Origin of the sequence: Viridibacillus soli (assembly GCF_016612995.1) — a bacterium.
Classification (GTDB): domain Bacteria; phylum Bacillota; class Bacilli; order Bacillales_A; family Planococcaceae; genus Viridibacillus; species Viridibacillus soli.
Genome location: NZ_JAEOAH010000048.1, coordinates 1 through 42425 on the forward strand (window position 1 = coordinate 1; position 42425 = coordinate 42425).

Here is a 42425-nt window from a genome sequence, read left to right on the forward strand (position 1 = left end):
GCAACTCTATTTGAAGAAAACCAATACCAATAGAGCTTCATCTATGCCTTACATTCATCTTTAAAAAATTCGACAATTATCAAATCTAATTTACTTTAAGCTTTTAGAAACAGATCACTTGCTCTCCAAAATGCTCACACATTTGCTCACATAATTATTTTTTTGAGTTAATTTTATTTAACTCAGTTAAATTAAGGATTGCTTAAAACCTTGATAAACCAGACTTAATCGAACTGCATTTACTAAGTTAAACTAGTTTGATTAAGTGACTTTAGCCTTCTTGGATTAACGCTCCTAGTTCTAAACCTATCAAATTTTTTCACAAAACCTTATAAACGTTGATATATAAGTGTTTACATGGTATTCACTTGGAATATTCTTGCATTTAAATCCCCTACACTTTAACATTTTCTCACAAATTGCTAACCGAACGATTTAATGCGTAATGGAAGATATCTGCTACTTCATTATCTTGATTTGGAATAAGGTGAGCGTAAGTTTCCAGTGTAATTTTGGGATTAGAGTGACCTAATCGATGTGCTACCTTCACAATATCTACTCCCTCAGAAAGCAAAATAGAAGCGTGTGTATGACGTAAATCATGAAATCTAATACTTGTTACATTCGATGCACGAATTAATCGTTTCATCAAGCGTAACAAGTTTCGTGGATCTTGTTCTGTTCCGTTTTCCCTACAAATGACAAAATCTTGATCCTTATACTCCTCCCCAAATCTTTTTTTCCAAATTTACTGCTGTTTTTGGTGTGTTAATAATTCATTACTAAGAGTTTGCGGGATGGAGTTTTTTTGTCTTAAGCATAGTAAAAATATATCCCTTTTCAGGAAAGTAACCTAAAGAACGCTTAATATTTATTTCCATTTTTCAGAAACCAATATCTCCCCATTTCAAACCTAAAATTTCTCCTCTACGCATTCCTGTATAAATAGCGAGTAAAAAGGTGATTCGATGATATTCATCTCTAGAATAATTTAAATAAGAGAAATAATTCCCAAGTCTTACTGTATCAGAAACGGTAAGAATTCAAAGAAGGCAGCTAAAGAACCACTTACCTATTCAAGAATGGCAACTGGTTCATAAATTGGATTGATTTCTTTAGTTGATAAATGTTAATTAAAAGGCAAATAGTGTTATGACTACAGCTACAAATAATGGTAAAACTACACATATCCCTAACAACCACCATGTATCTGTAAAGTCCTCATTCGAGTCACTATTCATGTAAGGTACTTCCTTTATGTTTTATCTTAATCTGTCCGTTCCAAGACCAATTTGTCCAAGTTCCAAGTATCGTTTCAAATGGTCCTCGTTTAAATTTCTTTAAATAAGCAAGGCTGAAAATACATTGCAAACTGTAAAGAATTATACCAAATAACATTCCGCCAAAAACCCCTAATTTTCCAGATAACCCTAAACCATATTCATAAAATACAGTTGTACAAATTATGGTTTGCATTAGATAATTGGTTAATGATAGTTTACCGACACTTTCAAACGCAGGTGCCAGCATTTGTACAGGGCGAGTTTTATATAACAAAGCTGCAAGGCAGACATAGCCAATTGAAAGTAGTTGTCCGCCACCCTCCATCAACATGCCCGAAAAAGTACCATTTATAAGACTAAAAGATTTACAAGCTAGACCTATAGGAACGAGTAACAATCCAATCAAATACCATTTCTTTTCGCTCTCCATATTTGTAAAAGCTTGTGTTTTCGCGAGACCCATTCCAAAAAGTAATAATGGATGAATTAATAAGTAAACTTGTGAAAGTAAAAGTAAGACACCAGCCGAAATAAATAACGTTTTTGGTTTGCGATTAATAAATGGGATTGAAAATAGAGTCATGATTCCGTAGGATAATAAAAAATCGCCTTTCCATAATAATGAATGGAGCAAACCTAAAGCAACTAACCCAGTTGCACGACGTAAGATGGACCATCGACTCTTCTCCTTTTTCTTACGTATAGATTCGATAAGTTTAATAAGAGAGTAACCGAATAAAATAGCGAATATCGGCATAAATGATCCACCTACAAATATTTCCAATAAATGGAAAGCTGAATTATCGAGGGCGGATAGATCTTTTATTACGTCTGAGCGAGACATGCCATACTGGAAAATCAGTAAATTCGCCATTAAGATGCCAAATAAACTAAACCCACGCATTGTATCGATAAAAGTAACACGGTTTGTTGACATTGTTTTTTACCACTCCCTAGGTTTGAATTTTTCTACGGCTTTAGAATACATTTCAAACCTAAAGAAATAGTAGGAAAAATACTTAAGAATCCTTAAGATTTTAAAAGTACATAATGATAAGTTTTATTTTTCACGTATGCTCTTCTATTTCTCTATTCCCTCGAACCGAATATACTGCTAAAGTTTTTATAAATAAGCAATCGATTCAATAAAAAAAGACCATTAATCCAGTAAGGTGACTCTTTTCGAAACAAAGTCAGAGTTCCTATTTGTGTTTGTATTTAATTTACGTTCATCCTAGATGATTAGCAAATAGTGGGATTAAACATTAATATTCAATAAAAAATCATCTCACCTCTATAAGTTTCTTTAGAGGTGAGATGATTTTAATCAAACTTGATATGAGAACAAATCTAAAGAGCATGTTTTGAAAAAAGATTGTTCAAAACATGCTCTTATTTAATGTGGCAGATCAAATTCTTTATAAAAAAGATTGATTATTTTTGGAACCCTTGTTGCACTAAAACCTGGCCAATAATTTTCCAAATTTGCTTCTACTAATTCTTGTATTATTCGATTTAAATAGTTAGTCATATGCATTATTTTCCTCCCTTTAATGCAGTTACCATTCTTTTATTCATCAATCTGTGTAGATTTATATGTTACTGTAACTTCGTGATAATTTTCTGGACTCATATAATCAAAGACATATTTTACCAATAATTCATTTGTTTTTTTCCATTCTAATTGATATGCCCCATCTGAAAATGGTTTAAAGCCATCATCGGTTCGTATATCTGTTAAATGCGTCATAAATAATCCCGTATTTAATAATTGATATACTTCTCCGTGACCTGTTTCAATTACCACAAAATTCTCTTGTTTGTTTGGAGAAGAGAATTTTGTATATTTAGCTTCTAAAGTCATCAATCCATATAACAATACGAAAACTGAAATAAAAGAACTGATACCTATTGCAATTATAGTGAGTCCCTTATCGTTAAATTTATAATGAATTAAATAAATCCCAGATAAAAATGTGAAAAATATTAATAAACAGTTAAGGAAATAATGGTGTATTCCGTTTGGTGGGGTTCCAATCTGTATGTATATCCCTTTTGTAGTAAGAAAATATAGAAGAAGTAAAAAGGAAACACTTAAAATAAAACATACTACTAAAACTTGAAAAAGTTTTTTATTTTTATATATTTTCATTTTATTTATCTCCTGTTCTCTAAAATTCATATTGATTAACATGGTGTATCCAATAAATTTAACAATTCCAAACTTGCACCTCTAAAAATTTATCCTGCTGCCTTAGTTGAATAAGAAAAAAGAGCCGTCTGAACAGCTCAACGATCTTCTACTAATGGGCCCTAGTTGAAGAAGAGTTAATTTACTTCTAAAACGAAGGCATAAACAGCATCACCATTAGAAACATTTTTTTCCTTTTCTTTCATCCACCAGACTCCATAAGAATAATAATAAATTCCTTTTTGTGTAGGTGCGGTAAATTGATTATCTTTAACCGCAATATCGGATGTTACCTGATTTTCTCTAAACTCAGAAAGGTGAATTTCACTTGGTTGTGGTTCATAGTCCATTACAAATGAAATAGTCTCCCCCGATTTAACCTTAATGGGTTCTGTGCCATTTAACATTTCAACAGGACCTGTAGTATCTACACATTTATCTGTCCAACAATAAGTACCAAGTATCGTTGGATATGTTTCATTTCCAATCTCAACAAGAACCTTCGGTGGATTACCTCCTTTAAGGCTATCATTAGAACAACCCATTATACAAACGCTTATAAGAACTACTAAGATAAATAACCACTTATTAATACAGACTCCTCCCACTTACTCTCATATAATATATTCCACTTATTCATTAGGTCCCTAGATGTATTCTTAACTAACCTGAGCCGTTAGTTAATATCTTTATATTTTGTAATATCCATATAAAAGTACTTCTTCTTCAACTTAACTGCCTCGTTAGTAAAATATCCATATGTCTATATTTCAATAGAGTTGGCAATAATCCCTTTAATAATAACTTTTTAGGAGGTAGAAATAATGCTTCTGTCAAAAGCATGGAAAGCATTTGAATCTGACAAACGAATTGAAGGCTTTTCCCCACAGACATTGAAGGCTTACCAACTCCAAGCGTCATTACTAATTAAATATTTTAAAGATATAGAAATAACAAATTTAGAAACAAACATTCAGCAATGAAGAAAGCGATGTTTGAGTTTATGTTCTCTACAGGGTGCCGAATAGGGGAAATTGTTTCGTTGGAAAAGAACGACATTAATTGGTCCAATCGATCTGCGATAGTAAGAGGAAATGATTGCATAGTAAGGTTAAAAGAAGGTGAATTTATATGCATACAGTTTGGAAAGGTTGCATTGGTTTTGGATTGGTTAATATACCCGTTAAACTCCATACAGCAACTGAAAATAAAGATATAAAGCTGAGACAGTTGCACAAAGAATGTAATACTCCAATTAGTTATAAAAAGGTATGTGAGGGTTGTAATAAAGACGTTAAAGACGAGGATATTGTTAAAGCACACGAATACGCCAAAAATAAGTTTGTGGTATTAGATGCAGAAGAACTAGAAAATTTAAGAAAAGAAAATGAAGATAAGGCAGTTCAAATAGTTGATTTTGTGCAGAGATAATAAAGTTGTTTAATTCTAACTCCAGAAATGCGGTAACCACCTACAAGTTAATCAAGTAGGTGGTTTTAAAGTTGTTTAAAATAAGTTTTATCTGTTGCAATCTTTGTTCTTAAATGAATAATAAAGTTGTTTAATTGGCGGTATTTAATAAAAAGAGGAACGGTGAAACCCGTACCTCTAGTTTGCTGTACTCATTTGAAGAGGAAACATAAATAACCACTAGCGTTGCATTAAAATAACTTTAGTTTCAAAAATACTCAAAATGTTCAACAATCTTGTTTTGTGCATAAAAAAAGTCCTTTATAATGGATAAAGTCAGGTGGTAACCCGTCCAAATACTAATAAAGGAACTACGTATGGACAAGATTACACGAGAAACATCATTTGGACAATGGTTTTTACCCATAAATCTTCAATTTTTTGAAGAAAACGTGAAAACGATGAAATTAGATGCTTATACGAAAAAACTTACGACGGATTCATTCTTAAAATTACTGCTTTTTGCGTAGCTACAGGAAACAGAAAGTCTGCACGCGCTGAGTGATTGTCTTTTCGACGAACATCTTCAAAAAGGCACGAACTTAGAATCCATCAGTGTTTCCCAGCTGTCATGCAGATTGAACGGCATGCATCCAGACATCTTCCAACAGCTTTTCCTTGACTTAGTCGTTCAAATCCACAAAAAAAAACGAATGTCTCGAAAAGCGTCTTGCCTTTAAAAATCATTGATTCGAGTACATTATCTCTTAATTTAACGAATCACAAATGGGCTGAATTTTGTAAAACAAAAGCGGGCGTTAAGCTTCACTTAGCCTGGTGCTCATGGAAAAAGGAACGTCTTATCCCGAAAAAACGGTACTCACCACAGCGAAAGAACATGATCGCAATCAACTCGAAGTCATGGTAGATGACCGAGAATGCATGTACGTTTTCAAACGTGGCTACCTGAATTATGAACGTTTCGATTGGCTCTAAATCGAAGCGATTCGTAATTAAACAAAGGATATCCCCCTTTGAATCCTTCACTTTGAGTAAGCGGAAATAGTTCTCTGCTCGATTTTGCACGGTGTCAATCAACACCATTTGATCCGACAAAACAGCAGAATCTCTGATGAATTCTCAGACATGTACAAATCACACTAGGCAATTGAGCTGTTTTTCAAATGGATCAAGCAGCCTCTCAACATTAAAAAGTTCTATGGTCAAAACAAGAATGCAATTTACAACCAAGTGTTCATTGCCCTCATTGTATTTTGCTTGAATGTTTTAGCTCAAATTGAAACCAAGAGTAAACGAAAAACCCTGTAGATCAGCCGATATTTAAGGGCTTCTTTATGGAAACCAGCGTACATCTGGCTTCGAAAAATCGAAGGCAAAGCCGTTCCGTAAAACGCAAACTGTCGTTGTCGCACACGTATAATTGTAAATAAAAACCAAATGGATGGCGCCACCTTTATTGAAGTGTTTCCTTTTTTGGCTCTAAACCCTAAGTATTAATAGACAGGATTTTCCGTCTTTATTTATGCAACACTAGTGAAGCGAGATTGTGCCCGAAGAATTTTTAGTAGCTAATTTAAATTGAAAAGAGTGAAAAACATGTTATTTTATATGAACTGGAGTTACACAGTGAAAATCATTAAATAAATGAATAGTTTCAATAAATTCAATTACCCTCCTTTTTTTTTGAGCTTTCATCTACTTTCACCCTATTACGTACTAGTTTACCAACATTGATTACTCCAATAATGATTAGGAATAATGGGATGATGAATAAAGCATGCCCAATACCTGGAATAAATAATGTTGCCGCTGACAATGGTACCACTTTGGTTACATAATACAATATTAAAAATGGCAGTAAGAAATTAAGAACAATCAGAGACACTACATTAACTAACAACTTGACAGGCGTTACTTTACGTTTCTGTTGTTTAAATATTTTATAAACTGAAAAAGATATGAATGCTATCGCCACAACAATTATTAAATCATATATGATATAAATCATATATGGATTCTCTTCGCTGGATTTCAGAGGTTCATTATGTTTAACAAAATTGTATAGATTCATCAGCATCTGATCGTATCGATTACTATTAAAATAATCGAATGAATTGATTAGTAAGGTAATTCCATACTCTTCATCTAAAAGGACCCTTGAATATGTATTTTCCGTCCAGCCATTATGCGTAATCACATCATTATCTACTTCCCATCCCATCGCATAATAAGTATCATTCTCAATGAGAGATGATGGTTGGTGCATTTCGTTTATGCTTTGTTTTGATAAAACACGTTCACCTTTAAATTGTCCTTTATTTAATATTGCAATCATATAATTTGCCATATCTTTAGCACTTGAAATGAGATAACCAAAAGGAACGTTCGCTTCATGATTTAATTGTTCAGTTGGCATTTTAAATCCAAACATCGTTTGATAGCCAGTAGCTATCGTATTGTTTTTATCTTCTTTTGGAACTGCATAACTATTTTCCATCTGAAGCGGTTTAAAAATATTTCTGCTTATATATTCAGCATAGGGAGTCTTCGTGACTTCTTCGATGACTAAACCTAAAATACCGTAATTCAGATTGGAATATTGGTATGATTCACCAACTTTTTTTTCTAGGCGCAGTCCTTTTAAGCTCTCAACAAGTTTTTTTAACGATTGATCGCCTTCAGAAATAGCATGTTGCCCATCATATTCAGAGATTCCACTGGTATGATTTAATAAATGTCGAATGGTAATTTCTTTTGATGCTTCCTCATCTGCTAATCTAAACCAAGGTATATATTGTTGAACAGGATTATCCAATTGAATCATTCCTTGGTCTACTAATTGCATAATGGCTAGTGCAGTAAATGATTTACTAACAGATCCAAGGACAACTGGCGTCTGTGGTGTCATTTCCTTTCCATTAGGACTCGATATTCCATAACCTTTGATATATTGTACTTTATCATCTTTCACTATCGCTATTGAAGCACCAGGGACGTTTTGTCTCTCAAGTTCATTATTTATGTATTCATCAATTTTAGAAATGTCTAAATTTTTATTATTTTCACCTGCCAAAGCCTTCTCATTTAATGATGTTATAAAAAACAGAAGAATGATTAATATTAATTTCCCACTTTTTGATAATTTTAAATTTCTCATGGTTTAAGACCCCCAAAAATTCTATAAAACGAACTTAATTCTAACAATAATGTACAATGCATTTTTTTATCTCCTTCTAAATTTCATTTCATATTCATACGTCTACTCTACAAATGAAAAGTCATATACTATAGTGCCGGTAAGTCATTAATAAGTCATGACTATTGGCTAAAATATATTACTTCTTTAGAAATAAGTGACTATTGAAAAGTTATTGATGCCCTCTTTTATAGAGAAAATCTAAAAGACTATTCACCGTGATATTTTGTGAATGATGGACATTATGAATTGCCCATAGAGTTAATAAATTCAAAATAACGTCCAGTTCGTTGCAATTAAAAAGAGTGTAGACAAAGTCGATTTAACTTTGTCTACACTCTCTTACTTCAATGTTTCTTATCTTCTATAAGACTCTCTTCCATTGCTTTCATAATAGCAGAAGATCTGTTTTTTACATTTAATTTCGAATAAATGGTAGAAATATAATTTTTCACAGTTCCCACTGAAAGAAACATCTTTTCTGAAATGTCTTTATTGGATAATCCTTGAGTTATACACTTTAAAACTTTTAATTCTTGATTATTTAAATCATATGGATGATTTATAGAGTTATGGTCTAGTTGTTGCGAGTGTTCGTTATTATTTGATTGTATCTGACCAAACACCTCTTTTGCTAATTGTTGAGGAATGAGGGAACCTCCGTGATACACCATTTTAATTCCCTGAACTAAAAATTCAGGATCAACAGCCTTTAATATATAACCCTCTGCACCAGCATTTAACGCATTCAAAACGTGTGTAACATCTTGAAAAGTAGTTAGTATTATAACTTTTATATTGGGCCAACGTTTTTTAATTTCATCTGTTGCCTTTACACCATCCATCACCGGCATTTGAATATCCATTAAAAGAATATCAAGGTTTTCCCTTTCGCATAAAGCAATTGCCTTTTCTCCATTTTCCGCAGTTCCAACAATTTCAATGTCAGAAATGCTTTCAATCACAATTTTTAAGCTTTTTCTTAAAATCTCTTGATCTTCAACAATTGCCGCTTTAATCATTATAATTACACTTCCTTTGCCATAGGTATTTTACACGTTATCCTCATACCATTATTCAATTTAGAATAAAAGTTAACTGTACCCGCTAATGCCGATATTCGATCTTTCATTGAGCGTAAGCCAAACCCTAAATTCAATTCATTACAACCATTTCCATCATCTTCAATAAGAACCATCAATTCTTCTTGTTTAAACGAAATATTTACTTTAATAAAAGTTGCCTGACCATGTCTTTTCGCATTTGTAAGTCCTTCTTGTATACAACGAATAATGACAAACTTTATCCTTTCACCGACTTTTGTCGCTTCCCCTTCAACATTCAGTTTTACTTCCGTTGATGTATGTTTCGTAAAATCAACAATCAATTCTTTCACCGATTCAACAAGCGTCTGATGATTCGTTGGCGACATCTGGTGAATTGTTTTTCTCACATCGTTCAATCCATTTCGTGCTAAATCTGAAATCTCTTTTATACTTTTTTCTGCTTCTTTTTTATCTGCCTGATATAGAAAAGGAAGGGCATCTAAACTTGTTATGACTGATGTGAAAATATGACCTACTGTATCATGCAAATCTTGTGAAACTCTATTTCGTTCTTCCTTAATCGTCAGTTCCTCAATCTTTTTTGAGTAATATTCCAGATCCTTGTTTTTTTCCTCAATAGAGGCAATTAACTCTTTATTAGCGTTATTGACAATGGTCATCCTTCCTAAACATAACCCAATACCATAAAAAATAGTTGTGTCAATAAAGAGTGCAAAGATATCCTCATCAGTAGAGAGATAGCCGGCCCATGCACCCGCTAGACAAATTAAGATGGATAAGAAAGGACCTAACCAAATTAATGGCTTAACTTGACAAACGTAAGCGATAGTAAGAATAGGTAAGAATAAAAAACCGTAATTCTCTAAATATTGACTCGATAAGTAAATAAACAAAGAACCTGTTAATAACACCTCGGCAATTAAATAATATTGGAATTTTATAAGCCCAGGCCGATAAAATAGATAGGGTATTAGATAAGAACAACTAGCCCATAAAAGTAAAACCCACTTTTCCGAACCTGTCGTACTAAGGAATATCGAGGAGTAGCCATGAGAAGTAATCCATATCGTACGAATGAAAAATAGAAAATAGTCCAACCAATGCCATTTCCTTTGATCCATTACTGCTTTCATACTTTTATCCCCCCATCTTCATTTTAAATGTTATAAAATCTTTAGATTTAGTATTTCAGTACTGAAAATCCATCGCATTTAAAATACGTTTTTTAATATTATTACTTATACCTATATAAGCTTGAGCGTATTCATCTAACACCATAGTGTAATATCTAGGGATTTCACTTAAAGGATCAAGTTCAGTAATTTCCTTAAACAACTTATTTTCACTGACAAATTTCATAAGTTTATTATTAAATTCCTGTTTATGTATTAAACGAAAATACTCTATTTACTTTTATGTAATTAGTTTTAATCCATCAGATTTTCCACTTATATTAACCCCAAAATGTTTAACAGATTTAAATTCTTACCCTCCTCAAATATATACAATTATTCATTTGCATATTGTACCATATATTCTATTTCAACTAACCTGATGTTAGTGAAAGCGTGTAATACACATAGTGTTGCCTTATTTTTTTCGAAGTACGTAAAACATGTCACAGTTTAGGAAGGTTCCCGAATCATTTTAAAGATTATGCTTTACTTTGCTGTAATTTGCTTTATTTTAATTTAATTTCTTTATTTCACTCCTTGCACTTCCTCATGCTCTTTTATCCCGTTTTCCAGTTGCTCCTACTCCTTATTTAATTACGCAATGCGGGGGCTAGCCAGCTCCCACCTTAAAACAAGGGGATCTACACCATTTTGTCAATATTTGTAATATTTTGTCTACATAAATCTATTTACCTTTTTTCGCTTTTATTATACAGTTAAATTATGGTAAAAAAAGTAAAGGTGATGAAATCATGAAAAAGGTTAGTAGATTGAGAAAAATTGTATCATCAGTGTTCTCCGCAGTTATGATATTTGGAATATTTCAAATGTCATCAGCTTCAGCAGCTTCAGCAGATTTGACGCAGCAGCAGAAAGAAGAGTATTACAAACAATATGTTGATATTATTAAAGAGGTAAATAGTGAACAGCCAGATGCTGATTTAGAGGTTGTATCTTTTAACGAGATTACGGATTGGGTTAACCCAGATGAATTCAAAGGAATAGCAATTGAAAGAGCAAACATGCAGTTTGTTGATGATGTTGATAATGTTCTTGAACCAACAAAACCAACGAAGGGTCTTACTGCTTTTGCATCTGGTACTGTTAGTGCAACAAAGTCAAAAGGTTTTAATGCTAAAGGTACATCTGTAACTCTATCTGTTACGGGAAATTTTCATACACAATACTTTGAACTTTATAAAAGACAACTATTTTCAGGAATTAAATCTGTAAGTTCAAGTACAAATAGAGGAACTTGGACACAATCGGGGTATGAGTTTATGTCAATGGATATGGGTACTACATATGCTGTTACTACTTCGGGGATATTAGTATTGAATGATATTAAATCAACTCACCATGTATCTATTGAATTTTATTGTACCGCTAATGGCGGGGTCGAGTAATATATAAATCTATAAATACGCTCCTGTATTTCAATTATTGATTCTATTAGCTTTTGAGGCAGCTCTGTGGGCCTGAGTTCGGTATTGTACCGGACTCAGGCCTTTTAGTTTGGCCTGTAGCTTTGTAAAAAAGTTTGATTATTTTTGAACCCCTTTTTGCACTAAAGCCCCCGTTAAAAAGGGGGGGGAACGGTGCAACTTTTTTACAAACGATCAAACTTTATTTCAAATCAACAATCGACTATCGAGTTAATCTTTCTGTTTGGCAATATCCTACATTTCTTATTGAACTAACCTGCCCCGTTAGTTGAATAGCAACAATTATCGAGAAAACAGCCTTAAAATAACCTCCTTTTTTGGTGTATAGGCAATGAACTAAAACATATACATTACATAATATAGATATAGATATGAAATTTTTAAAAAAGGATGATGTATAAAATGTCATTGTTGATATTGTGAGTATTTCAGTAGTGGGAACTGGTACCCCTCCAGGTGGCGGAGGAATACCTGACGGCTGGGACAATGATTGCTCGGACATTGATCGCTGGGAGAATGACGGCGGTAGAAGTCCTGACCGCGGTAATGACTGGAAAAGTTATGGCGGCTTAGGATATTACTACTTTTAAATTTGTATAGAGGGAGGCGGCCAGTCTCCCTTTATAACATTGTACCCACAAATTTATAACAGAAGCTTTTCTCCTTATATTTAAGATTTCCCGTCTTTAGTGTAAAATTCTTTTTCTTATTGTACTAAACTGCTATGTTAGTTGAACAAAACATTGAAACAGTAGGAGTAAACTTGCTCTAAGAATACATATATCACCTTTTTTTATCAATACCTGAATCAATTTTATATACACGTGTTTTGAATATGATTTTGCTAATTGTTGAACAACCCATAAGGAAACTTGCTCTCCTTTTTATTCCTGATTAAACCACAGTCAATCTTTGTCATCAACATCGCCATTATAATTGATTAGAATCTCATCTCCTGCTTTTATATCCGTGAAAGCATAAAAGTCAAATGGGTGATTTCTAAAATTAATCTCATAAATTGCATTAGGTTCATAAGAATGGTTTAACAACACTCCATAGTAGCTGAATGCTTTATCCCATACTCAAAAGCGTAATCAGCGAGTATAGTTTGCTCAATGTATTGATGCTGGTCGTTTGGATAAGAAATGACAGGTGATTCATGTAAAAGCTCTCCTTTTTTGATATCACATTTAAGAATACTTTTTTAATAGGGTCACTTATAGAATTTTGTAAGGTGCAGATTTGGACTTGCAATTGAGGATGTTTCTAAGTGGAATTAAGTTTTTTGATACTTGATAAGACACTATGTGGTATAAGATTAAGAGTTGATAGCCAACCGAGTACCATTTACTGTGAATGGATTATCACATATAAAAAAGCTTAAAATAGGTAGGATCTATTTTAAGTTTGGTCATGCTGTCTATTAAATAGCAACACTTTATCATTGCTACTGTCCAAATCCTATGTAACACATCACTCATTTGGGTGATGAACTGGTTATATTAAAACGTTTTTGTCATGAAAACTTGTGATACCGGCGTTTCTTCAAATCCACTTTTCATTAATAATGAAACTGAGCGTCCGTCTCCTTTTAAAAAGTTATAGGTTGTACGATTAATAGGTTGGTCATATTCTAAAGCATAAGCAAGTAATGTATTTAGGGCATTATCGTTGCCAGTTTCAGTTACTTGAAATAATGTAATACCTTCCGTTTTATTACCAAATACATATTTTTTTCGAATAAGACATGCAGCTTGCACATCACCATTCTTTGTAATCACCACAGCCTCTCCACCTATTTTAGGTGTGTTACTAGCATCTGTTTGCCAGGGTACAATAGCTGGAAATAAATCTGAACCTATTGATTGCGTAGCAGGTATTCTAAGAATTTCATAGTCATCTAAATTCGGTAACTGACCATCTAGTATCCCGTCTGCTGATAAAAAGAGCAAATCGTCCACTACTTTGTAGCCACACTTCTCATATAACGATATGGCAGGTCTATTTTCTGAAAGTGCTTCTAATGTAGCTATAGAAACATTGCTGTCCAATAAGACTTTCTCTGCTTCCTTCATCAAAGACAAGCCCAATTTCTTCCCTCGATATTCAGGAACGATTCCTGTTCCACCATTCCAAGAAATCTTTTGACCATCCACTTCTCTAATCCCTTGTAGTACAAATCCGACAGGCTCTACACCATCATACGCAACGATGGAGATCGATGGAGATAACCCTTCGTTACCAAACCTACTAATGAATGTGTCAAAAGGTAAATTCATTGGTAATAAATAACCTTCAAACCCTCTATTAAATAATTCATGTGCTTCTTGAAAGCTTAAAGACGACAGTAATTTATAAGAAATATCCATTTTTTACCTCCTTTTTTTATCATGGTATCCGGACTGCAATTTCTGTAAATATAATAAACTATTTATTTCATTATATTGTCATTTGTTATTACATTCAACTAAAATATCTAACTATTCAAAATATACACTTAATTGCGACGTAACGTTAGGTTATATTTGTTGTTTGATAATAAAGTCATTTAAAAACCAACGGGTGGTAAACAATATAGACAAAAAGCAACTAGATAAAGACCCCGCAATTTTTGGGTAATTGCGGAGGTCTTTCATTCTATTTTCCATCGCTCATAGACTAAGATTTCTAGCAATTCCAATTTTTCTACTCTCATCTTTGCCAGACTTGATGGTAATAAGTTTAGTCTATTAAAGTCGGGATAATACATTCCTTAATCAGTGTCCACCTATCAAGTGGATTAATGATGAATTCTGATGCAATAGCTATGACTAGGTCTTTTTCTGGAATGCAACAAATGGCATTACCGCCATCGCCTAGTGCTAAGTATGCAAAAACTCCGTCCTCTTCGCGTAACCACCATAGATTACCGTATTTATTGGCGTTCATCGCTGTTGATTCGTCAATCCATGTCTTAGAGATAATCTGATTATTGTCCCAAATGCCACGGTTCAGATATAGAAAACCAAAACGTGCCATATCACGGGGACTTAGAGTAAGTCCCCATCCTCCTGTGGAGTTACTGTTTGAGTCTTTAACCCATCCTTTCACATTTTCCCCGAATAAATCCTCAAACCCAAATGATTTCATTTCATAATCCGGGATTACTTTCATGCCAGTGGGTTTAAATAAGCGGTCATTGGCAAACTCACGTGCACTTTTTCCTGTGCTACGAGTGATGATGGTTGAAAGCAGGTGCGCCCCTGCGGTGGAATACTTAAAAGTTCCAATACTCCCCTTTTGGCCCAGCATATCCAGTGTATATTTTACCCAGTCAGGTTGCATACACATTTTGTCCAGCGGTTCTTGCCAGTCCTCAAATGGATAGGGAGCCGTCATAGTGAGAAGATGGCGTATGGTGATTTCTCGTTTTTGCCTATCAGCAGCATCGGGAACATATTCGGGAAAAAAATCTAGCACCTTTTGGTCTACATCTTTAATATATCTTGCATCTATGGCAATACCAATGAGGGCAGATATTATACTTTTCGTTACAGATGCCACATGGTGCGTATCATCGGGGCCATAGCCATTATAATATCTTTCAAAAGCAATATTTCCATTTCTCACAACAACAATACCGTTAATATTGCCGTACTCGGATTTTATCATAGGTTCAATCTCTGAAAGCTTTTCAGAGTCCATTCTCAAGGTTGCCGGGTCTACGGCTTGCCATTCTGTAGTTGGCCAGTAGTTTCTTTGCATTATAGACACCTCTCTAAAAGACGTTTTTTATTTTGTTTAGCTAGCGTTAAGGAATTTGTCAGGTCTTGGTCTTGCTACTATTTTTTCTTTACAGGAAAATACACCTCGGTAACAATATCCTTAGGTTCGGTGGCTTGATTGGGATCGGTTACATATACTTCATATGGTGATTTCACCAACTCATATCCTTCATTTTCTACCCATTCCATCAGCTTAGCATATACCGCTGGCAATTCTGAATATGAACCTTTTAAAACAGACTTCGCACAAAGGCCTCCATGCAAATCTCTCGTTCCCTTTACGGTCTCCTCTATCGGGATGGCAAACTCTGTATCATTGCCGGCAGGATTGTATTCAGGGCTGTGATAAATAGTCATTGGCGTACCAAGAAAAGTTAGTTTTTCAGTAGCAATTTTTTCAAATAGCCTGCTAAAATACTTTCCATATCCTACAACATAGTCATCACTACTAATCATCTGACGCATATAAAGAATATTCATTGTCTCGGTTTCAACAAGTTGTACTTCTATATTGTCAAGGCATGACATAATTGGTATGCCCTTCTCTAAATTTAAAATATCACTACTCATTTGTTTTAGGATAAATTCAAGAGCATTTAGAGTTTCCTGTATTTCCTTCCTTTTGTAATTAAGTGTAGAACAAAGCTTCTCTTCCGATTGATCCTCTTCCAATTCCAGAATGGCTTTGATTTCTTCCAGAGAAAAATGATAAGATTTCAAACGGTTGATAAAGAGCATGTTTTTTAGTTGCCTGATGGAATAATACCTATAACCGTTTTCAGGATTAATCTCATCCGGATTAATTAATCCAATTTCATCATAATATCGAAGCGTTTTTGTAGATACTCCACATATCTTTGAGAATTCTCCAATTGATAGCAAGTGTTCACCTCCATTTTTCATTTTTTTATACGGAATAAAAGCTTTAAATATCAATACTTTGTTCAATTCATTTATACACCTTACCCTAAGGGCAAAGTCAACTGCAATAATATTAGTGCTTATTTAGTTAGGCAATCAAGAAAGCAAGGTTGTGACTAATTGTCAGGTATGTATCCACCGCCTACTACAATGGATTACACCGAAAAAATAGTCATCTCTAGGCTGCCTTTTCTTCGCCCGACAGCTTTGTAGTGTGCTTATTCCACTAACTATAAGATATTAAGTTCAACTCCATATCTAATTACCGCTTCAAAATATAAAAGACTTGATTCCACAGTGGAATCAAGTCTCCATTTTTTACATCGCTTTTTTATTTGAGAATTGACTGTTATAGAGATCAGTATAAAAACCATCTAGTTCTAACAAATCATGATGTGATCCTTGTTCGATCACTTTTCCTTGGTCCATTACTAGGATCAAGTCCGCGTCCCTGATAGTAGAGAGACGATGCGCAATTACGAAACTAGTTCGCCCTTCCATTAGGCGATTCATCGCTTGTTGGATAAGTAATTCAGTCCGTGTATCTACGCTTGATGTCGCTTCATCTAAAATCATGATAGGTGGATCCGCAAGAACTGCTCTGGCAATTGTTAAGAGCTGCTTTTGCCCTTGAGAAATGTTCGATGCTTCTTCATTTAAGACGGTGTCATAGCCATCTGGAAGCGTACGAATAAAGTGATGGGCTCGAGCCGTTTTGGCAGCACCGAATATTTCTTCGTCTGTAGCATTTTCTTTTCCAAAAGCTAAGTTCTCTTTTATCGTCCCATTAAAGAGCCATGTATCCTGAAGTACCATACCGAATGTTGTCCGGAGATCTTCGCGTGATATGTTACGAGTATCAAGACCGTCAATTTTGATTTTTCCACCATTTAGTTCATAGAATCTCATTAATAGATTAATCAATGTCGTCTTCCCAGCTCCAGTTGGTCCAACAATCGCAACTGTTTGCCCTGGAAGTACATCAATGTTCATGTCTTCTATTAATAGGTCCTTCCCATATCCAAAATCAACATGTTCAAAAGTAACGGCACCTTTTGCATTTGATAAACTTGATGATGTCACTTCTTGTATTTCTTCTTCCTCATCCAGCAATTCAAAAACGCGTTCAGCTGCTGCGATTGTCGACTGAATAATATTGGCAATGTTCGCAGTTTGTGTAATTGGCTGAGTAAACTGACGTGAATACGTAATAAACGCTTGAATATCACCGATTGAAATCGCGCGTTGTGTTACTAAAATACCACCCACAACACTGATAAGAACGTAACTCAAATTACCGATGAAGAACATTAAGGGCATAATAATCCCGGAGATGAATTGAGCTTTACGTCCTGCTTGATATAATTCCTCATTTACCTCGTCGAATTCTGCGACAGCTTTTTTCTCATGACCAAACACTTTAACGACCTGGTGTCCCGTATACATTTCTTCTATATGACCGTTTAACTGACCAAGTGTTCTCTGCTGATCAGCAAAATGTTTTTGTGACCTTTTCAAAATCGGTTTAATGACAAAAATCGAGAGTGGTAGGCTAACAATTGAAATCAATGTCAAGAGCGGGCTGATTGTCAGCATCATTATAATAATCCCAACAATCGTTACAATTGATGTGATAAACTGCGTTACACTTTGTTGTAGCGTACTTCCGATCGTATCAATATCGTTCGTTACACGGCTTAATGTTTCACCATTTGGCCGGCCATCATAATATTTGAGCGGGAGCTTCTCTAGCTTGTCATTAATCTCTTCTCTCAAATTATAAACCGTTTTTTGAGCGACACTAGACATAATGTACTGTTGAATATAGCTAAACAAACTGCTAATGACATACAATCCAGCTAGTAGGAGTAAAAGTTGACCAATTGCATGGAAGTTAATCTCCGCTCCTGGTACTCCTTTAAACTTGCTATATGCTCCTTCAAATAATTCAGTAATCGCGTTTCCCATTATCTTCGGTCCAGCAACCATAAAGACCGTACTCATAATGGCAGCAATAAACACAATAACTAATTGCTTGCGATGCGGTTTTAAAAAGCCAAGCAGACGTCGGAATGTTCCTTTAAAGTCTTTTGCCTTTTGTCCAGCCATCATCATATTTCCGCCTTGCCCCATTGGCCCGCCTTGAGGTTGCGGTTTACTATGCTTACTCATGCGATTTCCTCCTCTGAGAGCTGTGATTCGACGATTTCACGATATACATCATTCTGTTCAAGCAATTCTTTGTGCGTACCAATCCCAGCGATTTCTCCTTTATCTAAGACGATGATACGATCTGCATCAACCACGGTACTGACACGTTGAGCAACGAGAAGCATAGTTGCATTCTTTGTTTCATCTTTCAGTGCAGCACGTAAATTTGCATCTGTTTTGTAATCAAGCGCTGAAAAGCTATCATCGAAAATATAAATATCAGGTTTTCTTATTAGGGCTCTCGCAATGGAAAGTCGTTGTTTCTGACCACCAGATACGTTTGAACCACCTTGTGTGATTTCAGAATTATAACCGTCTTTCATTTTGTTTATGAAGTCTTCAGCCTGTGCTATGCGAGCTGCATGTTCGACTTCAGCTTGCGTCGCATCTTCTTTTCCGAAGCGAAGATTTTCAGCAATTGTACCTGAAAAGAGCAGTGCCTTTTGTGGTACAAAGCCAATTTTTGAACGTATCTCCTCCAGTGAAGAATCTCTAAGATCAATGCCGTTTACTCTAATCGTACCACTTGTCACATCATAAAAACGCGGAATCAAGTTCACTAATGTTGATTTCCCAGCGCCAGTACCTCCAATGATGGCCGTAATTTCACCTGATTGTGCGCTAAAACTAATATCCGATAATACAGGTTCTTCTGCTCCTGGATAGGTAAACGTTACATGTTCAAATTCAAGTGTTCCACGTTCACGGTCTGCCGCTTTTGTCCCTTCATCAAGGAATGTTGGTTTCTTTTCTAACACTTCATTTATACGATTGGCAGATACAGCAGCTCGTGGCACCATAACAAACATCATAGATGCCATAACAAGAGCGAACATAATTTGCATAACGTATTGGATAAAAGCCATCAAGTCACCAATCTGCATACCACCATTATCAATTCGAATGCCACCAAACCAAATGATGCCAACAACCGTTAAGTTCATAACAAGCATCATAGCTGGCATTAATAATGCCATCACTTTATTCACTTTAATGGAAACATCCGTTAAATCTTTATTTGCCTTTTGCAGCCGCACTTTCTCTTGTTTTTCATGATTAAAAGCTCGGATTACGCGAATACCCGTTAAGTTTTCTCGCAGTACTAAGTTCAAACGATCCAATCTTGTTTGCACAGTTTTAAATAGCGGTATCCCTTTAAACATAATAAAAAAAACGGAACCCATTAATAAAGGTATCGTCGCAACAATGATAAGCGATAATTTTGCATCCTTTGAAATCGCCATTATTAATCCACCAACAAACATAATCGGTGCACTTACGACCATACGGAGTAGCATAATAACTACTTGTTGTACTTGCGTTATATCATTTGTTGTTCTTGTAATTAGTGATGCAGTTCCAACTTCATCAAAATCTTGAAGTGAAAATTGCTCAACATGCTTAAACACTTTCCTGCGAATATCACGACCAAATCCCATTGCCGCTTTTGATGAGTAATAGCTCGCTACGATTGACGCAGCTGCTCCAAATGTAGCAACTAATAGCATTAACCCACCAATTTTCCAAATATACGCAGTATCACCTACTACTACCCCATTATTAATAATATCTGACATAAGTGTAGGTAAAAAGAGGTCTGACATGGATTGCAAGAAAACAAGTCCAATTACTGCTAGAATGATCCACTTATAAAATGATAGGTTTTTCAGTAGTTTTATCACTTTGTACATTCCCCTTTTTCGTTAGCTTCTTCTTCCAAAAACGTGGCTATTTGGAGATGTGTTGAGAGCAGCTCATCATATTGTTTTACTCCTAGCGATTGAGTAGCTTTTTCAAATACTTGCTGAATATTACTTTCCTGCAGTTGCATCTTATCGTAAAGCAGTCTTCCTTTTTCACTAAGGGTCAACTGCATTTCACGTCGATTATCTTCTACTGGATTTCTCTTGATCAATTCTGCTTGAACAAGTCCATCAACCGCTTGACTTAAAGTGCTTTTCGGATAAAATGTTGCTTTTCCTAGCTGTTTTTGTGTCATTTCCTCAAATGGTGCTATCGTTATTAATAGTGCATATTGAGGCACCGTGAGATCATTTGCCAAAGCAGTTCTATGGACAATTCTCCTGATACTATGACTCACATGCCAAAATGAATGTAAAAGCTCATCTGACCGTATGGAAGATTTCTTCTCACTACTCATAATTCCCTCATTCCTTCCATTTTCGAATAGTTCCATTACGAACAGTTCTAGAATATTTAATCTACTCTTATTTGCAAACCTAGTCAAGGTAAAAATATTTATACAGCCAAATTGAATCATTCACCCATTTAGATATAGAAAAACCCCGAGTAATGGACTTGCAATGTCCATTACTCGGGGTTTACTTTTTGAGAGCTAACATGAAATTAGAAATACATTAATCAGTTGGATTATCATCAGAAAATTCAGCATCTCCCATTATATCGTTCTTCTTCCAACCATTAAATTCGCCGTTTTCTATTGCTTCTCTTTTTGCCGAGCGACCAAATTCTCCTTCTAAAAATTCACCTTTTAAATCATAAAGAGCGTATTTTTTTACTATCATATGCTTATCCTCATATATAGAAGCAAAAAAATAAAGATCTTGCCCTTTGTAACCAGCAGGTAAAGTATGAAAAGAATATTCCCCTAAATCTTTCTGTACTACCTCTAAATCGCTCCCATTAACTTTTTTCCTGACGTTTAAAGTAGCATTTTTATACTCTTTGAATATTTGTTCATTTTCAGATAAAGAAGAATAAAATTCATCAGCTGATTTATCTTTTGCAAATACATACCCAGTACTATTCAAAAAGATAAAAGGCATTAACAGAACTATTAAAATTTTAAGTTTCAAAATTGTCTCACCACCTTTTCATCATATTATTGACAGGTGCATGTACTTCATACAGATACTCACAATAGACTTCTTTGTATGCACGATTGCTATGTATCACGTTAGTTGATTACATCAACATCAATAGCAAGTAATATATAAAAAGTGATAGCTCGAGAAACTAAGCATTAGTGTAAAAGTAATTACTTCTCCTTCAGGAACCCTAGCATACATAGCAAGTGAATTTCTAAATATTACCGGTAATTTTAAATTGTTATTCATCTATCCTAGAAATAGAAATCCCCTTATACATGCGGAACGGAGTGTTCCACTACGTATAAGGGGATTTTTTATTGTCTAGAAATTCAGTCGCCTTGCTCTTTTCCTATTTACAAACAACTACTTGTCTAGAAAATGTACCTTTTTTCGCGATACAGCGATCTATTATTTCAAAACCAGCTTCTTCAATCATATGATCGATCGTGTCAATCGTTACAATGACAATTTTTTTTGTGAAACGGCGTGCTTCTTTGACGATTTCAAGCTGTTCATCAGCCGTAATATGTGTGAATAAATTATAGGGCATATCAATGATTGCAACGTCATAGTTGTCAACAACTTCAGCAATCGGCCCGGTAGCTACATCGCCAACGAGTCCGAAATGGGCGATATTCTTTCTCGAACCTAAAACAACACGCGGGTTAATATCTCGACCTTCGATATCAATGCCCATTGATAAGGCCTCTACCAACACTGTCCCAATGCCACAACAAGGATCGATTACCCGTACCCCTTTAGGATGCGGAGCGGCAATATTTGCAACTGCTCTTGCGACACGTGTACTTAATGCTGTCGAATACATATGTGGCTTATGCTGATGTTGAAGCCAGATTGCTTCGCTTACTACCAACTTTCCGAAATACCATTTGCCGTCTATCGTAAGAACACCATATATCGTTTTGGGATGATCCAAATCTGGCTCGCCTTGAATTCGTAAACCAATCTCACGCTCGATTTTCCGTCGCTCTGGATGCCCAATCTTTTTCGTAGCATCCAGCTCAATCGTATTCAAACAAACGACTTTAAATGTAGATTCATCTAAATCAAGTTGTTCAACTAAGTCTGAAAGTTGTTCAAAACTTTCACCTTCATATATCACATCAAGTCGTTCTTTCATAAATGGACTTCGGCTTGGATCAATCTCTATCGTACTTTTCAACACATTTGAAGGGACGTCGAATCCAAAAAACGACCGCATCTCCATGCGACACAAATCATACTCATCTGTATGCCACATATATGTGTAAATAAATTCTGTGTTACTCAATCAATTCCCATCCTTTACTGCGCTTCCTCAATCGCTTCAACCAACTTGAAGACGAAGCGATAAATCATGTTGTAGATTTCTTCAAACGACTGCGTTTCATTAAACCCTTCCACATAGCCTAGCGCAAAATTCACGTCCCATAAACCATCTTCAGCAGAAAACATGACACTGTGTTTCGCGTTGTCTCCGTGTAAATGTGTATCTAAATAGGTTTTAATGGCATCGCCGAATTTCTTTTGTAACTTCAAACCAAATAAAGCCGTATACGTTTCAAATACATCATCGAATTCTAGCGCAATTGCATCGATGCGGACGAGCTCAAAAATATTCGACTCTACATAAACGAATTCATTGTTCTGCTTCTTCAAATACGAAATCGGCTCGTTCAAAAAGGCCGCAGTTTCCGTACTTATCAAATCTTCCGTTTCTTTGTTACAACGTTCAAATACTTGGGCATGGAAAGCTTTCTCTGTAGCAATTACCTCTTGAAGTAATTGATGCTTTTCTGCATATTCTTTTTCAATATCAAACAATCCAATTTTGTTATCTTGCACACGCTCTGCAATATATTGTTCCATCTGTTGTTTTAACAATTTAAGTCAGCTCCTTCAATAGAAAGGAATTGAACTGGATTCCTCTCATCTACTAGTATAGCCTAGATTGCGCTGTTAAGCCTTTAATTTATTATCTTGAAATATAGTTCTTTGATTGTTGTATAATTTGCACAATTCGCTGCAGATTTATCCGATTGTTGTATTTTAGTACCTGTCACTCATAGGTTTTAATTCAATTAGTATTCATTTTTCGTTCTATAAAAATAATTGATAGTTCAGATCTCTAACTCCCCATGAAAAATCTGGTTTTAGATTAGTTGGTGTATAACCGAATAACAACTCACGTATAAAGGGATACATCGCCTTATTTCCCCTAATTTTTAGGTGTATTATTTTAGCACATTTTATTGTGCTATCAAAATACCGTTGTTTTTTTGTCAACATTGTTCGAATAGACAAGCACCATTTGTCAACACGAATAATAGGATATAAAAAAATAAGGGGTGTTGTGCAGTGGCTTGGTTAATCATTTTGGCTTTTGCTTTTTCATCAAGTATTGATAATTTAGGTGTAGGACTTTCTTATGGAATTCGAAAGGTAACCGTTAGATTTGACAAAAATTTATTAATCGCGTTCATTTGTTTTCTTATGAGTATGGGAGGAATTACATTTGGAGTTTGGCTCTCGACCATTCTTCCAGGTATGCTTCCTGTAATCTTTGGGGCGTTATTATTATTTGTTATTGGTATTCGGATTATTCTTTTGGCTAAACCACTAAAAAAAGAGACTTCAAAAGTGGATAGTAAGAATGAAGTGCAGTCCAATAGTGTTCAAGGTATTTTAAGAAATCCCGAGGTAGCTGATCTCAATAAGTCTGGTGAGATTGGTTGGGGAGAATCTGTACTTCTCGGCGTTGCATTATCGGCGAATGCACTTACGAATGGGCTAGGCGCTGGTTTACTCGGTCTTTCACCGATTGCAATTTCGATAACTGCTGCAATTGGGAGTTTTATTACTGTTTGGGCAGGGGTCAAGTTAGGAAGTAAAGTAGCAGATGTGCGAATTGGTTCATTTACCGTTGGGCAATTTGGAACGATTATTAGTGGTGTAATTATTTTATTACTTGCTTTTACAGCATTCTTTTAACAGAAAACGTTGACAAATTGTCAACATAATTATACACTTCTTGAGAATATATAATTTCACATTAGACAACTGTATTAAGTCACATTAGTAACTTCAGAAAGGAGAATCGAAAATGGCTGAGAAGAGAAACAGTACTACTCTTGGTTTATTGCTGAGAGAATTATTGAAAGAACGTTCATTGTCCATGCGGAAGTTTAGTGAACTCACGGGAATTGATAAAGCTACGATCTCACGGATAATAAACGATAAACGAAAAGCAACCCCACAACATTTAGAAAAATTTGCGGACTGCCTTGGAGTTCCTTTAATCAATCTTTTTGAAGCTGCAGGATACCCTATTGAACAGAGCCAAGAAAAGTCTCATTCAGATATTCATACGTCTGTTGACGCAATACAAGCTTTTCTAAAGTCTTCTAATGTTTATGATAATCAATTTTCGATGGCAGATGTTGAACAGAAATTAGAAAACTATGGACTATATGCGCAAACAGAAGAGGGTAAAAATACGATTCTTAAGGGTTTTGATGAAAAAATTCAGAATGTAGGAAGCATAGGCCCATTTATAAGCAAATTGAAAGAGTTATATGAGAAGTTCACATTAGGGAAGGGTACACTATTTGAACTAACCTTAATTGGAAGTACATTATTATATTTTATTATTCCCGTCGATGTTATTCCGGATTATTTATTTCCTATTGGCTATTTAGACGATGCAATAGCTGTACAACTTACTACAAATGCATTAGTAAAAAAATAACTTACAATTAAATGATAGGTGGATTTATTTATGAAAATAAGCAAAACGAGCCGTAAATGGCTAAGAAATTCGTTCTTAGCATTCGCATTAGTGATCGTAGCAGGGATCATCTATTGGGTTTATCAGTACAATAGCGGATTGTCTATGGCAGACGATGGTCTCTATAAAGATGACGAAACGACGTTTGAGCCATTCGAAGGTGCGGATCTGCAATTTGGTGAGATTAATGTGCTATTAATAGGGAGTGACTCTAGAGGCGAAAAAGGTGCTAGATCTGATGCTTTAATGATCGCACACTATAATCAAACGACGAATAATGTAAAAACTATTTCTATTATGAGAGATACGTATGTTGATATTCCAGATTACGGAAAGCAGAAAATAAATGCTGCTTTTGCTTTTGGAGGCCCTGAACTTGTAAGGAAAACAATTAAGAAAAATTTTGATATTGATGTTAATTACTACGCTGTCGTTGATTTTGAAGGATTTCCTAAAATTATTGATCTTTTAGCGCCCGATGGGATTGAGGTTGATATTCCTTATAAAATGTCGTATGGGATTGGCATGACATTACTTCCTGGAGAACAAATTTTACATGGTGACCAGTTATTAGGATATGTGCGATTCCGCCACGATCGTTTAAGTGATTTTGGGCGAGTGGAACGCCAGCAAGAAGTTTTGTCTAAGGTTAAAGAACAAGCTATCAGTATTCAAAGCTTAGTGAATTTACCAAAAATACTTGGTGTTGCAGATCCATACATTGATACCAACGTTGACAATAAAACAATCCTTACAATTGGAAAAGGTTTATTAGTTGGGAAATCTAAAGGTATGGATACTTTACGAATTCCTATTGCAAGTTCATTTGAAAACAAGAATGTAAACGTCGGTGCAGTATTGGATATTGATCTTGAAAAGAACAAACGTGCATTAGAAGAGTTTTTATCATCAGAGGACAATGAAAAAATTACTAAATCAGACGAAATTTCATCTTAGGAGACAACAACATGAATATAGACTATCAACTTTTCAAACTAATTAACCAGTTTGCAGGACAATACTCAATTTTAGATCAACTTGTTCTTTTGTTTTCGAAATATGGCCCCATTCTGTTTGGAATGGTCTTTATATGGCTATGGTTTTCAAAATCCAAAAATCAGCATGAAAATCGGAAGATCGTATTATATGCGTTAACGATTGTTATTCTTACAATTGGTATAGATAAGATTATTGAAATGGCGTATTTTCGACCGCGTCCATACGTCAACCATGCCGTAACATTGTTATTTGAAAAATCAAACTTAGATCCTTCATTTCCAAGTAATCATGCTGCAGGCTCATTTGCCTTGGCGTTCGCCCTTTTCTGGAAACGAAGAAAAGTCGGAAGTATACTTATAATTATGGCCTGTTTAATGGCCCTTTCAAGAATTTTTATCGGCGTGCATTATCCTCTAGATGTGTTGGCTGGTGCAATCATCGGATTAGGTGTAACCTACATTGTTATGTCACTAAGCCGTCTGCTTGAATCCCCATTCAATCAGGTCATTCATATCTTCAGTAAGTTAAGTTCGAAAACAATTAGATAGCTCGTTTTTCACCTAGTAGCCTATGATTCTGCTTTAGTAATTGGCGTGCATTGGGAGAAAGATCTTTCTGGACCTGTTTCCAGACATTTTGCAAGGCCTCTGTTACACACCGATTCATATAAAACAATCGGTAATACGGATGGTAGCTAAATAGACTTCCTTGATAAGCGTATGGTAGACTTTAGCAAAATCCATGACAACTGTTGGTTGAAGAGCTACCCATTGAGGATAATCCTAATAATAGCTCCGTAAATTTCCTAGTTTTCTACTAAGTCGCGATGTTTGCAAAAAAGTTGCGAAGAAATCCCCCTTTGGATAAGATTACCTAAAGGGGGATTTTTATGTTCAAAAGAACAAGAACATCTAAATTTGAGAAATGGATTAAAGAAGGTCCTGGCTAGGTGTTGATTCAGATTATAGACATTGGTTAATCATTCAAGACGTATCATTCGTTTTTACCATCGTTAAATTGGGGAAGTAATATTTGTGCAATTAACTTACTCGATATTAGTACTATCTTATAAGATGTAGGGAGGATTTCTTATGATATATGATAATCAAAATAAAACGATTACCACTAAAAGGCTAGAACTAAGACTGTTTCAAAAATCTGATGCAGTAGCTGTTACTAAACTTTGTAATAATTATAATCTTTATAAAAATACATTGTACCTACCTTATCCATACTCTTTAGAGGACGCTTTATCGTGGATTGAACATCATCTTGATAATTTTAATGCGAATAAATCATATGAATTTGCTATAACAGATAAGGAAAATGGAGAATTATATGGAGCCATAGCTCTATCTAACAACCAAAAATTTAATAATGGGGAAATAGCCTATTGGATTGGTGAAGAATTTTGGGGAAATGGATATGCTACAGAGGCAGCGCAAGCTATATTACAATTTGCGTTTGATGAAAAGCAATACCATAAAATATTTGCCCGTTACTTTAATTCAAATCCAGCTTCAGGAAGAGTTATACAAAAATTAGGCATGAAAAAAGAAGGGATATTAATTGACCAAGTGAGGAAAGAAAATCGATATGAAGATCTAGTATATTATGGAATTATTAACTCAATAGAATTATAATCTTATATTACAAAAGGCAACAGTTTACAACTCCTAATTCGCATCAATTATCTAGGAAATAATAAACAAGCAATATTGGGGTATTCCATGATTTACAATTCATCGTACCATAATCAAGAAAAGTTCCTACTGCTTATTTGTAATCGGTTCCATTTTCGGATGCAAGGGTAGATTTTACATATAGGCTCTGTTTAACTTGATTGTTGTTTTTTTCAAATTAATAAGCGTATTCGAGATTTTAGTCTCAAATACGCTTATTTTTCGAGTGGCGAATAATTAATAATCGCTCCCAAAATTAAAATATAAGGTTGTATAGAATGTAACCGAAAAATAATACTAAAATTAATAGCCCTGTACCTTTCCACCCCATACCACCTGTTAAATCAGTTAAATTCCCACCACTTCCTCTATTTAATGCATCGTGTAGAGAACCAGTGGGATTATTTTTTAATTCACTTTGTCTTAATCGTTCTCTTTTTTCTTCAGGTGTTTCTTTTAGACTCATTGTAATCCCTCATTTCTACTGCCCTTTTTCTTAACTAAGGCAATTTCATTCATTATAGATTATGTTTCTACAAATATTCCAAAAAACCCTTTTATACTATGATTTTTCTTAGTAGTGTCGTTGCGTTGGTTTCTTTAATTGGGTGTAGGCAACTTTCTACCGCAAAAGTGCGAATACTACGTTCATCTATATCAAAAGTAAGTGTATCCAAGGTATAAATCCAACTCAAATAATGCTGCAAATATTTTGTTGCAATACCTTTAAATCGTAGTATCCACTGTTTTAATCGTTGATAAAAATTGTTCACGTTTTGTATATGAAAGATGCCCTTTGTTCGTTCTACACCTGTTTTAAAACGATAGTGTATAAATCCTTTATCTTTTGAATACGTTTTAAAGGCTCGCCAAGCGCCTGTGCATAATACTATTGAAGGGTTTAATTTATCTCCAATCGCATTATCTAATTGTTTTTTTGTAATACGACCACGACCAAGCAACCCAACGAATATAACAAAGACCCTTCTTTGCCTTCTTTTCACTTACTTCTTGAAAAACAGGGCGAGTGTCGTGAAGGGGCATTAATACGTATTTAAAATGTGTCAACAGACGTTCTTTATCCGTAAATGATAATTTATTAATTTCATTGATAATCTTAACTATCTTCATACGAATCTCCTCCTGAACATATATTCTTATATCCATTTTCAGAACAAAAATTCTAAAATAGACAAGCGTCAACAATGTAATTTAACAAAGCCTACATAAAAGAAAAAGGGAATAAGAAGTATGATGGCAGTGGGAGATATACGAAATAAATATCATAGGGCATGCGCTTCGAGCTCACGACACTCATACACATTGAATCCCCTCCCTATGGCGGAACAAAAGTGCTGTCCTATAAGGTTAGTAATACCTTATAGGACAACCTCGTAGACAAGCCCGTATTTACTTTTTCAATGAAATCTCAAATTTGGAACCAACTTCTCCTGCAAATACTACTCTACCGTTCTCCGGTAATAAGACCTCATTCTTACCGCTGACTACGGTGTAGTTAATGCAAACACCTGCTTGATCATATACAGCAAATGAGCCCTTCGAAGGCATCTTAACCTTCATGACCTTTCCTTTGGCAGTCGTTGGTACTGAAAACCATTTGGCATAACCATCTGCTTGAATGGTTGTCGCAGATTGTTTACCCGAATAGAGTGGTTTTACAAGTTCCTCACTAGCATATACTTTACCTACTGCTGTAAGAAACTCTACTCCGTTCTTCTTAGAGAAATTGAATTCCAACGAATCGCGACCAGCCATGCCAGGGATTTGCAGTTGGTTCACTACTTTGTTTGCTCCCATAATCTTGTTATTCAACACATACCCTGGAGCCTCTTTAAAGGTATGAATAGGTATGACTGGTGTAGCGTTAATGTAGGCCGTTGATGTATATTTCTCATTCACCAAGTAATATTTTTTACCTTCACGCTTTTCCCATATGGCGGCAATATCCCGGGATAATTCATTGATTTCAAGCTTCTCTGCGTTATATTCTGAGAAGGCTAACTGTCCAAGTCCTGGCACGGATATATATGATCGGGACCACAAGTAGGCGCTACCATTCTTCTCCACAACGAATTTCAACTTTTCTGTACCTTCATCGTTTACAAAAGAACCATCAGCCGTATATGTGTATTGTTCAGCAGGGCTATTTGGAGCTGTGAGCGTGGATACAGACATTTGTCCAACATTATTCATTTCTACTTTCAATACCGAATTATTACCACCATAAATACCTGCATACTGGGATATTTCCTTCGGTATATCTGCCTTTACAGGCACACCAAACGATTTTTCCGGCTTCCGTTCTTTAATAATAGCCTTTTCCTCAAGTGCGCTGAGTAATAGTTCACTCGCAATGAATTGATCGGTTGAGCTTGAACCACCTGAAGAGGTAACAGCTGCAGCCAGGTTGTATTCCGGGAGCACCACTAATGATGAATGATACGACATGGTATCTCCACCTTTCGTAACCGCCTTGATGCCGTATTCGTTGAATGGGAACAAGTTCACACTATCCCACCCTAACCCGTAAGAAATGGACGTATCGCTATCCTCTGACCATATGCCTCTTTTATATTCTTCTTGTGCCATGGCTTCTACAGATTTACTGGAAAGAATACCATCGACCTGTTCCGTGAAGATTTGCGAGAATTTGGCGAGATCTTCAGCAGTGGAGTAAATGCCTCCAGTGGCAATAATGTTATAATTTTCTTGTGGTAGTTGTCCCTCATACAGAGGGGAATAGATCCCTGCCATTTTCGTTGAATCCATCAGATCCTGTGGTGTTTTGGTATGATTCATGTCCAAAGGCTCTGTGAAATATTTGTGTATAAATGCGGTAAAGCCCATGCCGCTAACTCTCTCAACCAAAATCTCAGCTAACGTAAAACCATCGTTACAATATACGGAGTATGCTCCTGGATCTGCCTTTAGGTTCTGTGTCGCCAATTGCTCTATAAAAGTATCATGTGAATAAGTATCATTATCCCCATACAATGTTGCATTGTGGTTTGACATGCCTCGAAGTCCAGAGGAATGATTCAGCAACATACGCGGTGTAATCTGTTTGTAGCGGTTGTCTTTCATTTTAAAGTCAGATATATAGTTCACAACAGGCATATCCAAATCGAGCTTCCCTTCGTCAAGAAGCTTCATCACTGCGGCTGTAAGCACCATCTTGCTCGTTGAACCTATGCCATAGATCGTATTTGAAGTAAGAGGAACCTTGTCCTTTATATCGTTTTTGCCTGCTTGACCGGAGACCACAATCTCTCCATCATCGATGAGCGCATATTGCAGACTTGTCGTACCGTACGTTTCGGTGAGTAATTTGGCTTTTTCGATCACTGTTTTCTTGGTTGTATCATACGTAAGATTACTGCTGTTACTAGTAGCAGGTGCAGCCATTGCAGACAGTGGAGCTAACATCGTTAACACCAGGGTTACAGCGGCGATTGAAGTTCGTTTTTTGGTTATTCTCTTGCCCGCTCTCATTTTCATTTTCTCTCCTTGTACCATTCGCATCTTCTCCTGTCCTTATCTGTTATTGGGCTATCTTAACTTTGGTGTTAAAGTAAGCTTAACCGATTAAGATGTACTCCTCGTGACGCCAATATGAACGGAGTATGAACAAGCAAAAAATGCTACGGTGTCACAGCATGGAGAAGACGAGGAAAGCGTGTGATTACATCACATATTTACAAATACACAATGATAAAGACCGTCCCAAAGGACGGTCTTTATATCACTTATACATATGCATAAAATCGTGGAGGTACCTTTCTCAGTACACTTACTTAACTTCTTTCATAAATTCTCTAAAGTTTTCAGCGATTTCTTTGAATTTGGTATGGTGTAAATAATGTGATCCATCCATGGTTATTACCTTTCCATGTACCGAGTCTTTAATCTGCCCTTCATGCAAAGGTATCCATCCTGTTACCCCTTCATTATTCGCTTGTACAAAGAGAAGAAGTGGAAGGTCTTTAGGGAATGTTAAGTCGTGAGCCTCTTTAAAATTAGAAGAAATATGGCCCATCTCATTCAAGGTAGTGTCATTATTCATGTTTTTATACGAAATCATTTTCATTTGCTCTACGGTTTTATCATCAAATGCTAATGAAGCATAGGGGTCAGCACCTAGTTTCATCATCATTCTTAAGAGACCTGATTTTTTGAGAAATTCTAACTTTTTGATTGGTAATTTGACATCCATACCCGGTTGTGTTGGAACACTGCTGTCGATTCCGACAAATGCAGTCACCTCTTTTGGATATTTGCTCACATAATCAATTCCGTAAATGCCTGCAATGGAGTGGCCCATAAGCATGTATCGGTTAATATTAAGCTGCTGTAGAGCTTCATGAACTTCACCTACGATATTCTCCGTGGTTCGCTCTTTTTCAGTTCCATCACTTAATCCATAACCGAAAGGCTCAACCGCGACAACTTTGTAGAATGGAGATAACTCATCGATAAGCAGCTTAAAATCAAGCGCTGGTGTAGCTGTTCCAAAACCAGGCAGTAGCACGATCGTTTCCTCGCCTTTTCCTTGAATTAACACATTCATATTTTTCCCGTCTACAGATACGTGCTGACCGTAGGGCTCTATTCTTTTTTGCTCCGAATTATTACTGATGATATTAAATAAATAAACAATGGCTAGAAAAAGCACGATTGCTATAATTATTGCTCCTATTATTTTAAGCAAAATATTTCGTACTTTATTTGTTCTCGTTCCATTCCTCGTTTTCATTTCCTCTTGTTGTGTCACGCTCATCTTCTCCTTTCCTGATCTGTTTATTCAACTACCTTCATGTGCCGCTAATGCAATCTTAACCAACAAAGATGTACTCCTCATGACGACAATATGAACGGAATATGAACAAGCAAAAAAATGCTACAGCGTCACATGCAAGGAAGCTTGCACATGATGCCGTAGCATAGAGAATGAATCTAACTAATCTGTTAGCGTAGTGATTGGTAAGGTGACAATGAAGTTCGTTCCTTGACCAGGTTCACTTTCCACTCGGATGTCACCTTGATGAAGCGATACGATCTGTTTGACGATGGCAAGTCCCATACCGCTACCGCCATACTTACGACTGTGGGAGCGATCAGCCTTAAAAAACCGCTCGAATATACGCTTTTGGTCCTCGAGGGGAATACCAATACCCGTGTCGGATATCCGGACTGTCACGTTTTTGATATCTTGTTTAATACTGACGGTAATAACACCGCCATCCATGGAAAATTTGATGCTATTGCGGATGATGTTCGTCCATACCTGGTTTAACAGATCATGATCAGCCGTCAGGCGAACGGCCTTCAAATTGAGCTCGAAACGGATGTTGCGGGCAGACCATTGCGGCTGGAGAGCCACGATGACCCGTCTAATCTGTTCATCAAGGCTGAGTGTGACCAAACGAAGTTGCTGTGACTGCGATTCAAGCAAACTCAGCTTTAGCAGGCTATCGCTCATCTTGGACATACGCTTCGCTTCAGCGATGATAATATCAAGATAACGGTTTCGTTCATGATCTGCGAGGTCTACTTGCTTGATCGCTAGAGCATAACCGGATATCGAGGTGAGCGGAGACTGAACTTCGTGAGACACGTTCGATACGAATTCCCTACGCATCTGCTCAAGTTCCTGCAGATCGTGCATCATTTCTTCGAAGCTTCGAGCCAAAGTACCCAGCTCACTCATTTGCTTAATATTCAGCTTGACATTGAAATCTCCAGCTGCTATACGCTTGGTCGCTTTTGTCAGCTTTTTGATCGGTCTTACTAGGAATATAGAGGCAACCAGAATCAATAAGCTTCCTGCAGTCAACGAATAAGTTGCAAAGATTAATCCCCACTTGACGACAAAAGAGGCAGAAGGGGGGGCGAGGGTCTCCAAAAATATCGCTTTCGTTCCCATTTCGGTTTTCAACGGCAACCCCAAAAGGACCGTAGCAATACCGTTCGAAGTGTCTTGAACAACGCCTCCAGCTAATACTTTCTTTAATTGCTCCATCGTCACAGTGGCAGGTTTGTGTCCATTAAGCTTTCCGTAAGACTGGAACTGGCCTGTTGTTTCATAAATTCGAATATAATAGGAATCGAGCTGCTTCATTCCACTTACGAACAAGTCCGCTTCACGTAACGGAATGGTCTTGTAGATCTGGACGATGTCTTGGCCAAAGTTACGTAAGTTAATTTGAGCGTTTTCATTAAATTTTTCTTCGAATGTCCAAGTTGACACAAAAAAAGCAATGATTGTGCCCGCGATGACAGAGACTAGAAAAGTCAAGACAACACGTATATATAAGGATCTGATCATTCATAAACCTCAAGCCGGTACCCAAGCCCGCGCACCGTTTCGATACGGAAATCAGGTGTAGTTGAGAACCGTTCGCGCAGGCGTTTAATATGTACATCTATCGTTCGATCATCCCCAGCATAATCAATACCCCAAATTTGATCGATCAATTGCACACGCGTATAGACTTGTCCGGGTGTTCCGGCGAGCTTATAAAGTAATTCGAACTCCTTGAGCGGCAACGTGAGCGACTCCGTCCCTCTCATCACCTTATATGTCTGCCGATCAAGAATGACGTTGCCGAACTGGATCGTCTGCGTGGAGCCAAACCGGTATCGTTTCAGTAATGCCCTAACACGAGCCGTCAACTCCAACGGATCGAATGGTTTCGTCAAATAATCGTCCGTCCCCAGTTCGAACCCTTTCACTTTCTCCCATGTTTCGCCTCTCGCAGTCAGCATAAGTAACGGAAGATCAGGATTGGCTCTTCGGAGCTCCTTGCATAACGTCCAACCATCCATAATCGGCATCATAATATCGAGGACGACAAGATCGACTTGCTTCGAGGCATAGACGGTCAGTGCTTCCTTGCCGTCCACAGCTTCGGCTGTTTCGAATCCGTCGTTGCGTAGAAATAAACAGACGAGTTCGCGAATGTTCGCATCGTCGTCAGCAACCAGTATAGTAGGCATCTGTTCCCTCTTTCCCTGTTCTCTATCTATTAACCATTATACGATAATTAAAATTGAATTACCCTTATTCTTCCTATAATCAAGGACAGGAACATCATTTAATGTAGCCTCGTTTGCTTATTCGATTACCGAAACGCTGAACATCCCTCAGAAGGCACTTGCTTTTTGAGATTAAAATTAAACGACTTTATTATTTCTATACAATTAATTATTAAGGTAGATTTCATTTTACTAGTCCACTATTGTTCATTAAATTACCCTTTTGTGAACAATGAAATATTTTAAACTTAGACCTTAATTGCACCCCCTTGTCCTTTTACAACTTAATCGTGTCCTGCACAACTCGGTCGTACCCTAACGTGATTAAGTTAATCGCTTGGTATATATGTACAAAATCAATTACTAGAGATTTAGGGACAACTGAGTTGTAAGTACCTTCATCTCCGACAATATAAGATATTCCATCAGAACTAGATTACTTTACAGCTTCCTTCACTTCGCGAAAATTCAAGTATTTTATCAGATTTTTCCTCATCTAATAAGAATATAATTTTATCCTCATCTACATAAGCTGGAGCAATCAAGTTGTTTTTCCCTGCACATTTTTCCCCACTAATTGTATATTTTTCTTTCTGAACCTCATTTTCTTCCCAATTTTCAACACTAGTAAAATCATCTTTAATATTTATTTCCTTTAACGGAGATACATTTACAGTCTTTTTTTCAACTTTTTTAATGGCTGATTCAGGTTGTTCTTGAATTTCTCCCTTATTTAAATCAGTGTTTGTTGTACAAGCAGAACAAAACAATAATATCGATACTATGAGTAAAAAAATCGTTTTTTATTATACATATGATTTAATACTCCTTATATAGATTAACCCGCCTTAGACGAATCTAGGCGGGCAGACTGGTAATTACCAAAGGATTGCTTGGCGGAAATGTGCTTTATTTGCACTATATACTTCACTATAAGGATGCCAAACATTTCCCAATGTTACACCTCTATTTCCCTGATCAAAAGGATCTGTTAAACGTACTTGAGCATTACTAGAAGTTTTTGTATCAACTCAGATACATTTAAAATATGACCTTCAACTTGAATTAATTTGGGCAATTTATCTGTATCAAACTTACAAAAATCATTTTTTGTTGATTCAGTATACAATCTGTTCAGTTTGTTAATATCCCTAAATATTTATATAATGTAATATATATGCAAATACAATTAACTTTTGCAGTATTTTTTTATGATTATGATAAGTTTTCATAGAATCCAAATTCACAGGAGGGCGGAATTTTGAAACTAATGAAATTAGCATTTACAGGATTCTTGATAATCGGATTGTTAATGGGATGTATGACGGAAAGCACCTCACAACCAAAGGAAGAAACGAAGGATGAAACGAAGGATGAACAACCAGAAGTTAACAATTCGAAGATGTGGAAGGATGTTTCAACACCTGAAGGCTTTAATAATTACGGAATCAAACCTACATTGAACGCTTGGATTACCTTTCACGCCGAAGATGTTGCGAAGACTGATGACGTGAAAGAATATCTTCCGAAGATAACTAGCTTAACTTTTGAGAACGACAGATATTTTAAGATTCAAGGTGAAGATTTTCAAAAGGATTTCGAAAATTTGCATTTGCTTGCAGCCATGATAAACCATTGTGTTTATGTAATTTCGGTACAGGACAAGAAAGGGATTGGAACAGCGGAAACTTACGACCAATTAAACAAGTCTTACAAATATTTCACCGAATTACTTCATGATATCGACGTTGTAATAAATTACGACGGAAAGGGTGAAACTTTTGGGGTCACACACCAATTAGACGGAAAAAAGGTTGATAAATTGGAATCGACCTTTTAATTTCCCAAATAACTAGTTCCCAAATAATTTTTTTATCAATTTTAACTGAGCAACCTTTAAACTTATTGAATAATGAGCGCTTATCCAGAAGTTTAATATAGGGTAAATAGTATAATAAAATAAAACTAGACCTTATGTTTAGAGGATTTTAGTTTGATTATATATAATCAAACTTTATAATCAAACTTTTATTTGTATATAAAAATACATCCATTAAATCTTTATTGAGATAATGGATGTATTTTTTATTGTGGTGTTTTAATAAAGTTTGATAATTTTCTTATTCCACAATCGGGCCAGATTATGGAGTGACTTTATTAATTGTTTCGTTAAGATTGTGAAGAAGTGTACTTATGCCAACGTGGCAGTTTAGTTGAATGGAAAATGTTATAATATTATTAAAATTAAGGGAATGGGGTTTGGGGAATGAAGAGTATTAAAAGATTGATTCAAGTCATCTTAGCAAGTACATCAATCCTAATTCTTAGTGGATGTTTCTCTAAAGATGATCTGAATCAACCAATACAAGAATATTTAAAAACAAACTATGGAATACAAGATGAGTTTTCTATTATTAAGACAACTAATAATTGGTTTGAAGGTATTGACCATCAAACTTATATAGAAATGAAAAAGCCGTATCGTGCTTATCCGTCCCTAATGATTAAAAGAGATACTTTGAAAATTTTAAAAGAGGAAAGTAGTGATATCTATTTCGAACAATTCAAGGGTGCATATATTGAGCAACATCCAGAAGTAGTTCAAGTAATGAGACAGATCATAAAAAATTATGGGTTAGTAAAATATCCTAATAAAACTGTCCCAGAAGAAAATGGTCCTATTCGTATATTTCCTTACGATAACATGGAGTTTAATATAAATGATTCTCAAGAGCTACTTGATAATTTTAAAAAGACTCAAAAGATTGATACTATTGATCTTTTACCTACATTAATACCAAGTGACCCCCGACGTGAAAATTATAATAGCAGGTATGTGGGTGTGGTGAATTTTCTATTTGAATTTGATATAAATAAAAATAAACATCCTATTCCAAAGGCAAAGGATCTAATTGAGGACTTTCAAAAGAGTGGAGTATTAACAAAAGGTATATACAACATAGATATGTTAGTAGATGATTCAAATGCGGGATCGGAATATAATAATGTAGCTTTGTTTGAAGTTGATGAAAATGGTAAATATACCGTAATTGCTACTCCTAAATATCATGATTTGCGTGATGCTTACTTTTATGGTGATTACGCAGCTAAAAAAAATATAAAATAGAACTTTAGGTTTAATTACTTAATTGGAATTGACCCAAAATACACGTGTTACTAGTCCTATTAGTAATAAAAATATTTACTTATATCGAGAAAAGCTCGAGACAGGAAAGGCGCATGACATTGAATTATCACAAAGTCCAATCATACATTTAATTATATGGATTAAATAATTATTTTCCCCAAAAAACTATTGGGGATTTAAGGGGATAGAATGAATCTTCTTCAACTAATGATAAGTTAGTTAAAGAAGACATGTGCTTATTATCTTCAACAATCGGGCGCGTTTATGAAGTAACGCTGTAGAAAATGAACTTTTTTATAATAAATAAACTAAAAAATGCTAAAGAGCATCTATTTTGATTAATCTTTTTTCAAAATGGATGCTTCTTATTAACCTTAGTGTAAGGATTTACGAGGTGTTTTTGTTCAAACTTATTTTAAAGCTAAATTTATATTTCATTAAGAATTTTTTGTATAGCCGTTACATATCCAGCCTTATATATCTGAATCCCGTTTTCTTTAACTCTGCCATAATTATCGGTAGTCCATCCCTGATGGTTCATAAATTCGTTTGATATGGTATTTCTAAGAGCATCTATTTCGGTATCTGTCAGTTTATAAGAAGGCTCGACTATAACAACATCCTTATTTTTGCTAAGATTGTTTATAGGACGCATATCAATCGTAAAGGTTGTTTGTTCTTTAAGCAGAGAGTTTTCTCTTTTGAGCTTTTTATTTTCTGCCATAAGCATACCCACCAATGCTTTTGTTGTTGGTTCGGAGATACTTGCTAAGATATCATCGTTTATGGTTGTTTTCTTTTCTTTTTTAGGCTTTTTAGTGGTAGTTTTATAGTATTCAGCCCACTGTCTTATCAAAACTCTGTAATCCTCGGCATTTTTGTTTCTAAGAGCCTGTTCACTTGGTCCGCCATCATCTGCTATCAGTCTGGCTATAGTACCAATGGAAAAATCTTTTATGTCAGACTCTGCCTGTTTTTTACAGGCGTTATGTATGAGTTCTAATGTTTTCTTTTTCCTTGTAGAAGCGTTCTCATAAAACTTTGAGAACAGTTCATCTGGATTTATTTCCATCATATTTCCTCCTATACATAAATTATTCTTAATCATTAGTAGAACTATTATATTGGTAATAAATTTCTGTTTAAAAGCTTCGTTTTTAATGAAATTTCGGAGCCATCTCATAACAGTAGAATGTTGAACACCATATTCTCGCTCAATATCCATTGATGATTTGCCTTCGCAAAGTTCTTCAATCATTTTATACTTAAAATCATTCTCATAACTTATTCTCCCCATTTATTCCCTCCTATATCTGTATCTGTTCTGCTGTTTAGTTTCTTCATTCATCCATTCATCAATTTCAGTATGCATTGGAAGTACACAACCATTATCCAAAGAAGCAGTGGCATTATTTAGTGAAGCTGTAACATCTGCAACTGTTGGCTCTGTGTATACTTTCTGAGAATTTATAGATTTATGGTGCATAGCAATTTGTATGATGCGTTCAGGTATTTTGGCATTTTTAAGTCTTTGACCATATGCGTGTCTATGTCCGTGTGGAGTAGTTCCATCTTTTTTTCCGACTGTCAAATCAATCTTTTCAACTGCTTTTTCGTGAGACTCCCTCTGAGTCCTAAGTGGCATCATTTCTCCTAGTGTTTTAGGAGAATGTGAGACAAAGGCAAATGGGTGAGTATCCTTAATGCCATCTCTTAACCTTTTTGCCATATACATTTTCCATACATACATAAAGATGTATCCCCATTCCTTTGAAAACCAGTAAATATGCATATATTTATCTTCATCATTATCAAGCCTTGGCTCTTTCCACCCTGCAAATCGTTTGTCCTGTCCAGAATACATATTGCGTGGGAGTAAACCATATTTTAACAGAAGATAGCTTTCTCTGTCTGTAATATATTTACCAGTAGTAGGATTCTTGAAATCCTGTGGGGGTCTTCCTTCGCTTGGATGATAGATTCGTACCACAGCAAGATTAGAGTCTTCAGGATCAGGGAAGACGTCCTGTACCCATAGATGAAATACTTCACTATGTCTAAGTCCACCGCCGTGCATCAGTATAGTAATGGCAATATCACGCCAGTTATAACGGTCAACAAGGTCTAATTCATAGTTCTTTCTTGTATTTTTAAACCCTTCCCATAGGAGGTTATTTGCTTTATATTCGGGGAAGGCTTTTGTATCTCCTTTTGGTGAGTATGGACTTCTTCTTCTAACAGTATTACGAGCTAATTTTGCAGTTTCAGCGATTTTATGAACATTATTTAGATGCCCTAGAAATGAGTTTTGACTTTTGTTTATCTGTGCCATCCAGTTAAGTCGTTCTTCATATCTTGTGGCTTTTCTCCAAGGATTTAATTGAACAGCTCCATATTCTTCATATAACCAATCTGAAAACCCATTTAAGGCAGATAAAAGCATATTCGCTGTTTCAACTCTTTTTGGTAACCAATAAAGTCTCGATGGGTCTAACCCTTCTTCATTTATTGTTCCTGAATAAACAGACTCCGTAAATGTATCAAAGAATTCTTTTGGGGAAGAATAATAATTCTGATTAGCTTCCATATAATCAAGCAATAGTCCAACAGCTTGTACTAACTTCTTATGCCAACTTCTGCTTTTACTATGATTCTTTATTTGATATCTATGTAATTGTTCAAAAAGCATCGTCTCTCCATTATGCTCAACTAGAAGAGTAGGAAAATCTATGCTCCTTCCTGTATTATCCCTATATGTTTTAGAAGATATCTGAACGTATCTCATATATATCCCCCTATACCAATATATATAACTACAATAAAAAAGGTACTACATCATTAAAATGTAATACCTTTTAATAGTTTGATTATAAATATTTCACCCTAGATAAAGAAAGAGGATAAGCGTTTTTTTTATTGATATTATTGAACTAAGGAATTGTTTTATATAAATTTGAATTAGGTGAAATAGAAATAACTATAAATATATTCTTGGATTTTTTTAAAAAAGAAGCAGATATTCAATATACATTAAAAGAAACTCTAAAAAAATTCAACTCCGAATACCCGTTATTTTAATAGTGTTTTCTTAGACTTTCTATCTACTTTTTTATTACTTATTATATACTTTCCTTTTTCGTTTTATTGTTAATCTTAACTTGTAAGATAATAAAACAAATTAGGAGGAATTATTTATGGCAAACTATTCTTGTACAGTGCATACTCTCCCTACTCCCCAGTATGCTATGCGTTTAGAAGTATGTACCAGTGACGACACGACGGACGTTAATTTAACACTAACACAGGACGATCCAAACGCTGGTTATGTAAATAACTACACAGCAACTCTTCAACGTGCGAACAAAAACGAAGCATGGGCTGAAGATGTAATGTCAAAAAGCGGTGTACTAAAATCTAGTAGCACCTCAAATGCCAAATCTAATGTGACATTTGGTAATATTGCGAAGAAAGGTTTACCAGTGCGTGTGAAAGTAAAAACAGATTTCGGAACGTACTATTCAAACACTTGGATTCGTTAATATCTTGAAAAAGCAACAATCCTTTTGAAATGAATCCAAAGTTTAGACAAATTATTTATACAGCTCTATTGGCTTTATTCCGGGCTAAGGCCTTTTGTGTTTTACGTTAGTTCGTTTATGATTGTAGTAATGAAGATATTGCTCAAGTTCTTGTTTAAGTGCATCATATTTTCAAGTTTTTGAATGTAAACGCGACTCAAAATCAAACGTACGTTCGAATACCTATACCCAATATTAGTATATACTGTGAGCTATAGCGCTAATATGATTATCTCTTTCACTTTAAATTCGGTCCTTAGTTCGAACACTACTTGCACTTTGTCTTTCGTTGTAATGTTTCATTTTCTAGGACTATTGTATTCAAATTCCTGTCCATTTTTTGAAATACCTACACTCTACATACTTCATTTCAACGTCATTCAATTCTTTGAATGCATCTTCTATATTTTCGAAACTAATGCCAATCCGATTTGCTACCAGAAACAACAGGAATTAAAGCAACATCATAAATACTAATTTCCATTTAATCATCACCCCTTTTGTAATACTACTTGTTGATTGAATAATGATTTTAGAGAAATGGAGAAAAGTAATATGAAAATATCTAAAAATACATATCCGAGCAGCAGCGTAAAAAATCGAGGGTACACAGAAATCTACCCCACCACATTTTTCGGG

Annotated in this window: 39 protein-coding genes and 4 pseudogenes; 14 read left to right on the top strand and 29 right to left on the bottom strand. The window is 35.5% G+C overall.

Annotated elements, in window-relative coordinates; translation table 11 throughout:
• Positions 1 to 412 precede the first annotated feature (412 nt).
• The 5 genes from JFL43_RS19975 to JFL43_RS20000 form a co-directional block, all read right to left on the bottom strand.
• Entirely contained in the window at positions 413 to 748 is a 336-nt protein-coding gene (locus tag JFL43_RS19975; protein WP_200750412.1) for a tyrosine-type recombinase/integrase, read from the bottom strand.
• Positions 749 to 1233: 485 nt separating this feature from the next.
• Complete coding sequence (locus tag JFL43_RS19985) at positions 1234 to 2220, bottom strand: DUF418 domain-containing protein (protein WP_200750379.1); 987 nt, start codon at positions 2218 to 2220, stop codon at positions 1234 to 1236.
• 459 nt (positions 2221 to 2679) lie between these two features.
• Positions 2680 to 2820: a hypothetical protein gene (locus JFL43_RS19990; RefSeq protein ID WP_200750380.1), complete on the bottom strand. Its 141-nt coding sequence runs from the start codon at positions 2818 to 2820 to the stop codon at positions 2680 to 2682.
• Between the two features lie 33 nt (positions 2821 to 2853).
• Positions 2854 to 3435: a hypothetical protein gene (locus JFL43_RS19995; protein WP_200750381.1), complete on the bottom strand. Its 582-nt coding sequence runs from the start codon at positions 3433 to 3435 to the stop codon at positions 2854 to 2856.
• A 176-nt stretch (positions 3436 to 3611) separates the two neighbouring features.
• On the bottom strand, positions 3612 to 4019 hold the full coding sequence (locus JFL43_RS20000; protein WP_200750382.1) for a hypothetical protein: 408 nt from the start codon (positions 4017 to 4019) through the stop codon (positions 3612 to 3614).
• A 279-nt stretch (positions 4020 to 4298) separates the two neighbouring features.
• Between JFL43_RS20000 and JFL43_RS22830 the strand changes: the two genes are divergently transcribed.
• The 4 genes and pseudogenes from JFL43_RS22830 to JFL43_RS23575 all read left to right on the top strand — a co-directional run bounded on the left by JFL43_RS22830 (position 4299) and on the right by JFL43_RS23575 (position 6294).
• Positions 4299 to 4457, top strand: a complete 159-nt coding sequence (locus JFL43_RS22830) for a hypothetical protein (RefSeq protein ID WP_234447916.1) — start codon at positions 4299 to 4301, stop codon at positions 4455 to 4457.
• A 20-nt stretch (positions 4458 to 4477) separates the two neighbouring features.
• Positions 4478 to 4693 (top strand): site-specific integrase, encoded by a 216-nt coding sequence (locus JFL43_RS22835; RefSeq protein WP_234447921.1) that lies wholly within the window; start codon positions 4478 to 4480, stop codon positions 4691 to 4693.
• Positions 4606 to 4899: pseudogene (locus JFL43_RS20010) on the top strand (Ku protein); the annotation flags it as partial. The gene JFL43_RS22835 and the pseudogene JFL43_RS20010, both read left to right, overlap by 88 nt.
• A 362-nt stretch (positions 4900 to 5261) precedes the next feature.
• Positions 5262 to 6294: pseudogene (locus tag JFL43_RS23575) on the top strand (transposase).
• 274 nt (positions 6295 to 6568) lie between these two features.
• Here the strand turns inward: JFL43_RS23575 and JFL43_RS20030 are convergent.
• The 3 genes from JFL43_RS20030 to JFL43_RS20040 all read right to left on the bottom strand — a co-directional run bounded on the left by JFL43_RS20030 (position 6569) and on the right by JFL43_RS20040 (position 10301).
• On the bottom strand, positions 6569 to 8062 hold the full coding sequence (locus JFL43_RS20030) for a serine hydrolase domain-containing protein (protein WP_200750383.1): 1494 nt from the start codon (positions 8060 to 8062) through the stop codon (positions 6569 to 6571).
• Positions 8063 to 8448: 386 nt separating this feature from the next.
• Positions 8449 to 9123 carry a response regulator transcription factor gene (locus JFL43_RS20035; RefSeq protein WP_234447917.1) on the bottom strand — a complete coding sequence of 225 codons (675 nt, stop codon included), beginning with the start codon at positions 9121 to 9123 and terminating at the stop codon, positions 8449 to 8451.
• A 5-nt stretch (positions 9124 to 9128) separates the two neighbouring features.
• On the bottom strand, positions 9129 to 10301 hold the full coding sequence (locus tag JFL43_RS20040) for a sensor histidine kinase (protein WP_200750384.1): 1173 nt from the start codon (positions 10299 to 10301) through the stop codon (positions 9129 to 9131).
• A gap of 794 nt (positions 10302 to 11095) precedes the next feature.
• Here JFL43_RS20040 and JFL43_RS20045 point away from each other — a divergent pair.
• Both JFL43_RS20045 and JFL43_RS20050 read left to right on the top strand, forming a co-directional pair.
• Complete coding sequence (locus tag JFL43_RS20045) at positions 11096 to 11749, top strand: hypothetical protein (protein ID WP_200750385.1); 654 nt, start codon at positions 11096 to 11098, stop codon at positions 11747 to 11749.
• Positions 11750 to 12222: 473 nt separating this feature from the next.
• Entirely contained in the window at positions 12223 to 12378 is a 156-nt protein-coding gene (locus JFL43_RS20050; RefSeq protein WP_200750386.1) for a hypothetical protein, read from the top strand.
• Between the two features lie 315 nt (positions 12379 to 12693).
• Here the strand turns inward: JFL43_RS20050 and JFL43_RS20055 are convergent.
• From JFL43_RS20055 to JFL43_RS20100, 10 genes and pseudogenes are all read right to left on the bottom strand, one after another.
• Positions 12694 to 12986: pseudogene (locus tag JFL43_RS20055) on the bottom strand (SET domain-containing protein-lysine N-methyltransferase).
• A 304-nt stretch (positions 12987 to 13290) separates the two neighbouring features.
• Positions 13291 to 14157: a GNAT family N-acetyltransferase gene (locus tag JFL43_RS20060; RefSeq protein ID WP_200750387.1), complete on the bottom strand. Its 867-nt coding sequence runs from the start codon at positions 14155 to 14157 to the stop codon at positions 13291 to 13293.
• A gap of 352 nt (positions 14158 to 14509) precedes the next feature.
• Positions 14510 to 15532 carry a serine hydrolase domain-containing protein gene (locus tag JFL43_RS20065; protein WP_200750388.1) on the bottom strand — a complete coding sequence of 341 codons (1023 nt, stop codon included), beginning with the start codon at positions 15530 to 15532 and terminating at the stop codon, positions 14510 to 14512.
• A gap of 77 nt (positions 15533 to 15609) precedes the next feature.
• On the bottom strand, positions 15610 to 16434 hold the full coding sequence (locus JFL43_RS20070) for a MerR family transcriptional regulator (protein ID WP_200750414.1): 825 nt from the start codon (positions 16432 to 16434) through the stop codon (positions 15610 to 15612).
• A 357-nt stretch (positions 16435 to 16791) separates the two neighbouring features.
• Positions 16792 to 18645 (bottom strand): ABC transporter ATP-binding protein, encoded by a 1854-nt coding sequence (locus tag JFL43_RS20075; protein ID WP_200750389.1) that lies wholly within the window; start codon positions 18643 to 18645, stop codon positions 16792 to 16794.
• Positions 18642 to 20366, bottom strand: a complete 1725-nt coding sequence (locus JFL43_RS20080) for an ABC transporter ATP-binding protein (protein ID WP_200750390.1) — start codon at positions 20364 to 20366, stop codon at positions 18642 to 18644. Before JFL43_RS20080 ends, JFL43_RS20075 begins: the two co-directional genes overlap by 4 nt.
• A complete protein-coding gene (locus tag JFL43_RS20085; protein WP_200750391.1) occupies positions 20363 to 20845 on the bottom strand; it encodes a MarR family winged helix-turn-helix transcriptional regulator in 483 nt (160 codons plus the stop codon). The genes JFL43_RS20080 and JFL43_RS20085 overlap by 4 nt, the downstream gene beginning before the upstream one ends.
• A 217-nt stretch (positions 20846 to 21062) precedes the next feature.
• Positions 21063 to 21521, bottom strand: coding sequence for a hypothetical protein (locus JFL43_RS20090; RefSeq protein WP_200750392.1), 459 nt, complete (start codon positions 21519 to 21521; stop codon positions 21063 to 21065).
• Between the two features lie 364 nt (positions 21522 to 21885).
• The gene (locus JFL43_RS20095; RefSeq protein ID WP_234447923.1) at positions 21886 to 22797 is read right to left on the bottom strand and encodes a TRM11 family SAM-dependent methyltransferase; all 912 of its coding nucleotides are present in this window, start codon (positions 22795 to 22797) and stop codon (positions 21886 to 21888) included.
• 44 nt (positions 22798 to 22841) lie between these two features.
• Complete coding sequence (locus JFL43_RS20100; protein WP_200750393.1) at positions 22842 to 23420, bottom strand: branched-chain amino acid aminotransferase; 579 nt, start codon at positions 23418 to 23420, stop codon at positions 22842 to 22844.
• A 474-nt stretch (positions 23421 to 23894) separates the two neighbouring features.
• On the opposite strand from JFL43_RS20100, the gene ytaF reads away from it, so the two are divergent.
• The 5 genes from ytaF (at position 23895) to JFL43_RS20125 (ending at position 27965) form a co-directional block, all read left to right on the top strand.
• Positions 23895 to 24527 carry a sporulation membrane protein YtaF gene (ytaF, locus tag JFL43_RS20105; RefSeq protein WP_200750394.1) on the top strand — a complete coding sequence of 211 codons (633 nt, stop codon included), beginning with the start codon at positions 23895 to 23897 and terminating at the stop codon, positions 24525 to 24527.
• Between the two features lie 112 nt (positions 24528 to 24639).
• A complete protein-coding gene (locus JFL43_RS20110; protein WP_200750395.1) occupies positions 24640 to 25284 on the top strand; it encodes a helix-turn-helix domain-containing protein in 645 nt (214 codons plus the stop codon).
• 30 nt (positions 25285 to 25314) lie between these two features.
• Positions 25315 to 26280: an LCP family protein gene (locus JFL43_RS20115; RefSeq protein WP_200750396.1), complete on the top strand. Its 966-nt coding sequence runs from the start codon at positions 25315 to 25317 to the stop codon at positions 26278 to 26280.
• An 11-nt stretch (positions 26281 to 26291) separates the two neighbouring features.
• The gene (locus tag JFL43_RS20120) at positions 26292 to 26870 is read left to right on the top strand and encodes a phosphatase PAP2 family protein (RefSeq protein WP_200750397.1); all 579 of its coding nucleotides are present in this window, start codon (positions 26292 to 26294) and stop codon (positions 26868 to 26870) included.
• A 543-nt stretch (positions 26871 to 27413) separates the two neighbouring features.
• Positions 27414 to 27965 carry a GNAT family N-acetyltransferase gene (locus JFL43_RS20125; protein WP_200750398.1) on the top strand — a complete coding sequence of 184 codons (552 nt, stop codon included), beginning with the start codon at positions 27414 to 27416 and terminating at the stop codon, positions 27963 to 27965.
• A gap of 295 nt (positions 27966 to 28260) precedes the next feature.
• Here JFL43_RS20125 and JFL43_RS20130 read toward each other — a convergent pair whose 3' ends face one another.
• From JFL43_RS20130 to JFL43_RS20165, 8 genes and pseudogenes are all read right to left on the bottom strand, one after another.
• Positions 28261 to 28470: a DUF6366 family protein gene (locus JFL43_RS20130; protein ID WP_200750399.1), complete on the bottom strand. Its 210-nt coding sequence runs from the start codon at positions 28468 to 28470 to the stop codon at positions 28261 to 28263.
• Positions 28471 to 28561: 91 nt separating this feature from the next.
• Positions 28562 to 28975, bottom strand: a pseudogene (locus JFL43_RS22840) (IS1595 family transposase); the annotation flags it as partial.
• Complete coding sequence (locus JFL43_RS20140; RefSeq protein ID WP_200750401.1) at positions 28926 to 29135, bottom strand: hypothetical protein; 210 nt, start codon at positions 29133 to 29135, stop codon at positions 28926 to 28928. The gene JFL43_RS20140 and the pseudogene JFL43_RS22840, both read right to left, overlap by 50 nt.
• A gap of 279 nt (positions 29136 to 29414) precedes the next feature.
• Positions 29415 to 31541, bottom strand: a complete 2127-nt coding sequence (locus JFL43_RS20145; RefSeq protein WP_200750402.1) for a serine hydrolase domain-containing protein — start codon at positions 31539 to 31541, stop codon at positions 29415 to 29417.
• Positions 31542 to 31815: 274 nt separating this feature from the next.
• The gene (locus tag JFL43_RS20150; RefSeq protein WP_200750403.1) at positions 31816 to 32796 is read right to left on the bottom strand and encodes an alpha/beta fold hydrolase; all 981 of its coding nucleotides are present in this window, start codon (positions 32794 to 32796) and stop codon (positions 31816 to 31818) included.
• Between the two features lie 186 nt (positions 32797 to 32982).
• Positions 32983 to 34350: a sensor histidine kinase gene (locus JFL43_RS20155; RefSeq protein WP_200750404.1), complete on the bottom strand. Its 1368-nt coding sequence runs from the start codon at positions 34348 to 34350 to the stop codon at positions 32983 to 32985.
• Entirely contained in the window at positions 34347 to 35021 is a 675-nt protein-coding gene (locus JFL43_RS20160) for a response regulator transcription factor (protein WP_200750405.1), read from the bottom strand. Before JFL43_RS20160 ends, JFL43_RS20155 begins: the two co-directional genes overlap by 4 nt.
• Positions 35022 to 35491: 470 nt before the next feature.
• On the bottom strand, positions 35492 to 35830 hold the full coding sequence (locus JFL43_RS20165; protein ID WP_200750406.1) for a hypothetical protein: 339 nt from the start codon (positions 35828 to 35830) through the stop codon (positions 35492 to 35494).
• Between the two features lie 500 nt (positions 35831 to 36330).
• On the opposite strand from JFL43_RS20165, the gene JFL43_RS20170 reads away from it, so the two are divergent.
• Both JFL43_RS20170 and JFL43_RS20175 read left to right on the top strand, forming a co-directional pair.
• A complete protein-coding gene (locus JFL43_RS20170; protein ID WP_234447925.1) occupies positions 36331 to 36900 on the top strand; it encodes a hypothetical protein in 570 nt (189 codons plus the stop codon).
• Between the two features lie 426 nt (positions 36901 to 37326).
• Complete coding sequence (locus JFL43_RS20175) at positions 37327 to 38187, top strand: hypothetical protein (RefSeq protein ID WP_200750408.1); 861 nt, start codon at positions 37327 to 37329, stop codon at positions 38185 to 38187.
• Positions 38188 to 38635: 448 nt separating this feature from the next.
• On the opposite strand, the gene gmtX is transcribed toward JFL43_RS20175, so the two are convergent.
• A complete protein-coding gene (gene gmtX / locus JFL43_RS20180) occupies positions 38636 to 39505 on the bottom strand; it encodes a gamma-mobile-trio protein GmtX (protein WP_234447919.1) in 870 nt (289 codons plus the stop codon).
• A complete protein-coding gene (gmtY, locus tag JFL43_RS20185; RefSeq protein ID WP_200750409.1) occupies positions 39506 to 40993 on the bottom strand; it encodes a gamma-mobile-trio recombinase GmtY in 1488 nt (495 codons plus the stop codon).
• A 409-nt stretch (positions 40994 to 41402) separates the two neighbouring features.
• Here gmtY and JFL43_RS20190 point away from each other — a divergent pair, with 409 nt between their 5' ends.
• Positions 41403 to 41747 (top strand): hypothetical protein, encoded by a 345-nt coding sequence (locus JFL43_RS20190; protein ID WP_200750410.1) that lies wholly within the window; start codon positions 41403 to 41405, stop codon positions 41745 to 41747.
• Positions 41748 to 42239: 492 nt separating this feature from the next.
• Here the strand turns inward: JFL43_RS20190 and JFL43_RS22845 are convergent.
• On the bottom strand, positions 42240 to 42425 hold a 186-nt coding region (locus tag JFL43_RS22845; RefSeq protein ID WP_234447920.1), incomplete at its 5' end, for a hypothetical protein.

Bases quoted from the DNA above. Each gene is read 5' to 3' on its own strand.
- JFL43_RS19985 (WP_200750379.1), bottom strand. From the start codon at position 2,220: ATGTCAACAAACCGTGTTACTTTTATCGATACAATGCGTGGGTTTAGT.
- JFL43_RS19990 (WP_200750380.1), bottom strand. From the start codon at position 2,820: ATGCATATGACTAACTATTTAAATCGAATAATACAAGAATTAGTAGAA.
- JFL43_RS19995 (WP_200750381.1), bottom strand. From the start codon at position 3,435: ATGAAAATATATAAAAATAAAAAACTTTTTCAAGTTTTAGTAGTATGT.
- JFL43_RS20000 (WP_200750382.1), bottom strand. From the start codon at position 4,019: ATGGGTTGTTCTAATGATAGCCTTAAAGGAGGTAATCCACCGAAGGTT.
- JFL43_RS22830 (WP_234447916.1), top strand. From the start codon at position 4,299: ATGCTTCTGTCAAAAGCATGGAAAGCATTTGAATCTGACAAACGAATT.
- JFL43_RS22835 (WP_234447921.1), top strand. From the start codon at position 4,478: ATGTTCTCTACAGGGTGCCGAATAGGGGAAATTGTTTCGTTGGAAAAG.
- JFL43_RS20030 (WP_200750383.1), bottom strand. From the start codon at position 8,062: ATGAGAAATTTAAAATTATCAAAAAGTGGGAAATTAATATTAATCATT.
- JFL43_RS20035 (WP_234447917.1), bottom strand. From the start codon at position 9,123: ATGATTAAAGCGGCAATTGTTGAAGATCAAGAGATTTTAAGAAAAAGC.
- JFL43_RS20040 (WP_200750384.1), bottom strand. From the start codon at position 10,301: ATGAAAGCAGTAATGGATCAAAGGAAATGGCATTGGTTGGACTATTTT.
- JFL43_RS20045 (WP_200750385.1), top strand. From the start codon at position 11,096: ATGAAAAAGGTTAGTAGATTGAGAAAAATTGTATCATCAGTGTTCTCC.
- JFL43_RS20060 (WP_200750387.1), bottom strand. From the start codon at position 14,157: ATGGATATTTCTTATAAATTACTGTCGTCTTTAAGCTTTCAAGAAGCA.
- JFL43_RS20065 (WP_200750388.1), bottom strand. From the start codon at position 15,532: ATGCAAAGAAACTACTGGCCAACTACAGAATGGCAAGCCGTAGACCCG.
- JFL43_RS20075 (WP_200750389.1), bottom strand. From the start codon at position 18,645: ATGAGTAAGCATAGTAAACCGCAACCTCAAGGCGGGCCAATGGGGCAA.
- JFL43_RS20085 (WP_200750391.1), bottom strand. From the start codon at position 20,845: ATGAGTAGTGAGAAGAAATCTTCCATACGGTCAGATGAGCTTTTACAT.
- JFL43_RS20095 (WP_234447923.1), bottom strand. From the start codon at position 22,797: ATGTGGCATACAGATGAGTATGATTTGTGTCGCATGGAGATGCGGTCG.
- JFL43_RS20110 (WP_200750395.1), top strand. From the start codon at position 24,640: ATGGCTGAGAAGAGAAACAGTACTACTCTTGGTTTATTGCTGAGAGAA.
- JFL43_RS20115 (WP_200750396.1), top strand. From the start codon at position 25,315: ATGAAAATAAGCAAAACGAGCCGTAAATGGCTAAGAAATTCGTTCTTA.
- JFL43_RS20120 (WP_200750397.1), top strand. From the start codon at position 26,292: ATGAATATAGACTATCAACTTTTCAAACTAATTAACCAGTTTGCAGGA.
- JFL43_RS20125 (WP_200750398.1), top strand. From the start codon at position 27,414: ATGATATATGATAATCAAAATAAAACGATTACCACTAAAAGGCTAGAA.
- JFL43_RS20130 (WP_200750399.1), bottom strand. From the start codon at position 28,470: ATGAGTCTAAAAGAAACACCTGAAGAAAAAAGAGAACGATTAAGACAA.
- JFL43_RS20140 (WP_200750401.1), bottom strand. From the start codon at position 29,135: ATGAAGATAGTTAAGATTATCAATGAAATTAATAAATTATCATTTACG.
- JFL43_RS20145 (WP_200750402.1), bottom strand. From the start codon at position 31,541: ATGGTACAAGGAGAGAAAATGAAAATGAGAGCGGGCAAGAGAATAACC.
- JFL43_RS20155 (WP_200750404.1), bottom strand. From the start codon at position 34,350: ATGATCAGATCCTTATATATACGTGTTGTCTTGACTTTTCTAGTCTCT.
- JFL43_RS20160 (WP_200750405.1), bottom strand. From the start codon at position 35,021: ATGCCTACTATACTGGTTGCTGACGACGATGCGAACATTCGCGAACTC.
- JFL43_RS20170 (WP_234447925.1), top strand. From the start codon at position 36,331: ATGAAATTAGCATTTACAGGATTCTTGATAATCGGATTGTTAATGGGA.
- JFL43_RS20175 (WP_200750408.1), top strand. From the start codon at position 37,327: ATGAAGAGTATTAAAAGATTGATTCAAGTCATCTTAGCAAGTACATCA.
- gmtX (WP_234447919.1), bottom strand. From the start codon at position 39,505: ATGGGGAGAATAAGTTATGAGAATGATTTTAAGTATAAAATGATTGAA.
- gmtY (WP_200750409.1), bottom strand. From the start codon at position 40,993: ATGAGATACGTTCAGATATCTTCTAAAACATATAGGGATAATACAGGA.
- JFL43_RS20190 (WP_200750410.1), top strand. From the start codon at position 41,403: ATGGCAAACTATTCTTGTACAGTGCATACTCTCCCTACTCCCCAGTAT.